The following is a 55203-nucleotide window of genomic DNA, read 5'->3' as shown; positions in this document are numbered from 1 at the left end:
CCTCTCCGTGGCCGCCGGGATCACGATCGCCACATTCGAAAAGATGCTCGGTACCGATACCCCGGTCATTCGGTCGATACCGAACACGCCGGCCGCGGTGAAACAGGGGATCACCGCGATCATCGGCAACGCCCGGGTGACCGAAGCACAGATGCAGGATGCAGAAACGCTGCTGTCGGCCATCGGCCAGACCGTGCGGCTGGAGACCGAGGACCAGATGGATGCCGTCACCGGCCTGTCCGGATCCGGCCCGGCCTATGTGTTCCACATGATCGAATGCATGGCGCATGCCGGAGAAGCGCAGGGCCTCGCCCCCGATCTGGCGATGACGCTCGCCAAGGCGACGGTCGCAGGGGCTGGCGCGCTGGCGATGCAGTCAGACGACACCCCGAGCCAGCTGCGGGTCAATGTGACCAGCCCCAACGGCACAACGCAGGCCGGGCTGGACGTTCTGATGAACGAAGACACCGGCCTGCCACGGCTCATGGCCGATACCATCGACGCCGCTGCCAAACGGTCAAAGGACCTCGCCAATGGCTGAAATCGGGTTCGACACATTTGAACAAGTGGATATCCGCGTTGGGACCGTCACGCGTGCGGAACCCTTTCCCGAGGCGCGAAAACCGGCAATCAAGCTCTGGGTCGATTTCGGGGACGAGGTCGGCATCCGAAAATCCTCGGCCCGGATCACCGACCACTATGCGCCCGAAACGCTTGTCGGCAAGCAGGTCATGGGCGTCGTGAATTTCCCGCCCCGTCAGATCGGCCCCTTCATGTCCGAAGCGCTTGTGCTGGGCTTTGCCGATGCGCAGGGCGCCATCGTTCTCGCCATCCCCGACCACGACACCCCGAACGGAGCGCGCCTGTGCTGAAACTGCTGATCACCCGGCCCCTGCCGGACACCGTCATCGCCCAAGCGCGGGCGCATTTCGACACCACCATGCGCGACCAGACGACCCCGATGGACCGCGCCGAACTGGTCCAGAGCCTGTCCGATTACGACATCGTTCTGCCCACGCTTGGCGATCTCTACAGCGCCGATGTGTTCGACGCCGTTCCAAATCCACGCGCAAGGCTGCTGGCCAATTTCGGTGTCGGATACAACCATATCGACGCCGCCGCCGCGAAATCCATCGGCATCGCGGTCACCAACACGCCGGGTGCCGTAACCGACGCGACCGCCGATATCGCAATGACGCTCATGCTCATGACCTGCCGCCGGGCGGGCGAAGGCGAACGGCTTGTCCGCGCGGGGCAATGGCAGGGCTGGCACCCGACGCAATTGCTGGGCCTGCACCTGACGGGCAAGACGCTTGGTATTGTTGGCATGGGCCGCATCGGACAAGCCATTGCGCAACGCGCGCATCACGGCTTCGGAATGACGCTGAAGTATTACAACCGCTCGTCCAAACCGCTGCCCTTTCCCGCCGAACAGGTCGCGTCGCTTGCCGATCTGGCCGCACAGGTGGATGTGCTGGTCATAGCGGTCCCCGGCGGGGCCGAGACGCACCACATGATCGACGCATCCGTGCTTTCGAACATGAAACCCCACGCACGATTGGTGAACATCGCGCGTGGGGACGTGATAAAAGAGGATGATTTGATCGCGGCGCTGGAAAAAGGCGCCATCGCCGGCGCCGGGCTGGATGTCTACGAACATGAACCCGATGTGCCGCAGGCGCTGATCGGGATGGAGACCGTCACGCTCTTGCCGCATCTGGGCACAGCGGCCCTCGAAGTGCGCGAGGCGATGGGCCTTATGGCCATCGACAACGCGCTTGCGTTTGCCAAGGGCGCGACGCTGCCGAACCCGGTCTAGACCTCCTCGGCATTCCGGCGCGGTATCGCTCCATCGCGCATCGGGTTGTCGCGTGTCGGCCATTCGGTGTCGCGGTTCTTGATCATGCGCGACACGTAATAGGCGCTTGGCCACGCCAACACGAACCCGATGACCGCGGCCGCGCCGATGACCCACCAGGTGTAGTACCCCATCGAAAAGGCCGTTATGACAAGTGTCCCGGTGATCAAGGAACCACTGAGAAGCGAAAGAATGATAGATAGTCGGTCCATTTGGATACCTCCTTTGACCAATCAACGTGACAGGGGCAGGTCCGGTTCCCAGGTCGCACCACGTCAATTCAGATATTGGTGAAGCTGTGTCCTGTGCTCATGCCATTCGACAAGACGTCCGCATGACCCGGTCCGCCCTTGGCGAAAGCGGCGCCGTCACGCCGTCGCATGTCATCCCGAAGGGCGACCTGTCAGAGCCCAGACCCTGATCCCTGGCCATTGGGCTGCACGATCCTTTTGTTCGAACAAGAAAGGGGCCAAACGGCCCCCTTCTGTCCCGAATTTCGAAAGGGGTCACTCCCAGAAGCCCTCGTCAACGCCTTCCATGCTCTCCAGCTGCTCTTCGTTGTGCCTGGTCACGAAGGCATAGCTGCTGTCATCCAGCGCCGCGAGGTTCAGGTCCGCGACCGGAATCATCACGTGCTTGTCGGCGACATCAAGAAAACCTCCGACCTCGGCAACGATACCGATCATCTGGCCGGTCCGGTTCAAGACGATATCCTCGATTTCACCGATATCGTTCCAATCTGCACCGACCGCGTCGTACATGGTGTCAGGCGACCAGCCTTCGTCATCGGCTTCGTTCATCGTGTAGACATTGCCGCCGGTTATGTCCCGCGTGCGGATCAGGCCGTCTGCATCATCCATCGATGTGGACGCACCCATGCCGCTCTCCGACATGCTGCCGTCTGTGTCCGAACCCGTGTGGCTTTCGGCCCAGGCACCTGCGGTCGAAAGCGTCAGAGCGAGGGCGGATACGAGTAACTTGGTCATTGGTCTCTCCAGTCATGCTGTTGCAGTCATGGAAAGAACAAGCTCCACGGCGCTTGCGTTCCTGAAAATCTTTCATGATTTCGGGGGGGGCGACCGGGGCGGCCCCGACATCACCGCGTGCCGGTTTCCTGCCGCCAGTGCTTGCGGCACAGGCTGACGTAGGTCTCGTTCCCGCCGATCTGGACCTGGTCGCCTTCGGTCAGCGCGGTGCCATGCGCATCGCGGCGGACAACCATCGTGGCCTTGCGCCCGCAATGACAGATCGTGCGCACTTCTCGCAGCGAATCCGACAGCGCCAGCAGGGTCGCCGAACCGGGAAACAACGCGCCCCTGAAATCCACCCGCAGCCCGTATGCCATCACCGGGATGCCCAGATCGTCGGCCACCCGCGCCAGTTGCCAGACCTGCACCGGGGTAAGAAACTGTGCCTCGTCGATAAAAACACAGGCGATCGGCTGGCGCTCCTGCAGCATGACTATTCGTGCGAACAGATCGTCGGTGGTCGCAAAGGTCTCTGCCTCGCGGGCAAACCCGATCCGTGAGCCAATCTGCCCCTTGCCGGCCCGGTCATCGAACGCCGCTGTCATCCGGCAGACCGTCATGCCGCGCTCCTCGTAGTTATGCGCGGCCTGCAACAGCAGGGTGGATTTCCCCGCGTTCATCGTCGAATAGTGAAAGTAGAGCTTCGCCATGCCGCGTCATGTGCCGCAACAGGCCCCGGCGCGCAAGGTTCCGGGCGCGCCGCATCGCCACATCGGGCCGGACAAGGTGTGCCTTGAACCCGACACCTTCGGCTCCAGCACCAACATCCCATTGCATTAAGATCAAAGTCAGGGAAAACAGGCACCATGGGTCCCAGAGTGCGCGGGACGATCCAAAGGGGTCTGTATATGCCAACGTTCGGTCCGTATCTGAAGAAACATTCCGAGTTGCTTGTCAAGGACGTCGGCATCGAGGCAGCGTGCCGGATCACCGGCAAATCCAAGGCGACACTTGGCCGCTATTACGCCGACCACGATGAACACGCGGACCGCTTCATGCCGATCGATGCGGTGGCGGCGCTGGAACAGGTGTCCAGCTACCCCCATGTCACCGCCGCCCTTGCCGAACTGCGCGGCATTTCCCTGACCTTCGAGACCCGCCGCGACAATGAAACCAGGAAAGGCGGGGTCAATTCCGATGTCGTCGCGCTCAGCCAGCGCTTTGCCATGCTGATGTCCGAATACCACCAATCGATCCAGGATGGCGTGATCAGCGCCAATGAGGCGCGCCGCCTGCTGCGCGAAACGCTCGCGCTGCAACAGGTCCTGGTCGATATGAAGCTCAATCTCGAAGATGAAACAGTTTGACCGCGTCATCTCCGATCGCGGATCCAGATACGCGGTCAGCGGCGGTCCCGTCGCAACCCGCGATGCAGCATTGGGGTTTCTCAAGGACCTGAAACGCGCCAGGAAATTCGCCAAGGCGACGCATAACACCTGGGCCGTGCTGTTTTCCGAAGGACCGCCACTCAAGAATGACGACGGCGAAGGCGGGGCCGGGCAGATCATCCTGCAGATGCTCGAACGCGACGCCCTGACAGATCACATCATCGTCGTCACCCGCTGGTATGGCGGCAAGCACCTGGGCGGCGACCGCTTCCGCCATGTCCAGAGCTGCGTGCGCCATTACCTCGACAACCGCTAAAGCCGCGCCGGCGTGGGGGCGCGTCACCGCGACTGGCTGACACGCCGCGCCCGACGCCGAAGGTGCCAGCGATAGATCAGCGGCGCCAGCAGGTGATCATAGCCAAAGCCCGCCATGTGACGGACCCCCGGAAAACCGATCACCCTGGCAAGCCAGCGGTATCGCGGCATCTCGCGCCATAGTTCAAGAAAGGCGGGAATGCCCGAGTGGACCTGCCCGTCTCGCATCACGTAAAGCCGGCGCGCCGCCTTGTCCTCGTCGATCCCCCAGGCCGCCCGGTCGGGCCCGTTCAGATCGTCGAACCGGATCGGCAACCCCTCTTTTTGCGCATAGGCGGCATAGTGGTTGATCTCGAACGAACAGACAGGGCAGTCGTCGTTGTAAAGCACGCGCGTTTCGGATCTCTGTGTCATGCCCGAAAGGTAACCCGCGCGCCGGGCGCGGCAAGGCATGGCGGGTTTCCGCTGCGGTCCGGGTCTTCTCTGGTTGGAAAATATCCCGGGGGTTTGGGGGCAGAGCCCCCAAGCGGTCGCATCAGGCGCAGCCTGATCCGATCCTCAAAGACGCCCCCAGAGATCGTATTCCCCGGCCTCGTCCACCTCGACCGACACTATCTCGCCGACGCTCAGGCCTTCGGTCCCCTCATCGATGAACAGGTTGCCATCGATCTCGGGCGCATCGGCCTTGGTGCGGCAGGTGGCGATGCCGTCGGCGTCGATATCGTCGATGATCACATCCATCCGCCGCCCGACCTTCGCGGCCAGCTTGGCCTCGGAAATCGCCTGCGCTTTTTCCATGAACCGGTCCCAACGCTCCTGCTTGACCGCCTCGGGGACATGATCCGGCAAGGCGTTCGACCGGGCGCCGGCGACATTCTCGTACTGGAAACACCCGACCCGGTCCAGCTGCGCCGCGTCCATCCAGTCCAGCAGCGTCTGGAACTCGGCCTCGGTCTCGCCGGGATAGCCGACGATAAAGGTGGACCGCAGGGTGATGTCGGGGCAGATCTCGCGCCAAGCCGCGATCTCGTCCAGCGTCCGCGCGGCGGCGGCGGGCCGTGCCATGCGCTTGAGCGTCTCGGGATGCGCATGCTGGAACGGGATGTCCAGATAGGGCAATACCAGCCCCTCGGCCATCAGCGGCACCAGATCGCGCACATGCGGGTAGGGGTAGACGTAATGCATCCGCACCCAGGCGCCCAGGGACCCCAGGTCACGGGCCAGCGACAGGATCGGAAACTTCTCCTCCCGGTCGGTCCAGTCCGTGCCATAGGCCGAGGTGTCCTGTGAAATCACCAGAAGCTCTCGCACGCCGCTTGCGACCAGTTTTTCCGCCTCGCGCAGCACCGCACGCGGGGGCCGCGACGTGAGCCTGCCGCGCATGTCCGGGATGATGCAGAACTTGCACTTGTGATTGCAGCCCTCGGAAATCTTCAGATAGCTGTAATGACGCGGCGTCAGCGACACGCCCGAAGCGGGCAGCAGGTCGACAAAGGGATCCGGCGCAGGCGGCACCGCGCTGTGGACCGCGTCCAGCACTTGTTCGTATTGATGCGGCCCGGTCACCGCCAGCACGCGGGGATGCGCGCCGGTGATGTAATCCGGCTCCGCGCCCAGGCAGCCGGTGACGATCACGCGGCCGTTTTCCACCAGGGCCTCGCCGATCGCATCGAGGCTTTCCGCCTTGGCCGAATCGAGAAACCCGCAGGTGTTCACGATCACCGCGTCGGCGCCGGAATAATCCGGGCTGATCCCATAGCCTTCGGCGCGCAGTCGGGTGAGGATGCGTTCGCTGTCCACCAGCGCCTTGGGACACCCCAGCGACACCATGCCGATGGTGGGCTGGCCGGCGCGGGGCGCGTCGGACAGCCGCGCGGCTGGCGCAAGATCGGGGCGAAGCGAAGGGGGGTTCTGGGTCATGCGCTGCATATAGGCGGTCGCGCCGCCCGGCGAAAGCCCGAACCGACCGCGGAATTGACGGCGCAGCCTGCCGTCCCGGCGCGCAGAGGCGCGTGGGACCCGGACCAACTGAAGTGCCGGCCATGCCCGGCACCAGCCAGCGCTTTTGCGCAGTCTCGCTCCGTTCGTACTGTTCGCGCCCCGCGATGCAGGCTCTGCGACCGCCCCTGCTCGGGGGCTCTTCAGTCAAATCCAGTCCTCTGCCGGGGGTGTCGCAGAGCCGTGTTTCGGCCCTGTGGGCAGAGCGGCCTTTAGGGGTCCCGCCCGCCCGGTGATATGGTCGGGCGGTCGGTCCGGAATGGTAAAGAAACGGTAAATCCGTCCCTGTAACCCATTGATCTTACGTGTCTGGCAGGGCGTCCCAGCCGTGGGACGCCCGGATCATCGCCGCCGGTCGCGGCGCGATGACATGGGTTGGAAGGCAACTCCGACATGGGCCTCGCAATAGGGTTTGCCTTGCTGGACCGGAAGCCCGCAGAACCAGAAATCCGATGTCGCCGGGTCCCCGACGGGCCATTTGCAGGTCCGCTCGGTCAGCTCCATCAGGGTCAGTTTCTTGGCTTTCTTTTCGATAGCATTCACCTTCGCCAAAGCTTCGGGGCTGATTTCATTCGCCGATGGCTGCGGCGGCAATGGCTGGCCCGCCGGAATGATCTGCTTGCGCGCGTTTGCGGCCGGGCTCGCCGATTTCGTTTCCATCGAAACGGCTGGCTTGGCGGGCTTTTCCGCCGCCAGCTCCTTGGGCTCGGGCTTCGGCTTGGCCTCTTCCGCGGCCTTGGGGGCCGGCTTCGGCTCGGGCTTGGCCGCCGCGGGCGTCGCGCCGGCGCGGTTCGACAGGCCCAGGCGATGCACCTTGCCGATCACGGCATTGCGGGTCACGCTGCCCAGCTCCTTGGCAATCTGGCTCGCTGACTGGCCTTCGTTCCACATCTTCTTGAGCAGCTCAACACGCTCATCGGTCCAGGACATCTCTCGCCCTCCATCAAAAAAAGCGGCCGTTTGCGTTGGCCGCCCGAAATCTCTAAGTCAGCATCTATTCTAATCATGCACGGGAGAGTTACAACCCGCGCAGACCGTCAAGAGGCCATGAATGCAGAACACCGGGCAGATGATCGCGAAGGAGCGCCGTTTCGGGCGCGTAAACTGGCTGGGCCTGCTGACGCTGGGCCAGCGCGAGGTGCTGCGGTTCCTCAATGTCTGGACCCAGACGCTTTTGGCACCGGTGGTCACGGCCGGGCTGTTCATGCTGATTTTCACCATCGCCATCGGACCGCGCCGAGGGGATGTGATGGGGGTTGATTTCACCACCTTCATCGCGCCGGGCATCCTGATGATGACGGTGATCCAGAACGCCTTTGCGAATACCTCGTCCTCGATCGTGGTGGCCAAGGTCCAGGGCAATATCGTCGACACGCTGATGCCGCCGCTCTCTGCGGGCGAGCTGGTTCTCGGCTACCTTGCCGGGGGGGTCGCGCGTGGGTTGATGGTGGCCCTTGCCATCGCAGTGGCGCTCTGGGTCTTTCTGGGTATCGTGCCGCAGCAGCCCTTGGCGGCGCTCTTTTTCGTCGTCGTGGGGGGTGCGCTTTTGTCCGGGATCGGCATGGTCGCCGGTATTTTTGCCGAGAAGTTCGACCAGATGGCGGCGATCACCAATTTCATCGTGACACCGCTCGCCTTCCTGTCGGGCACCTTCTATTCGGTCGAGGCGCTTCCGCCGCTTCTGAACGATATCTCGCATGCCAACCCGATCTTCTATCTGATCGACGGTGTGCGCTGGGGCATGATCGGCGTATCGGACAGCAGCCCGCTGCTGGGCGCGGTGGTGGCGGTTGTCAGCACGGTGGCGATCAATTTCGTGGCGTGGTCATTTTTCCGGCGCGGCTACCGGCTAAAGGCGTGATCCCGCCCTCGATGCCCCGATCCGGGCCAGTGCCAACACGTGTTTCGGGGCCGGTCTGGCCCGGACCCGGAGTGTGGCGCCGGCGCGATCACGACACCGCCCAGTTTGCTGACAAGCGCGCTGTGCAACGGGCCTTTCCGCCCGCCCGGGCGCTAGATGACGTCCCGCCGAAGCCCCGCGACAGCGCGGGACGGTCACGACGGCTTGGCCGGGACCACCTGTTGCACGATTCCGACCAGCACCAGGTAGACGGACGTTGCGATCAACCCCCAAACCGCCCAGCTTTCGGGGTGGAAATCTACCCAGGCCGCCCAGCCGGCAAAGAAGGTCCACGCAAGTGCGATGGGCAGCGACAGGGTGCGCCAGCGTTCGGTGCGCACGGGATGGATGAATTTCAGTGGCAGGAACATCGTTACCGACAGGATCGCGACGATGGCCAGTGAAACCCAGAAATTCGGCTCTATCGCGAAAAGCACGAGGACAAGCATGTTCCAACAGCCCGGAAAGCCCTGAAAAGAATTGTCGGGCATCTTCATCCGGCAATCCGCGAAATACATCACCGATGCGAAGGTGATCGTGATGATCGCGAACCACCCCATCCAGCCAGGCAAAAGGCCGGATTGGAACAGGGCAAAGGCAGGGATGAACACATAGGTCAGATAGTCGATGATCAGATCGAGCAGCACGCCGTCAAAGCGTGGCGCGTTCACTTTTACATCGTATTTGCGGGCCAAGGGCCCATCCACGCCATCGACGGCAAATGCCACCACCAGCCAGAGAAACATGATCGACCATTTTTCCTGCGCTGCCGCGAGCAGCGCAAGCATGGCAAAAACAGCCCCCGTGGCGGTGAGCAGATGGACAAGAAGCGCGCGATATTTATCCGTCATTGCGGCGTTCTGGCGCAAAACAGTGACAGGCGCAACGGATCTTGCGGGACAGCCGCGAGCATGGATGATCTTGCCACATCAAGCTGTGGCGTTCGGGCACGGATATTCACGTGCCGTCACATCGACGCGGCGACGAGGTGCTGGTCTTCCTGCCCGCTGATTGTCGTGCTGACGATCTGGCCCACCGGCTGGGGGCTGGCAAAGCGGACTTCCGTGAATTGCTCAGTCCGGCCCATGTCCGGCGCTTCCATCAAGACGCGATGCGCGCAGCCTTGCTGCTGGTGCAGGTGACGGGTCACCGCGTCCCGCCCTTTCGCGCGCAGGTGTGCGGCGCGGGATTTGATCGTGTTGCCATTGACCTGCGGCATCCGCGCAGCGGGCGTTCCCTTGCGCGGGGAGTAGGGAAAGACATGCAGCCAGGTCAGGTCGCACTCGTCGACCAACCTCAGAGAGTTTTCGAACTGCGCCTCTGTCTCGGTCGGGAAGCCCGCGATGATGTCCGCGCCAAAGGTCATGTCGGGCCGTAGTGCGCGCGCCTCTTCGGCAAAGCGGATCGCATCGTCGCGCAGATGCCGCCGTTTCATGCGTTTGAGGATCAGATCGTCTCCGTGTTGCAGGCTCAGGTGCAGATGCGGCATCAGGCGCGGCTCGGTGGCGATTGCCTGCATCAGGTTCTCGTCCACCTCGATGCTGTCGATCGAACTGATCCTCAGGCGCGGAAGATCGGGCACCAGCTTGAGGATGCGCATGACGAGATCACCCAGCTTTGGCGTCGCTGGCAAGTCCGCGCCCCAAGAGGTCAGGTCCACGCCGGTCAGCACCACCTCGTTGAAGCCGGTGTCCACCAGCCGCTTGATCTGGTCCACGATGACGCCGGCAGGCACGGAGCGTGAATTGCCCCGGCCGTAGGGGATAATGCAGAATGTGCAGCGGTGATCGCAGCCGTTCTGTACCTGCACGTAAGCCCGGCTGCGCGTGCCGAACCCGTCGATCAGATGCTGCGCGGTTTCCGTCACCGACATGATGTCATTGACCTGCACCGCTTCGGTCTGGCCGACAAAATCGGCCGCAAGGCCGGACCATGTGTCCGGCGTCATCTTCTCGGTATTGCCGATGACCGCGTCCACCTCGGACATCTCGGCAAAGGTGCCGGGTTCGGTCTGAGCGGCGCATCCGGTAACAATGAGTTTCGCCTCGGGATTCTCGCGCCGCAGTTTGCGAATTTCCTGCCGCGCCTTGCGCACCGCTTCGGCGGTGACGGCGCAGGTGTTGACGACCACGGCGTTTTCCAGACCGGCCTGTCCGGCCAGGTCTTTCATTGCCTCGGTTTCGTAGGCGTTGAGGCGGCAGCCCATGGTGGTGAACTTTGGCAGGGTCATGACGCCTGCTCCAGCCAGTCTGGTCTGAGTGTCCCTGTAAAGACATGGGCGGTCGGCCCGGTCATCCAGACACCGTCGTCGCGCCAGTCAATCTCGATCGTTCCGCCATCAAGGTCGATCTGCACGCGCGGTCCGGTCAGGCCACGCCGCGCGGCTGCGACAGCAGTGGCACAAGACGATGAGCCGGAGGCAAGCGTCACGCCGACACCGCGCTCCCAGACCCGCATGCGCAGATGGTTATTTCCAATCACGCTGGCGAATTGCACGTTGGTGCGCTCGGGGAAAAGCGGGTGATGCTCAATCTCGAACCCGCGCGATTCAAGGTCCACCTTTTCGGCATCGGCGACGAAGAAGGTGCAATGCGGATTGCCCATGCCGGTCGCTGTCGGCGCGCCGTCGATTGGCAGTTCCAACGTGTCCGTTTCCTTTGCCAGTGGCACCTTGTCCCACGCAAGTTGCGGTGGACCCATATTGACCGAGGTGAGACCGCGCCCCGCATCCCGCGCGCGTAAATGTCCTCGCTCGGTGGTCAGGACCAATTCGGGGAGCTCTGTTTCGGTCATCAGGTGGCGCGCGATGCATCGCGTGGCATTGCCGCAAGCCCCCGCAGTGGATCCGTCCGCGTTGTAGAACGTCAGCCGGGCGGCGGCATCGCCCTCGCTCGGTTCGATGATCGCGAGCTGATCAAACCCGACGCCGCGATGCCGGTCGCCAATCGCCTGTGCCAGATTTGCCGTCATCTTTACCGTCTGCACACGCCCGTCCAGCACGACAAAATCATTGCCGAGCCCGTGCATTTTCATAAATGAGATGGCCTGTGCCGTATCGTGCGTCATGAGCGCGGATATACGCCCCCGGACGTCATCTTTCCAGTGCGTTGACTTCGCCACTCCGCGCAATTCGTGAAGTTTGGCCGGGATTGGGTCCTTTTGGGGGTTGACCGTCCCCCGACGTCTTTCTAGGTAGCGGCACAGTGGGCCGTTAGCTCAGTTGGTAGAGCAACTGACTTTTAATCAGTGGGTCGCAGGTTCGAACCCTGCACGGCTCACCACTGAATTTCCGTAAAGTCCTGAAAGGGATCGGGCCCGCACAGGGCGTCTTCCAAGGTGAATGCGCCGGGTGCCGCGGGGCCGAGGCCAACGGGCGTCGTCGTGCCGCGTTTGAGTTCGCGACCGTTCACGGTTAGGCGCTGTTTTGGCTATGCCGTGTGGGGTTTCTGGCAGGGTCTGCCTGCGATCGGGATTCGCCCGAACGAAGGCTCAGCGCCGCCAGACGGCGGCACATGAGCTGTGCAAGCGGCTTTGGCGTGTCAGCCGTTGCGGCAGGTCTTGACGCCGATGATGCTGTAGGCTGGGCAATTGCCGATGAACGCCGTCACCGCGAAGACAACCGCGACGATCACGGCCAGCCAGAACAGAATGCCGGATCCGAGCACATTCGTCCCAAGCGCGAGGACCAGCAACAGGACCGCAATGCCGAGTCGCAGGCCGCGGTCGATTTTTCCCATATTCGTAGTCATGTTTCCCTCCATCGAGAATCTACACCCGAATTATGGCACGTCAGCGCCCGAATTTTCAGTGACTTGGTCACAGACTTGGAGGAAAGGGCTTGTCTTGCGCGGATCACACCTGCGCGTGTGCGCTTCTCACCAGGCGTTCCAGCCCGTCGTGCCCGATGAGCCGCACCTCACCGCGCGATTGCTCGATCCAGCCGCGGCGTTGGAATTCCGACAAGGTCCGCGAGACCACCTCGCGCGCGGTGCCCAGTTCGGTGCCGAGAACCGCGTGGGTCGCGTGCACCGTGTCCGTGCTGTCCGCCAGTTCGAGCAACCGCGAGGCCAGCCGCACATCCATGCGCTGGAACACGATGTCATCGATCAGGGTGAATAGGTCGGTGATTCGACGAGAATAGGCGGTGAAGACGAATTCCCGGAACACCGTCGACCGGGCCACGAGCGTGTCAAAGGTCTTGCGCGGAATGGCCACCGCTTTCACCTCGGTTTCGGAAATGCCTTCGGCAGAGTAATCTTCGAAGGCCAGCATGCAAGCCGTGGTCAGGACACAGCTTTCACCGGCATGCACGCGATAGAGAAACACCTCGCGTCCGGTGTCGGAGCGTTGCTGCACCTTCACCGTCCCTTCCAGCAGCAGCAAAAGGTTGTCCACGGTTTGCCCCGGCTCGAAGATTTCCTTGCCAGCCGGGACGGTCACGATCTGGCTTCCTGCCTCGAGTTCGGACCGGATGTCCTCCGGCAGGCGGCTCAGCCCCGCAAATTTGTCGATCCAGGATGCATCCATTTTTGAACGTCCAGCGCTTGGCGCCAGGGGGGACGCAGCCATCCCCGTGTCTGACCTCGGTTTCGATATTAGCCGATTGGCTGGTCAAACACCTACACTGCACATGTGCTTGTGACAAATGCGACAGACTGACAGAGAGGACGGTCCCACCGCGCGCAATGACTGGCGCGGTGGGGACGTTTCAGAAGCTTAGAACACGTGTATCTGCCGCCATCAGCGTGGCTGCCATCTCGTCAGGCTTTGCAACGCCGATTCCATCCAGCAGAACGGACTGGTCATCGCCCCGGCCCGGAAGATAGATCGCACAGACCTCGACGGTTGCGTCTGTCTTGTCCCGGATCATCTGCATCAGGCCCTGCGGGCTCATGTCGCGTGGCGGCTGTCCCGCAGTGGCGCTTTCGGGAGCGTCCTGCAGCGCGAGATCCCCGGCTGGACCACAGAGCAGAATATGGGCATCCGCACCCTGCTGCGCAGCCTGGAAGGTCAGGACCATCGACATGAGCTGCGTCTGCGCGTCCGGCGATGTCACGACGGTGACCAGCTTGGACGCATCCTGCGCCGCCGCGGAAACGGCAGTTGTCGCGGCGAGAATGGTGGAGAGGATGAGTTTTTTCATGGAGTGCCTCCTTGGGGTTTGAAATGTCTCCACTGTGGCGGGCCAGCCGTGTGGCGTTTTTCCCCGCAGTGAAGGTCGCGTCATATCAATGCTGCCACGCGGCACGACACGCTGTCGGTGACTTGATCACTGAACCGCGACGGCACAGGAATTTTCCAGCCGTGCCCTTGCAAAGCAGGCTGCAGGGGGTAATAAATGCGAATGACTTGCATTTTCATGGTGGGCTCGACCTGGCGACCACGGAGGCACGTTCGATGAAATCGAAAACTGCGACAATCCTGTCAGCCGCTTTGCTTGCGCTGGGGACGGGCGCTGTGGCGGAAGAGAAATTGAAGGTGGTCACAACCTTCACCGTTCTGGCGGACATGGCAGCCAATGTTGCCGGTGATGCGGCAGAGGTTGTCTCTATCACCAAGCCGGGGGCCGAGATTCACGGCTATCAGCCGACGCCGCAGGATATCGTGCGCGCGGTCGATGCAGACCTGATCCTCTGGAACGGCCTCAATCTCGAGCTTTGGTTCGAACAATTCGTCTCGAACCTTGGCGATATGCCCTCCGTTACAGTGTCCGATGGAATCGATCCGATATCCATCGCGGCGGGAAGCTACGCCGGAAAGCCCAACCCGCACGCGTGGATGGGGTTGGACAACGCGTTGATCTATGTCGATAATATCGCCAAGGCCTTTGCCGAACAGGATCCTGGAAACGCGCCCGTCTATGCCGAGAACGCAACCCGCTACAAGGAGGCGTTGCGCGCGACGCTGGAGCCGTTGCGCGACGCGGTGGACGATGTGCCGCAATCGCAGCGCTGGCTTGTCACCTGCGAGGGCGCCTTCAGCTATCTCGCCCGCGACCTGGGCCTGCAAGAGCTTTACCTCTGGCCGATGAACGCCGATCAGGTGGGCACGCCGCAGCAAGTGCGGTCCGTGATCGACGGTGTGCGCGACAACAATATCCCCGTGGTTTTCTGTGAAAGCACCGTCAATACCTCACCGGCAGAACAGGTCGCGCGGGAAACCGGTGCAGCCTATGGCGGCGTGCTCTATGTTGACTCATTGAGCGACGCCGGCGGCCCGGTGCCGACGTATCTCGATCTGCTGCGCGTGACCACGCAAACCGTGGCGGACGGGCTGACGTCTGCCGCGAATTGATCCTGGCCTGCAGGGCCGTGCAGCCCCGAAACCGTGAGGACACATCATGCTCGACCAAGAGCGCCGGACCAGCCACGCGACCTCGCCCAACACCAGGGACGCAGGGTTGTCGGCACACAATGTGACGGTCAGCTACCGCAACGGCCACACTGCCCTGTGGAATGCCAGCTTCGAGATCCCGAGAGGCACCGTCACCGGGCTGGTGGGGGTGAATGGTGCCGGAAAATCGACGCTGTTCAAGGCGATCATGGGGTTCGTTCCGGCATCGCAGGGCGAAATACGCATCCTCGGTCTGCCGGTAAAGGAGGCGCTGGCCCGCAGCCTCGTGGCCTATGTGCCGCAATCCGAGGAAGTGGACTGGGCGTTTCCGGTGCTGGTCGAAGACGTGGTGATGATGGGCCGCTACGGCAAGATGGGGTTCCTCCGCCGAGCCAGTGCAAAGGACCGCGCCGCCGTGGACGACGCGCTGCGCCGCGTCAACATCCAGGACCTGCGCCACCGCCAGATCGGCGAACTGTCGGGCGGCCAACGCAAACGCGTTTTCCTGGCACGCGCGCTGGCGCAGGACGGGCAGGTGATCCTTCTGGACGAGCCCTTCACCGGGGTCGACGTCAAGACCGAACACCAGATCGTCGCCCTGCTGCGCGACTTGCGAGACGAGGGGCGGGTGATGCTGGTTTCGACTCATAACCTTGGTTCGGTGCCCGAGTTCTGCGACCGAACGGTGCTGATGAAAGGCACGGTGCTCAGCTTTGGACCAACCGAAACAACCTTCACCCGCGAAAATCTCGAAAAGACCTTTGGCGGTGTGTTGCGTCACTTCACGCTGGGCGGCGATACCCTGCACGACGATGAGGACGCGCGCGAGGTGACGATCTTTACCGACGACGAACGTCCCTTCGTGCAATACGGCGACAAGACCCAACGGACGGAGCCGGACGCATGATCGCGTCTTTGATGGAACCGTTCGGATACACGTATATGGTCAACGCGATGTGGGTGTCGGCGCTGGTCGGGTCGGTTTGTGCGTTCCTGTCCTCATACCTGATGCTCAAGGGGTGGTCATTGATTGGCGACGCGCTGTCCCATTCCGTCGTGCCCGGCGTGGCCGGGGCCTATATCCTTGGCTTGCCCTTCGCCTTGGGCGCATTCATTGCGGGGGGATTGGCGGCGTCGACCATGCTGTTCCTGTCAGAACGATCAGGGCTGAAGCCGGATGTCATCATCGGGATGATCTTCACGTCCTTTTTCGGCCTTGGCCTTTTCATGGTGTCGATCAACCCGATGTCGGTGTCGATCCAGACCATCACGATGGGCAATATCCTTGCCATTACACCCGGGGACACGCTGCAGTTGGCGATCATCGGAATCGTCTCTCTTGCCGTGCTCATGGCAAAGTGGAAAGATCTGATGGTCACGTTCTTCGATGAAAACCATGCCCGCGCCATCGGGCTGAGACCACGGCTGCTCAAGGCGGTGTTCTTTGTCCTTCTGTCGGCCTCCGTCGTGGCCGCGATGCAGACCGTTGGCGCGTTCCTTGTGATCGCGATGGTGGTGACACCGGGAGCGACAGCATATCTTCTGTGCGACCGCTTTGCGCGGCTGATCGTGACATCGGTTGCGATCGGATCGATCACGAGCTTTGCCGGAGCCTATATCAGCTACTTTCTTGATGGGGCGACAGGCGGCATAATCGTGTGCCTGCAAACCCTCATCTTTCTCGCGGCGTTTGTCCTTGCCCCGCGCCACGGTCTTCTGGCCGCCCGACGCAAGGCGAAAGACGTCTTGCAGGATGGACCAGATGACGGGCTATTGCCGGACCATCCGGCAAAGGACGGTGCATGATGGACCTTGAAACCCTGCTTTTGCCATTTCGGTTTGCGTTCATGCAAAACGCTTTCTTCATCTCGGCCATGGTCGCCGTGCCCACCGCGATCCTGTCGTGTTTTCTGGTACTCAAGGGCTGGGCGCTGATGGGGGACGCGGTAAGTCACGCTGTCTTGCCGGGCATCGTGTTGGCATATATCCTCGGCATTCCGCTGATTGTGGGGGCCTTCGTCGCGGGAATGACCTGCGCGGTAGCCACGGGGTACCTGTCGTCAAACAGCCGCGTGAAAGAGGACACCGTGATGGGGGTGGTGTTCTCGGGCATGTTCGGACTTGGCATCGTGCTTTATGTCTCGATCGAGACCAACGCGCACCTGGATCACATACTCTTTGGCAACATGCTCGGGGTGGAGACGAACGAACTTTGGCTGGCGGGCACGATATCGGCCCTCGTGGTCGCCGGCCTTGTCCTGAAATGGAAAGACCTGTTGCTGCAAAGTTTCGATCCGGCACAGGCGCGCGCGTCGGGCCTTTGGGTCCATGCGCTGCATTACGGATTGCTCTCTGCCTTGTCGCTGACGATCGTCGCGACACTCTCTGCGGTGGGTCTGATCCTTGCCATCGGGCTGTTGATCGCGCCGGGGGCGATTGCCTTTCTTCTGGTGCGGCAATTCTCGACGATGCTTTGGCTGTCGGCCCTGATCAACGTGGGTGCCATGCTGACGGGCACATATCTGAGCTTTTTCCTGGACAGTGCGCCGGCACCAACGATCATCCTGATCCTGACCGCGCTTTTCGTGATGGCCTTCATCCGCCGCCAGATACTGACGCGTCGCGCGTCCTTGATCCGCGTTCAAAACGGGTAGACAGCACCGGACTTCAGAAACGGCCTGCCTGTCTCAGGTGATGACGTCCGGCGCGGTCCGACCGGTTCGCACTGCCAGTCCGGTGATCTCTGCCGTTGCCGTGGCAATCTCGTGCAGCGCGATCTGGGGTGTGAGGGTCAAATCGCCCGCCGGCCCTTCGTACCGTTCAAGATACACGCGAAGTGTCGCCCCGTCGGTTCCCGTGCCGGACAGGCGCAATACCGCGCGGCTGCCGCCTTCGAAAAAGATACGCAGCCCCTGATTGTGGCTCTGTGCGCCATCGACCGGATCGAAATAGGAGAAGATGTCTGCCTTGGTGACGGTGCAGGCGCCAAAGCTCTGCCCCGCGAGACTGTCCAGCCGGTCGGTCAGATCCGCGATCAACTCCTGTGCCGTGCCAGTATCCAGCGCCTCATAATCGTGCCGGGAATAGTAATTGCGGCCATAGGTTTGCCAATGGTCCAGTAAAACGTCTTTCACCGACATGCGACGCACCGCGAGGATGTTCAGCCAAAGCAGAACCGCCCAGAGCCCGTCTTTTTCGCGAACGTGGTCACTGCCCGTGCCAGCGCTTTCTTCTCCGCAGAGTGTCACCCGCCCGGCGTCCAGAAGGTTGCCAAAGTATTTCCATCCCGTCGGTGTCTCGAAACATTCGATCCCATAGGCGTCTGCCACGCGGTCACACGCAGCGCTGGTTGGCATGGATCGGGCGATTCCGGCGATCCCGCGTTCATACGCAGGGGCCAGATGCGCGTTTGCCGCCAGTACGGCAAGGCTGTCTGACGGCGTGACATAGATGCCCTTGCCGAGGATCATGTTGCGGTCGCCATCCCCGTCCGACGCGGCGGCGAAATCCGGCCCGTCCGGGGACATGACCAGATCGACCAGCGGTTTGGCCCAGATCGGATTGGGGTCGGGGTGGCCCTTGCCAAAATCCATGGACGGCACAGCGTTCATCACCGTGCCGTCAGGCGCGCCAAGCAGGTCTTCGAATAGTGCCTTCGCATAGGGGCCTGTCACGGCGTGCATTGCATCGAAACGCATGGTGAAACCACTTTCGAACAAGGCGCGCAGCGCGTCGAAATCGAACAGCTCTTCCATCAGCATGGCGTAATCCACCACCGGGTCCTCGATCTCGATCCGCGTGTCGCCAAGCGCGGTTTCGGCAATACCGGTCAGGTCGATGTCCGCTGTATCAAGCGTTTTGTAATGGTCGATGGTCTTGGTCGCCTCGAAGATTGCATCCGTCACCGATTCTGGCGCAGGCCCGCCATTGGCAGTGTTGAACTTGAGACCGAAATCCGCGTCGATGCCACCGGGATTATGGCTTGCCGACAGGATCAGCCCGCCATCCGCGCCGCGCTTGCGGATCAGGTGCGACGCCGCGGGTGTCGACATTAGACCGTCTTGCCCGACAATCATGCACTCTGCGCCATTGGCCGCCGCCATGCGCAGGATCGTTTGGATCGCCTCGGCGTTGAAGAACCGACCATCCCCCCCGACAACCAGCGTTTTGCCCGCAACTCCGCCGATCGCGTTGAAGATCGACTGAACGAAACACTCAAGATAACCGGGTTTCATGAACACCCGCGTTTTCTTGCGCAGGCCCGAGGTGCCCGGCTTCTGCCCGTCGAAGGCTGTGCAGTCGTAGGTCAGGATCGTCATTCGGAAACCTCTTGTACTGTCGCGATGATCTGGCGTTGCACTGCGTGCTTGAAACACAGATGACGCGATCAAACCATGTACGTGCCGAGAATTCATGGAAGTGAACCACCTCCGTCACATCAGGTGCCCGCAATCTTGGCGATATGTCCGAGAACGCGGCGACCTGATGCCCGTGCATATCGAAATTACCCCGATCCAGCCAGCGCGGGACGCGCGGCTTTCACTATGGGCTGTTCGCTGTCGAGGATCGAGACCCGCGCCATGCCGCGGCAGCGCCCCTTGTAACGGGTCGCCTGCCGGAACGTGCCGACATGGGGGCCGCCGGGACGCTCTGCCGCGCGGCGGCGTCGAACGCGCCGCATGTCCACTCATGGCGGCGATATCGGTCGCGGTGTGTTGTCTTAGGTCGGCAGGTCAAGATGGTGGCCCAGCGCGGTTGACGCGCTGGGCCGGGATCAAAGGGTCAGTCACCCAAATTCGCGGCCCAACGCGTCATCCACGGAGGTGATGATCTGATCAATATCGTCCTTGGACGCGATCAGGGCCGGGCTGAAGCACAGCGTGTTGTTATAACCGGGCAGGGACCGGTTCGTGGCCCCGATGATGATGCCTTGTTGCATGCAGTCGGCGACCACCTTCTGCACACGCTTTTCCGCCATTGGAGTGCGGGTCTCGCGGTTCTCGACCAGTTCGGCCCCGAGGAACAGGCCCTTGCCGCGGACATCGCCGATCACGGCGTGCTTGTCCGCCAGGCCATGCAGTTGGTCCAGCATGTATTCCCCAATCGCCGTGGTGTTCTCGAGCAACCCTTCATCCTCGATAATCCGCATGTTCTCCATCGCGGCCGCCGGCCCGGCGGTGCAGCCGCCAAAGGTCGAGATATCGCGGAAGTAATTCATCGGGTCCTCGTGGTCGTCCTTGAACATCGAGAACACGTCCTCGGTCGTGACAAGACACGCAATCGCAGCATAGCCCGAAGCGACACCCTTGGCCATGGTGACCATGTCGGGCTGCACGCCGTAATGCTGGTATCCGAACCATGTGCCAGTGCGGCCCAGCCCGCAGACAACCTCGTCGATATGCAACAGGATGTCGTACTTGCGGCAAATTTCCTGCACACGCTCCCAGTATCCCTGGGGCGGCGGGATCACGCCGCCACCCGCCGTCACCGGTTCGAGACAGAGCGCGCCCACGGTATCCGGCCCTTCGCGAAGGATCACCGCCTCGATCTGGTCGGCGGCCCATTCGCCGTAACTCTCGGTCGGGGCGCCCTGATCAGCAGCGCGGTATTCCAAACAATGCGGCACGCGCACGAAACCGGGCGTGAAGGGACCATACTGCGCGTTGCGTTCGTCCTGGCCGCCGGCCGACAGGCAGCCGATGGTCGTGCCGTGATAGTCGCGGTCACGGAACAGGATCTTGTGCTTCTTGCCGCCATAGCGCTTGTGGGCGATCTGGCGGACCATCTTGAAGGCTTTCTCGTTCGCCTCGGATCCGGAGTTCGTGTAATACACCCGGGCCAATCCCGGCATCTTGGAAATCAGCTTTTCCGAGAAAAGCGCACCGGGGATCGACCCGGCGGACCCCGCGAAATAATTGAGCTTCAGGAGCTGGTCGTAGACCGCCTTGGCGATGCTTTCGCGGCCATAGCCCACGTTCACCGTCCAGACCCCGCCTGACACGGCATCGAGATGCTCTTTACCCTTCTGGTCCCAGACCCGCATGCCTTTGCCTTCGACTATGATCCGGGGATCATTCGCCTCGAAGGGTTTATGCTGGATCAGATGGTGCCACACGTGGGCTTTGTCGGCCTCGACCACATGGCTGAGGTCGTTTTGGGTCAATGTGCCGTCCATGGGATCACCTCCGTCTGGGAATCAGGTATCTGGGTCTGCCCGCTTGGCCCCGCTTTGAGTATCTTGATCGGATCGGGGAAGGCACGTTAGGGCCAGATGGCATTCACCCATAAGTCCAGATGGCTGAATCCGACCGTCCGGACCTGTGTCGGTGACGCCGGACCGGGGATATTACGAACCGGACCCGTCGGTGGCCGGCGCGGCCTGTGTCGCATCCCCATCCCCCTGCGCCGGTTGCTCGGCTGTGGGCACATCCGCGGCACCGCCGGTGACCATCTCCATCAGTGACGCGACCTGTGCATTGAGCCACGTCCGCACGGTGTCGATCATCGAAACATATGTATCGAGAGGCGCCTGCAATTGCGGCAGGGCGTCTGCCACCTGCGGAGCAAAGACATAGAGCCCCGCGGCTATGGCGAAAATGACGAGCACAAGGAAGAAGCCACGGCCAAAGCCGCCGGAGGGATCATCATCCTCGTCCAGATCAGCCTGAACCGACCGCACTTCCTGCCGGTCCGAGCTTGAGCGCAGGGTCTGGTTGATTTCCTCTACATCGGGAAGCATGTCCCCGCGGGATCGCGGGCGATCCGCGGTAGCGGGGGCAGCCCGCGCGTCCTCACCGCGCAGCTTGCGCATGCGGTCTTCCGCCTGGCGGGCGCGTTTCGCGGACTCGTCTTCCGGTTCCTGCAAGCCCAGATCGGGCTGATCTTCCAGCGAGCCGGCCTCGGACTGTCGCGTGCGGGCCTCGAACTCGGCCTCTTCGCGCAGGATATCCGCGACCGACGGATCGAGCTCGCGCCGTTTCGGCGGTGTGTCGCCCGGCGCTGCCCCGGTGTTGACCGATGGCATGTCATCGATATCGTTTTCAACTTCCGGGTGCCACACAGCATCCTTGGGCGCGGCCGCGTCGGCTTCGAACGCCTCTGGGCTGTTGCTGGTGTCGGGCTGCTGAAACCACGTGTTGCCGCAATTGGAACACTGCACGTCGCGCCCATCTTCGGGGATCACGTCATCCGGGACTTCGTATTGCGCCCCGCAGCTCGGACATGTCAGCCGCATATTGCCTGTTGCCCCCGTCTCATTGGCCCACAACTGGCGGCCAATGTCTATACCCACCGTTCAAAGCACCATAGGCGCGCGATTGTTCGTGTTAAACACAATTCTGGACCGTCCGCCGGATTGAAACCGCAACGATGCTCAGGCACAACTACGCCGAACAAAAGGCAGGGACAAGACCGCCGTGATCGAGCTGGAAAACGTGGCCTACAGTTATGGCGGCGGTGAATTGTTGACAGACATGACCCTGAGCGTTCCGCCGGGATCGTTCCATTTCCTGACCGGCCCGTCGGGATCGGGGAAGACCACGTTCCTCAAGCTCTGTTACGGCGCGCTTCAGGCGACATCCGGGCACGTGCGCCTGTTCGATCGCGACGTGCGTGGCCTGAGCCGGGATGACGTGGCGCTGATGCGGCGCAAGATCGGCGTCGTGCACCAGGATTGCCAGTTTCTTGACCATCTGCCGGTCACCGAAAACGTTGCCCTGCCGCTGGCCGTCTCGGGTCAGGATGTCGCCGATAACGAGGCCGATCTGAAAGAGCTCATGGCCTGGGTCGGGTTGACCGCGCGCGCCGATGCCGTGCCGCCGGAACTGTCCGGTGGTGAACGCCAGCGCGCGGCATTGGCGCGCGCCGTGATTATGTCGCCCGATGTGATCCTCGCGGATGAACCCACCGGCAATATCGACTGGGACATGTCGCAGCGCTTGCTGATGTTGCTGGTCGAGTTGAACCGCATGGGCAAGACGGTACTTGTCGCCACGCATGATCTCGGCCTGATCCGCGCCGCCAAGGCACAGGTGCAGACCCGTGTTCTGCGCATCTCGAACAGGCGTTTGCAGGTGGCGGGGGCGGATCTGTGACCTTAAACCCGCGCGCCATGGCCAAGATGCTGCAATTCGACGAAAAGGCCGATCGCGTGGTACCGCCCACCGGCTTTACCGCCCGGCTGACCGTGTTCAGCGCCTTTGCAATGGCCTTTCTTGCCGTGTTCGCGCTGGCGCTGTCGTCGGCAGCGGGCCGTGTCGCGGATCGATGGGGGGACGAACTGGCGCAATCGTCGACCCTGCGCATCTCGGCGCCCGCTGGCGAAGCCGCGACCCAGACCGAGGCGGCGCTGCGCGTTCTGCGGACGACGCCCGGCATCGAAGAGGCGCGGGCGCTGTCGCTGGACCAGCAGCGCGCGCTGCTGAGCCCCTGGTTCGGCGCAACCCTGCCGGTCGAGGATCTGCCGCTGCCGCAACTGATCGACATCACCGAAAGTGATGAGGGCTATGACGCCGCGGGCCTGCGCCTGCGCCTTTCGGCAGAGGCCCCCGCAGCCGTGCTCGATGATCACGCCCGCTGGCGCCGCCCGCTGATCGACGCCGCTGCACGGCTAAGGTTGCTTGGCTGGGCATCGACCCTTCTGATCGCGCTGGCAACGGCGGCGATGGTCACGCTTGCGGCTAATGCCGCGCTTGCCGCAAATGCGCAGGTGATCGCGGTTTTGCGGCTGGTCGGGGCGAAGGACACCTACATTGCCAGCGCCTTTGTCCGCCGATTCGCGCTGCGGGCGCTGACCGGGGCCGCGTTCGGCACGTTTTTCGGCATCGCATCATTGTTCCTGATCCCGGCGCAGGATGATGCAACCGGGTTCCTGACCGACCTGAGACTCCAGGGATGGGGCTGGGTCTGGGTCATGCTGATCCCGCCGCTCTCTGGGCTGGTCGCGTTCATCGCCACGCAATACGCCGCACGCCGGGTCCTGGGGGAATTGGCGTGATGGCTTACGCGGTTCAATGGGTGCGTTCGCTGATCTTCATCAGCGCGGTCTACCTGTCGATCGCCGTTGTCGGTCTGGTCCTGTTTCCCTGGGCGATGCTGTCCCGCAAGGGGGCGCGCGCAGGCAGTATGGCGGTCTGCCTGTTCGTGCGCTGGGCCGCGCCATGGATGATCGGGCTTCGCACCGAAATTCGCGGTGCGGCGCCGGACTACAAGTGTATCATCGCGTCCAAGCACCAGAGCTTTCTGGATGTGTTTCTGGTCTTTTCAGCCCTGCCGGCTGGCAAGTTCATCATGAAGCGCATTCTCATGTACGCGCCCGTCGTCGGGCAATACGCGCTGCGCATAGGGTGTATTCCCGTGGATCGCGGCAAACGTGGCGCGGCCATCAAGCAGATGGTCAAGGCAGTGGAAAGCGGCGCGGCAACACCCGGGCAGTTGATCATCTATCCGCAGGGCACAAGGGTCGCCCCGGGGGTCAAGGCCCCCTACAAGGTCGGCACAGCGGTGCTCTACGATCAGTTGAACCAGCCTTGCGTTCCGGTGGCGACAAATGTGGGGCTGTTCTGGCCCAAGCGCGGGATCTACCGCAGACCCGGCACGGCTGTTGTCGAATTCCTCGATCCGATTCCTCCGGGTTTGCCGCGCAGCATGTTTCTGCCCCTGCTGGAAGACCGGATTGAAACCGCATCCAACCGTTTGAACGCCGAGGCCCGGGGCCATGTGGCGCAAGAGTGAAGCAAAGACCGACCCGGCACGGCGCGTGCCACAGGACCCGCCGTCATCAGCAAGAAGGCTGATGTAGAACACCTCTGCAACCCGACGGGAAGGGAAATAATCGGCTCGACCCGATGCATGCTCCGCAGATCGCCGTCCGGTCGGTGATCCTTGGGGCCAAGACGACGGTGCGCGCCCACGACGGGCGATTGTGACCAAACTGCAGGCGGTCTGTCGTCAAAAGCGCATGGCAGCCCGAAACAGGGCGCCGCCGCTTTCATCAGGGGCAGGAAAGGTCCTTCGAAGGACCTTACACACGCGGTTTGCAAACCGCGTGTGTAAGCGCGTTTGAACGCGCTTCAGGCAAGCCGTTTCGAAACGGCTTGCCGCGTTGTCCTTTCCGTTTACATATGGATCGGGCCGTCCCCGCACGCGAGGGCGGCCTCGCGCACCGCTTCCGAATAGGTCGGATGCGCGTGGCATGTGAGGGCAAGGTCCTCGGCCGACGCTCCGAACTCCATGGCGACACAAATCTCGTGGATCAGATCACCTGCCATCGGACCGATGATATGTGCCCCCAGGATCCGGTCCGTGTCCTTGTCGGCGAGGATCTTCACGAACCCGTCAGCCGCGAAATTCGCCTTGGCGCGGCCATTGCCCATGAAGCTGAACTTGCCGGCCTTGTAATTGCGCCCGGCCTCTTTCAGCTCTTCTTCGGTATGGCCGACATTGGCCACCTCGGGATGGGTGTAGATCACACCCGGAATGACACCGTAGTTCACATGGCCCGCCTTGCCGGCTATGACCTCGGCGCAGGCCATGCCCTCATCCTCGGCCTTGTGGGCCAACATCGGACCGTCGATGCAGTCGCCGATGGCATAGACGCCCTTGACGTTGGTCTGCCAGTGCGCGTCGGTCTTGATCTGTCCGCGCTGCGACATCTCGATGCCCAACGCATCGAGTCCCAGCCCGTCGGTAAAGGGGCGTCGCCCGGTCGAGACGAGCACGACGTCTGCATCAAGCGTTTGTTCGCTGTCATCCTTGCGCAGCTTGTAAGTGACCTTCGCCTTGGTCTTGCTCGCGTCGACTTTCTGCACCGCCGCTCCGAGAGTGAAGCTCAGACCCTGCTTTTGCAGAATCTTCTGGAACGTCTTTTGAACCTCTCCATCCATTCCGGGGGTGATGGTGTCGAGGAATTCGATCACCTCGACCTCGGTGCCCAGACGGCTGTAGACGGAGCCAAGTTCCAGACCGATTACACCCGCACCGATGACAATCATCTTCTTCGGGATCTTCGGCAGTTCGAGCGCGCCCGTGGAGGTGACGACGACCTTCTCGTCGATCTCGACCCCCGGCAGGCTCGACGCTTCGGAGCCGGACGCGATAATGATGTTCTTGGCATCATGCGTGTCATCGCCAACCTTGACCTTGCCGGCCTGCGGCACCGATCCCCACCCCTTGAGCCAATCGATCTTGTTTTTCTTGAACAGGAACTCGATGCCTTTGGTGTTGGCCTCGATGGTCTCGTCCTTGTAGGTCAGCATCTGCTTCCAGTCCACGGAGGGGCTTTTGCCTTTCAGTCCCATCTTGGCGAAGTTGTGTTCGGCCTCGTGCAACTGGTGCGTGGCGTGCAGCATCGCCTTGGACGGGATGCAGCCGACGTTGAGGCACGTGCCGCCCAACGTCTCCCGGCCCTCGACGCAGGCGGTCTTGAGGCCAAGCTGCGCGCAGCGGATCGCGGCCACATAGCCGCCGGGGCCGGAGCCGATGACGATGACGTCGTATTGTGCCATTTTGCGGTGTCCTTTGTGTTGGGTCGGGGCAGGGGGCGCTGCCCCCGTCGCCGTGCCGGCGACTCCCCCGGAGTTTACGGGCAAGATGAAGCTACATAAGGGCAGTCAATAGCAGGTAGAGCGTGGCCAGAAAACCAACGGACCAGATCACCGACCGCCAGGGCACCCACCCGAAGGCATAGGCCGGGATGTAAAGAACGCGGGCGGCGAGATAGATCGCGCAGGCAATTGCCGTCGTGCCATCGTTCTGTCCGGAATAGGTGATGACCATGACGGCGACGCCAAAGAGGATCAGCCCTTCGAAATGGTTGTCCATCGCGCGTTGCAGGCGGCCTGCTGTGCCGGTGAGTTGCACAGGCGTGTCGCGCGGCTTCATTGCTGCCCTGGTGCCGACCTGTTTCTGACCGACGATCGAGTAGAGCACGAGCTGAAGGATCTGCAAAAGGGCGGCGAGGGTAAGGGCGGTGAGTTCGGGGGTCATGTTGTAGGCACCATTAATTGCGTGAGATCACGCACCCTGCACCATGGCAGGGGACGTGCTTGCACGCGCCGTCCTCACAAATCCATCAACAACCGACGCGGATCTTCCAGCGCTTCCTTGACGCGCACGAGGAAGGTCACGGCGCCCTTGCCGTCGACGATGCGGTGGTCGTAGCTGAGGGCGAGGTACATCATCGGGCGGATCTTGATCTCGCCGTTCACCACCATCGGGCGATCCTGAATCTTGTGCATGCCAAGAATGCCCGATTGCGGCGGGTTGAGGATCGGTGAGGACATCAGCGACCCGTAGACACCCCCGTTCGAGATGGTGAAGGTGCCCCCCTGCATTTCCGCCATGGACAGCTTGCCGTCGCGGGCGCGTTTGCCCTTTTCGTTGATGGCCTTCTCGATCGCAGCAAAGCCCATCGCGTCGGCGTCGCGGATGATCGGGACCACCAGGCCTTGCGGCGTGCCGGCGGCGACGCCCATGTGGACGAAGTTCTTGTAGACGATGTCCGTGCCGTCGATCTCGGCATTGACCTCGGGCACCTCTTTCAGAGCATGGCAGCAGGCCTTGGTGAAGAAGGACATGAAGCCTAGCCGTACCCCGTGCTTCTTCTCGAACTGGTCCTTGTATTGGCTGCGCAGCGCCATCACCTCGGTCATGTCCACCTCGTTATAGGTGGTCAGGATCGCGGCGGTGTTCTGAGCATCCTTGAGGCGGCGAGCGATGGTCTGGCGCAGGCGGGTCATCTTTACCCGTTCCTCGCGCGAAGCGTCATCGGCCGAAACAGGTCCGCGCGGCGCGCTTTGGGGTGCCGCGCTTTGTGTCGGAGTTGACGACGCTGCGGCGACCGCCTTGGCCACGTCTTCTTTCATGATCCGGCCATCCCGGCCCGACCCCTGAACCTGATCGCGGCTGACACCGGCTTCGGCCATGGCTTTCTTGGCGGAGGGTGCGTCTTCGACATCGCCGCTGCGTGTATCGCTGGGCTGTGCCGCGGGGGGGGGCGCCACTTCCTGCGCGGAGGCAGAGGCCGCGGCCCCGTCACCGCCGCCAATCACACCCAGCTTGCCGCCGGCTTCGACGGTGCTGCCTTCCTCGGCACTGATCTCGGACAGTGTTCCGGCGCTGGGAGCGGGGACTTCGACGGAGACCTTGTCTGTCTCCAGCTCGCACAGCATCTCGTCCTGTGCCACGGTGTCGCCAACCTTCTTGAACCAGGTCGAAACCGTCGCCTCGGATACCGATTCTCCAAGGGTCGGCACCATCACGTCGATGGAGTCGCCACCCTCTTGCTGGGCCGGGGCCGGCTCTTTCTTGGCGGGCGCCGCCTTTTTCTCGGACGCGCGTACTTCGGGATGAGTTGCGCCAGCCTCTCCTGCCTCGGCGATATTGGCCAGGAGCGCATCGACACCGACAGTGTCGCCTTCCGTGGCGACGATATCCGCAAGCTTTCCAGCGGCGGGGGACGGCACTTCGACGGTGACCTTGTCGGTTTCCAGCTCGCAGAGCATTTCATCGACCGCGACGCTGTCGCCCGGCTTCTTGAACCACGTGGCAACCGTGGCTTCTGTCACGGATTCGCCCAGAGTTGGTACACGCACTTCGGTGGTCATTGATTGGTCCCTTCAATCGTCAGCGCCTCGTTCACGAGCGCCGCTTGCTGTTCTTTGTGTTGGCTGGCCAGACCCGTCGCGGGCGAAGCCGATGTTGCGCGGCCCACATAGCGCGGGCGGGCGTGCCTGGCCTTGATCCGGCCCAGCACCCATTCCAGGTTCGGCTCCATGAAGGTCCAGGCACCCTGGTTCTTGGGCTCTTCCTGGCACCAGATCATTTCCGCCTGCGGGAAGCGTTCGAGTTCCTTGACGGCAGAGATCGCCGGGAACGGATAGAACTGTTCGAACCGCATGATGTAGACATCGTCGATGCCGCGTGCGTCACGTTCCTCCAGCAGATCGAAATAGACCTTTCCGGAGCACATCACGACGCGTTTGATCTTGTCATCGGCCGCCAATTCGATGTCCGAATTGCCGTATTGCGCATCGTCCCACAGAACGCGGTGGAAGCTCGACCCGGTGGTGAACTCATCCGCCTTTGACACGGCGAGCTTGTGGCGCAGAAGCGATTTCGGCGTCATCAGGATCAGCGGCTTGCGGAAGTCACGGTGGATCTGGCGGCGCAGGATGTGAAAGTAGTTGGCTGGTGTCGTACAGTTGGCGACGATCCAGTTGTCCTGTCCGCAGGTCTGAAGGAAGCGTTCCAGACGGGCCGACGAGTGTTCCGGGCCTTGCCCTTCATAGCCATGCGGCAGCAGGCAGACGAGACCCGACATGCGCAGCCACTTGCTTTCGCCGGAGCTGATGAACTGGTCGAACATGATCTGCGCGCCGTTGGCGAAATCGCCGAACTGCGCCTCCCATAGGGTCAGCGCGTTGGGTTCGGCCAGCGAATACCCATACTCGAAGCCCAGGACCGCGTATTCCGACAGGGCCGAGTCGATCACTTCGTAGCGCGCCTGCCCCTCGCGGATGTGGTTGAGAGGATAATAGCGATCCTCGTTGTCCTGGTTGACGAGGGCAGAGTGCCGCTGGCTGAACGTGCCGCGTGTACTGTCCTGACCCGAGAGCCGTACCGGGTAGCCTTCGGTCAGAAGCGAGCCGAAGGCCATCGCTTCGGCGGTGGCCCAATCGAAGCCTTCTCCGGATTTGAACATTTCTTTGCGGGTGTCGAGCAGGCGGTTGATCGTCTTGTGAAGGGTGAATTTCCCGGGCGGGGTGGTCAGCGCCTTGCCGATATCCGCCAATGTTTCCGGCGTGATCGAGGTTTTGCCGCGCTGATACTTGTCCCGTTCGTGCTGGTCGAGATGCGACCAGCGGCCATCCAGCCAGTCCGCCTTGTTCGGTTTGTAATTCCGCCCCGCCTCGAATTCATCGTTGAGGTAGGACTGGAACGCGGCCTTCATGTCCTCGATTTCGCCCTCGGGAATCAAGCCATCCTTGATCAGCCGTTGCGTGTAGAGTGACAGGGTGGTCTTCTGCTGCTTGATCTTCTTGTACATCAACGGGTTGGTGAACATCGGTTCATCGCCTTCGTTGTGGCCGAAGCGGCGATAGCAGAAGATGTCGATGACAACGTCATTGCCGAATTTCTGCCGGTACTCTGTCGCGACCTTGGCGGCGTGAACCACCGCTTCGGGGTCGTCCCCGTTGACGTGAAAGATCGGCGCCTCGACCACAAGCGCGTTGTCTGTGGGGTAGGGCGAGGAGCGCGAGAAGTGCGGCGCCGTGGTAAATCCGATCTGGTTGTTCACGACGATATGGATCGTGCCGCCGGTCCGGTGTCCGCGCAGGCCCGAGAGCGCGAAACATTCGGCCACGACACCCTGTCCGGCAAAGGCCGCATCTCCGTGCAGCAGGACCGACAGGATCTGCTTGCGTTCGGTGTCCTTGAACTGATCCTGTTTCGCGCGCACCTTGCCCAGGACCACCGGGTTCACCGCCTCGAGATGCGAGGGGTTGGCAGTCAGGGACAGGTGTACGGAGTTGCCATTGAATTCGCGGTCCGACGAGGCACCGAGGTGGTATTTCACATCGCCCGATCCATCCACGTCTTCGGGTTTGAAGCTGCCGCCCTGGAATTCGTTGAAGATCGCGCGATAGGGCTTTTGCATCACGTTGGCCAGCACCGACAGGCGGCCACGATGCGGCATGCCGATGACGACCTCTTTCAAACCCAGCGAGCCCCCGCGCTTGATGATCTGCTCCATCGCCGGGATCAGGCTTTCGCCGCCATCAAGGCCAAAACGCTTGGTGCCCATGTACTTGACATGCAGGAACTTTTCAAAGCCTTCGGCCTCGACCATCTTGTTCAGGATCGCCTTGCGGCCTTCACGGGTAAAGGCGACCTCCTTGCCGTAGCCTTCGATCCGCTCTTTCAGCCATGCGGATTGCTCGGGGTCCGAGATATGCATGTATTGCAGCGCAAAGGTGCCGCAATAGGTGCGTTTCACGATATCCAGTATCTGCTGCATCGACGCGATTTGAAGGCCCAGAACGTTGTCGATGAAGATCGGGCGATCCATGTCGGCGTCGGTGAACCCGTAGGATTTGGGGTCCAGCTCGGGATGCGGCGTCTGTTCGCGCATTCCCAGCGGATCCAGGTCGGCAGCAAGGTGCCCCCGGATGCGGTAGGCGCGAATGATCATCAGCGCACGGATACTGTCCAGCACGGCGCGCTGGATCGCGTTGTCGGTGACCTCGACACCGGTTTCCTTGGCCTTGGCCTTGATCTTGTCACCGGCGGCCTTGGCTTCGGCCGGGACCACGGGCCACTGGCCGTCAAGCGCGGCTGTCAGATCATCATTTGGCGTCGGTGGCCAATCGCTGCGCGCCCAGCTTGGGCCGGTCGCGTCATTTCTGACAGCGGTGTCATCGTCGCCCAGCTGTTTGAAGAACGTCCGCCATGCGTCATCGACGGCATTCGGATCGTTTGCATAGCGCGCGTACATCTGTTCCAGATAGGCCGCGTTGTGCCCTTGCAGGAAGCTCGAGGCGCGGAAATGATCGTTTGGGCTCTGGTCTGTCATGACGCAACCTTTTTTTCTTGGGGCAGACGATATCAGGCGTTTTGTGCCGGCGGGGGGCCATAGGCATTGGTTTCAGGCTCGGACGGGCGTGTCAGCCACCACAGGAACAGGAGGCTGACGATTATCTGCACAATGCCAACGACCGACAGCAGCGCCATGTTCCCCATGTTCGGCATTTGCCCGGTGGCCATCGCATCGGGATCGGGCATGGTTGGCGTGAGCAGCGTTGTGATCAGGCTCAGACCGAAAGGGATAAAGATGTACCACCCCTGCCGGCCGGTATCCTGCAATCGCCGATACCCCGCCGCGAGCATCGGGCAGATCACGGCAAGAATATAGACGAGGTAAAGCACCCACCAGATCAGTTGGGTGATCAGACCGCCAATAATGAAGGCGAGAAAGAACCACCAATATTCGGACCGCGATGCCCGCCCCTGAAAGGTGGCATATTTCTGCAACAGGCAGGTGCGAATGGACGTCTGGAAATCCATCGTCATCTTTGTCGACTCCTTTGGCGTGGGTGTGATGGGCATATTGCCCATCCACACGTTATGCCTTGATTGCCTCCAGAACCGCTTCGCCAAGACCTGCAGGGCTCTCGGCCACAACGATGCCGGCAGACTTCATCGCGTCGATCTTGTCATCGGCACCGCCCTTGCCACCGGCGACAATCGCGCCAGCGTGGCCCATGCGGCGGCCCGGAGGCGCGGTGCGGCCTGCGATGAACCCGGCGGTCGGTTTCCAGCGGCCCTTCTTCTTTTCATCGGCGAGGAACTGCGCCGCTTCCTCTTCGGCAGAGCCACCGATTTCCCCGATCATGATGATGCTTTCGGTCTCGTCGTCAGCAAGGAACCATTCCAGCACGTCGATATGCTCGGTGCCCTTGATCGGGTCGCCACCGATGCCGACGCAGGTGGACTGGCCCAGACCCACATCGGTGGTCTGCTTGACCGCCTCATAGGTCAGCGTGCCCGAGCGCGAAACCACGCCGCAGGTGCCCCGCTTGTGAATGTGGCCCGGCATGATGCCGATCTTGCAGGCGTCGGGTGTGATGACACCGGGGCAGTTCGGGCCGATCAGGATGGAGTTCGAGGTCTCCAGCGCGCGCTTGACCTTCATCATGTCCATCACCGGAATACCTTCGGTGATGCAGCAGATCACGTCCATCTCGGCGTCGATCGCCTCGAGGATGGAATCTGCGGCGAAGGGCGGCGGCACGTAGATCACGGAAGCATTCGCGCCCGTGGTGTGTTTGGCCTCGTGGACCGAGTTGAAGACCGGCAGGTCGAGATGGGTCTGCCCGCCTTTGCCGGGCGTCACGCCGCCGACCATCTTGGTGCCATAAGCGATGGCCTGTTCGGTGTGGAACGTGCCCTGGCTTCCGGTGAGGCCCTGGCAGATGACTTTGGTGTTTTCGTCGATGAGGACAGCCATGTGGCGTTCTCCTAATGTGGGATGCGCAATGTTACGCACCTGAAATTCCGTCACAAAGGTGCGTGTCAACACGCACCCTACGCTTAGCCCTTGACCGCTTTCACGATCTTTTGCGCGCCGTCCTTGAGATCGTCGGCGGCGATCACGTCAACATCGGAGGAGTTGATGATCTTCTTGCCCTCTTCGACGTTCGTCCCTTCCAGGCGCACAACCAGTGGAACCTTGAGACCCACCTCTTTCACGGCCGCGACAACGCCTTCCGCGATCACGTCGCAGCGCATGATACCGCCGAAGATGTTGACCAGGATGCCCTGGACCTGCGGATCCGATGTGATGATCTTGAACGCCTCGGTCACCTTTTCCTTGGTTGCACCACCGCCAACGTCAAGGAAGTTGGCAGGCTCGGCGCCGTACAGCTTGATGATGTCCATGGTGGCCATGGCAAGCCCCGCGCCGTTCACCATGCAGCCGATTTCGCCGTCCAGGGCAATGTAGTTGAGGTCGTACTTGGACGCTTCCAGCTCTTTGGGGTCTTCTTCCGTTGTATCGCGCAGCTCGGCGATGTCGGGGTGGCGGTAGACCGCGTTGCCATCGAAGCCCATCTTGGCATCCAGACATTTCAGATCACCCGCATCGGTGACGATCAGCGGGTTGATCTCGAGCATCTCCATGTCTTTTTCGACAAACATCTTGTAAAGCGTGCCCATCAGCGCGACGCATTGTTTGATCTGCTTGCCGGTCAGGCCAAGGTTGAAGGCGATACGGCGGCCGTGGAAAGGCTGGTAGCCGGTGGCGGGATCGACCGAAAAGCTCAGGATCTTGTCGGGTGTGTTTTCCGCGACCTCCTCGATATCCATGCCACCCTCGGTGGAGGCGACAAACGACACGCGTGAGGTCTGGCGATCCACGAGCAGCGCGAGATACATCTCGGTCTCGATGCCCGATCCGTCCTCGATGTAGATGCGGTTGACCTGCTTGCCCGCGTCACCTGTCTGTTTGGTGACAAGCGTGCGACCAAGCATCTTCTTGGCTTCCTCTGCGGCTTCCTCGACCGATTTGGTGAGACGCACACCACCCGCTTCGCCGGCGCTGCCTTCTTTGAACGTGCCCTTGCCGCGGCCGCCAGCGTGAATTTGCGCCTTCACCACCCAGAGCGGGCCGTCCATTTCGCTTGCCTTGGTCTTGGCCTCTTCGGCCTTCAGAACCACGCGGCCATCCGACACCGGGGCTCCGTAGCTGCGTAGCAGGGCTTTTGCCTGGTACTCGTGAATGTTCATCGATCAACTGTCCCGTTTGTTGCTGCGATTTTTGCCGATATAAGAGTGTATACCGCCTCACTTTAACGGTTTTTTTGACGCGGAGCGGCAATAGGGCGAAAAAAGCGACATTTGTGATCACACAGAAAAATCGTGTGATCACAAAATATGCCGGTCCCGCGTGGCGCCTTGTCTTGCAGGGCGGAGGTATACGAATCTGTAAAATTTCCGGAAATTTGGTAGCGATGGGGGCAGCGCACCCCAGAACGGGTCCTCGCGCGTGAAAGTACAGAAAGATATCCACCCACACCACCGGACGTTCATGCACTGCCGGAATAAGACGAAACGTGGCCATCGGGCCATTGACAGAAAAAGCGCCCGACGACGTGTCGCGGGGCGCTTTCCATTGATCTTCCAAAGATGGTTACGCGAGGCTTTCGTCGATGCCTTTGCACGCCTCGACAAGGCCTTTGACCGCGTTCACCGAATTGTCGAACATCGCCTGCTCTTCTTTCATCAGCTTGATATCGACGATCCGCTCGATCCCGGCTGCGCCGATCACGGTGGGCACACCGACATAAAACCCATTAAGGCCAAACGCGCCGTCACAATAAGCGGCACAGGGCAGAAGACGCTTCTGGTCCTTGAGATAGGCTTCGGCCATTTCTATGGCGGATGTCGCGGGCGCGTAGAAGGCAGACCCTGTCTTGAGCAGACCGACGATTTCGGCGCCACCGTCGCGGGTGCGCTGAACAATCGCATCAAGCTTGTCCTGCGTGGTCCATCCCATCTTGACCAGGTCGGGCAGCGGGATACCGGCAACGGTGGAATAGCGGGTCAGCGGCACCATCGTATCGCCGTGACCGCCAAGCACGAAGGCGGTGACATCTTTCATCGACACGTCGAATTCTAGGCTCAGAAAGTGGCGGAAGCGCGCTGAGTCCAGAACCCCGGCCATGCCGCAGACCTTTTCCGCCGGCAGGCCCGAAAATTTCTGCAGTGCCCAGACCATCGCATCGAGCGGGTTGGTGATGCAGATCACAAACGCGTCGGGGGCGTTGGCGGCGATACCTTCGCCCACGGATTTCATCACCTTTAGGTTGATGCCCAGCAGGTCGTCCCGGCTCATGCCCGGCTTGCGCGGCACACCGGCGGTGACGATGCACACATCCGCACCTGCAATGTCGGCATAGTCCTGCGTGCCTTTCAGCTTAGCGTCGAACCCTTCGGAGGGGCCGGATTCGGCAATATCCAGCGCCTTGCCTTCGGGCGTGCCTTCGGCGATGTCGAACATCACGACGTCGCCCAGTTCTTTTAGTGCCACGAGGTGGGCGAGAGTGCCCCCGATCTGTCCCGCGCCGATAAGGGCAATCTTGGGTCTGGCCATGGAATTTGTCTCCGGTCCGTTTTGAGTTTGGATCGTGCTAGTTCGACAATTGCGGTTTCGCAAGAGCGGCGACGACGCATGTCCCGGCTGGCGGAGCAGGGAATGACCGGATATGTCGATGATATTCCCTAGGAAAGCGGGGCTGGAATGGATGTTCTGAGCTGGACAGTTTTTGCGATTGGCGCGCCTGCCGTGCTGTTTGCCGGGGTCTCCAAGGGGGGCTTTGGTTCCGGTGCGGCCTTTGCCAGCGCATCGATTCTGGCACTTGTGGTCGAGCCGTCGATCGCGCTGGGGATCATGCTGCCTCTGCTCATGCTGATCGATGTGGCTAGCCTTCCAGCCTATTGGGGAAAATGGAGTTGGCCGGAGACCCGTCTGCTTCTTCTGGGCGGTGTGCCGGGCACGATCCTGGGCGCGCTGTTCTTTGAATGGGCGGATGACGACGTGATCCGCTTGCTCATCGGCGGGATCTCGATCGGTTTCGTTCTGTGGCAATTGACGCAGGTTGTCGGCTTTTTCCGTTTGGGGCAGCGAGCGCTGTCGCCAACGGCGGGGGTGACTGCGGGTGTGGCGCTGGGCTTTACAAGCTTCGTCAGCCATGCGGGCGGTCCCGTTGCGGCGGTCTATCTGCTTGGTCGGAGGCTGAGCAAGACCGCGTTTCAGGCGACGACCGTGATCGTGTTCTGGGCGATGAATGTCATAAAGGCGGGCATTTATGCCGCGATGGGCTTTTTCACCTTTGAAACGCTGACACTCAACCTGGCTCTGGCCCCGGTTGCCATTCTGGGGACGTATCTGGGCGTTCGGGGCCATCACATTGTCCCCGAACGCGTGTTCTTTGGTTTGACCTATGTTCTTTTGACGGTCACCGGGTCGAAATTGATCTGGGACGCCGTGGCCTAGCTGCTGGACCCTGGCTAGGCGTCTTTGGACGGGACCGCCCGTGTCCGGGCCAAACGTTCGAACGCCTGGCCGCTGGCGACAAGGCACGTCATGCCGTTGGCCGTCGTGACCGTTATGGTCCATGTGCCGGTATCGGTGGAGGCAAAAACCTCGACCATCGCGTTGTTCTGGCCCAGCCCGATACTTTGCCGGGTTTCGCCATAGGTGCTGGTGAGCCGTTCGATCACCTGATCGCGCGGCGCGCAGGTCTGCTGCGCTTGAGAGAGCGAGGCCGAGGCCAGAAGCGCCCCGATGCCCAGCATCGTCATTTTCCAAAAATCCTGTTTCATTGCCTTCCCCCGTTTTGGCTGTGATTGGCAAATCGTCCGGCGCAGGATCTTACATTTGGTTAACGCCGCGCCCGCAGTACCGGGATGTCACTGCACTTGCTGCGATGCGGCAAATCTCCTATTGCAATTTTTACACGAAAATGTAGCTCTTCGGCGCAATAATCTTTCGTCCAGATGCCAAGGAGATTGCCATGGACATGCGCAGCCGCCCATATCGTTCGGTTCTCTACATTCCCGGATCAAGGGATCGCGCCCTGGACAAGGCGCGGAGCCTTCCGGTGGATGCCATCATCTTCGATCTGGAGGATGCGGTTACGGTCGAGGAAAAGCCGGCTGCACGGGCCACCTTGCAAGACGCATTGGCCCAGGGCGGTTATGGCGCACGGGTGCGGATCGTGCGGATCAATGGCCTGGACACAGACTGGGGCCGCGATGACGCAAAGGCGGTCGCGGGTATGGCGTGTGATGCGGTGCTGCTGCCCAAGGTGGAATGCGCCGCGCAACTTGATGCGCTGGCCGCGATAACGGGCGACTTGCCGATCTGGGCGATGATGGAAACGCCGCGCGGGATGCTGAACGCGGCCGAGATTGCCGCGCATCCAAAGCTGGCGGGCATGGTGATGGGCACCAATGACCTTGCCAAGGACTTGCAGACAAGGTTCCGCGCCGACCGGCTTCCGATGCTCACATCGCTTTCGATCTGTTTGCTTGCCGCCAAGGCCGAAGGTCTGGTGATCGTCGATGGCGTTTATAATGCGTTCAAGGATGATGACGGACTGGCCAGGGAATGCACACAGGGCCGCGACATGGGTTTTGACGGCAAGACGCTGATCCACCCGGCGCAGGTGGATATCGCCAACACCGCCTTTGCGCCGACGCCGGATGAGATTGATCTGGCCCGCCGCCAGATCGCGGCCTTCGAGGCGGCGGAAGCAGGCGGACAGGGCGTTGCCGTCGTCGATGGCAAGATCGTTGAAAATCTTCACGTTGCCACGGCCCGTGAAATACTGGCAAAAGCAGAGGCAATCGAAACCATCCAAGCGGGGTAAGCCATGATGGGTCTTCTAGTTCTCGGTCTTCTGTTGTGGGTTGGGGCCCATATTTTCAAACGCGTCATGCCAGAGCAGCGCGCTGCGTTGGGCGACCGCGGCAAGACCATGGTCACTGTCGTGCTTTTGATCAGTCTCGGCCTGATGATCTGGGGCTATCGCGGGGCGGAGTTCATCCCCGTCTGGTATCCGCCGGCATTCCTTGTGCACGTGAACAATCTGCTGATGCTGATCGCCATTTTCGTCTTCGGCATGAGCGCCACCACCGGACGCCTGCGCGGCAAGATGCGGCACCCGCAACTGACCGCCGTTAAAATCTGGGCGGTGGCCCACCTGCTGGTCAATGGTGATGTCGCCTCCATCATCCTGTTCGGCGGCTTGTTGGCCTGGGCTGTGATCGAGGTCATTCTGATCAATCGCGCCGAACCTGTCTGGGACCGCCCGGAGCCGGGCGCGGCAAAGAAGGATGTGCTTCTCGTCGTGATCACGCTTGTCGCGTTCGGGGTGATCGCCGCGATTCACGCATGGCTCGGCGTTTGGCCGTTTCCGAGGTAAGTCATGAAAATCTATCGCTTTTTAACCGAAGACGACACATCTGCCTTTTGTCACAAGGTGTCCGAGGCGCTGGGCAACGGGTGGGCGCTTTATGGCGATCCCACCTATGCCTACGACGCTGCCAATGGCGTGATGCGCTGCGGACAGGCGGTGACGAAGGAGGTCGATACCCCCTATAGCCCGGAGATGAAGCTGGGGCAGCAATAGAAAACGCCGGGCAGGTGCCCGGTCCACGAGGTGACGCATGACCAAGACCAACGCAGGCCGCTTTTTCGAGGATTACGCAGTAGGGCAGGTGATCCGCCACGCGGTGCCGCGGACGGTGAAGGCCGGAGAGCGTGCGCTGTATCATTCCCTCTACCCGGCGCGCCATGCGCTCTATTCCTCGGACCAGTTTGCGCAGGCCTGCGGCCTGCCGTTCAGCCCTCTGGACGACATGATCGCGTTTCACGTGGTCTTTGGCAAAACCGTGCCGGACGTGTCGCTGAACGCGGTGGCCAACCTGGGGTATGCCGAGGGGCGCTGGATCACCCCGGTCTGGCCTGGCGATACGTTGCGGTCAGAGTCCGAGGTGATCGGGGTCAAGCAGAACTCGAACGGCAAGACGGGAGTGGTCTGGGTCCGCACTCGCGGGCGCAATCAGCATGACGAATTGGTCATGGAATATGTCCGTTGGGTCATGGTCCGCAAACGCGACCCAGATGCGGCCGCACCGGACACCGTGGTGCCCGATTTGCAAACTGCGGTTCCCGCAGAGGAGCTCGTGATCCCCAAGGGACTCGATTTTACCAACTATGATTTTGACCTCGCAGGAGAGCAGCACCGGTTCGGCGACTACCTGATCGGCGAAAAGATCAACCATGTGGATGGTGTAACCATCGAAGAGGCCGAGCACATGATGGCGACGCGGCTCTGGCAGAACACCGCCAAGGTGCATTTCGATTCCACGTTTCGATCTGATGGGGCTCGTCTTGTTTACGGAGGACATGTGATCAGCATGGCGCGTGCGCTGTCCTTCAATGGGCTTGCCAACGCGCAGATGATCGCCGGCCTGAACGGCGGGGCACATGCCAATCCGTGTTTCAGTGGAACAACAGTGCGCGCTTGGTCAGAGGTGTTGGACAAGGCCGAAACCGGGGCGCCGGGGGTCGGGGCGCTCCGCCTGCGGTTGGTTGCGACGTCGGAGCCCGTGTCCTTCGATCTCAAGGACGAGACGGGAAAATATCTCCCGCATGTGTTGCTCGACCTCGATTACTGGGCGCTGATGCCGGTGTGAGGCAGGCATGCGTCTGCGCGGCCTGTCCCGGCTTTCGAGACGTGATCGCACGGATACAGCTCCAGGAGATATTGAACTGAAATCAGAAAAACCCGAGAGATTTCATCTATTTTTGGAAAGGCCGGGGTTTTGTGATCACTGATTTCCGGCGTGTGATCACAAAATCCCCTGAATCTGTCCAATTGCGCCAAAAAACCGCGCCCCGCGGTGGATGGTCGGCGTGACACGTCGTATAAAAATAATAGAACAGTGCTTAGGAACTGGAAAGGACTCGGATCATGGCTGACGTCAATCGGGGCAAGCGGCCCCTGTCACCACACCTGCAAATTTACCGCCCCCAGCTTACCTCCGTGACGTCGATCTTGACGCGGATCACCGGCAACGCCCTGATCGTCGCGTCCGTGTTGATTGTCTGGTGGTTGCTCGCAGCGTCGACAGGGCCGGGGTATTTTGCCGTCGCGGACGGGTTCGTGACAAGCTGGTTCGGGGACATCGTGATGTTCCTGTCACTCTGGGCGCTGTGGTACCATACCCTCGCCGGTGTGCGGCACCTGATCTGGGACAACGCGAAGATGCTGGAAATCGACCGGGCCGAAATGCTTGGCTGGATCGTGGTTATCGGCTCTGGGGTCCTGACGGTTCTTTCTGTAATCATCCTTTGGTGAGGCGCGACACATGGCATTTCTGACAGACCGCAAACGCGCCATCGGCTGGGGCGCAGCAAAATCCGGGACGGAGCATTTCTGGGCGATGAAAAAATCGTCCGTCGCGCTTTTGATCCTGATCCCGTTCTTCGTGTTCACCTTTGGCGGAATTCTGGGGTCGTCCTTCGAAGAGGTGCAGGCCTATTATGCGCGCCCCTTCCCGGCGATCGTCGCCGCCTTGACCCTGATCGTCGGCTTCAAGCACTTCAATGACGGTTTCCAGACGCTGGTCGAAGACTATGTTCATGGCGTGTGGGAGAAACTCCTGATCCTCGGCATGACCTGCATTAGCTACGGCGCGGCCGCCGTTGGCGTTTTTGCAATCGCTAAAATGGCCCTTTGAGACATCGGAGCAAAACAGACTATGACTGCATACGAATACGAGACGCATGAATATGACGTCGTGGTCGTCGGCGCGGGCGGCGCAGGCTTGCGTGCCACGCTCGGGATGGCCGAACAGGGCTTGCGCACGGCGTGCGTGACCAAGGTGTTCCCGACCCGGTCGCACACCGTGGCCGCGCAGGGCGGAATTGCCGCGTCGTTGTCGAACATGGGCCCGGACCATTGGCAGTGGCATATGTACGACACCGTCAAGGGGTCTGACTGGCTCGGTGACACGGATGCGATGGAATACCTCGCCCGCGAAGCCCCCAAGGCGGTTTACGAGCTTGAACATTACGGCGTGCCGTTTTCGCGCACCGAGGAAGGCAAGATCTATCAGCGCCCGTTCGGTGGCCACACCACCGAATTCGGAGACGGACCACCCGTCCAGCGAACCTGTGCCGCCGCAGACCGGACCGGCCACGCGATTCTGCACACGCTTTATGGTCAATCGCTCAAGAACAACGCCGAGTTCTATATCGAATATTTCGCCATCGATCTACTCATGTCGGACGATGGACGCTGCACCGGCGTTGTCTGCTGGAAGCTCGATGATGGCACAATGCATGTCTTCAACGCCAAGATGGTCGTGTTGGCCACGGGTGGCTACGGCCGCGCCTATTTCAGCGCGACCTCGGCGCATACCTGCACCGGTGACGGCGGCGGCATGGTGGCGCGGGCTGGCCTGCCGCTTCAGGACATGGAGTTCGTACAGTTCCACCCGACCGGGATCTACGGATCCGGCTGCCTGATCACCGAAGGAGCGCGCGGCGAAGGCGGGTATCTCACCAACTCCGAAGGCGAACGGTTCATGGAGCGCTATGCGCCCAACTACAAGGACCTCGCGCCACGGGACTACGTGTCCCGCTCCATGACCCTGGAGATCCGCGAGGGTCGCGGCGTGGGCGCGGAAAGCGACCACATCCACCTGAACCTGTCGCACCTGCCGAAAGAGGCTTTGGCCGAACGTTTGCCGGGAATTTCCGAATCCGCCAAGATTTTCGCCGGTGTCGACGTGACCAAGGAACCGATCCCGGTTCTGCCAACGGTCCACTACAACATGGGCGGCATCCCGACCAACTACTGGGGTGAGGTGCTCAACCCGTCGAAGGACGATCAGAATGCTGTCGTTCCGGGCCTCATGGCGGTGGGCGAGGCGGGGTGTGCATCCGTTCACGGGGCGAACCGCCTGGGCTCGAATTCGTTGATCGATCTTGTCGTGTTCGGCCGGGCTGCCGCGATCCGGGCCGGAAAGGTTGTCGATCCTGAAAGCGCCATCCCCGAGACAAACACAGCCTCGGTGGACAAGGCGTTCGACCGGTTCGACAGTTTGCGCAACGCTAAGGGGACTGTGCCGACAGCCGAACTCCGGCTTGAGATGCAGAAGACGATGCAGGCCGATGCCGCCGTGTTCCGGACCGCCAAGACGATGAAGGACGGTCTGGAAAAAATGGGCGCCATTGCAGCCAAGCTCGATGATTTGCATGTCACCGACCGGAGCCTGGTCTGGAACTCGGACCTGATGGAGACGCTGGAGCTGACGAACCTGATGCCGAACGCCCTGGCCACCATCGCCGGCGCCGAGGCCCGCAAGGAAAGCCGCGGCGCGCACGCGCATGAGGACCATGGCGAACGGGACGACACGAACTGGCGTGTCCACACCATCGCGCGGGTTGACGGGGCCGAGACCCAACTCAGCTACCGTCCGGTTCTGACCGATCCTCTGACCACTGAAAAGGAAGGCGGCATCGCGGTCACGAAAATCGCGCCGAAGGAACGGACGTTCTGATGCGCCTTGCGCTTTTCCTCGTCACGGCTTTGGCTGTCACGGGCTGTTCGGTGCAGCAGCAGGACAGGATCGCGCGCGACGCCGCCCGGTCGGCCGTGACGCCGGTTTTGGTCGAGCGGTTTCCCGGCGTGCCGCTGGAACCGGCGCTGGACTGTGTGATCGACACCGCCAGCGCGGTGCAGATCCGGGCGCTGGCGCTCGACAGCGTGGGAGGCCCGACGGAAAGCACGGCGCAAATCGTCACGGATATCGTCTCGACACCCGAGACATTGAGTTGCCTGGCGGCCGAGGGGCTGCCGGCATTGCTTCGCTAAGGAGAGAGACATGGTTCAACTGACGCTCCCCAAGAATTCGACGATCCGCACGGGCAAAACCTGGCCCAAGCCGGACGGGGCCACCAATGTCCGCAAGTTCAGCATCTATCGCTGGAACCCGGATGACGGCGAAAACCCCCGTGTGGACACGTATTACGTGGACCTCGATACATGCGGGCCGATGATCCTCGACGCGCTGGTCAAGATCAAGAACGAGATTGATCCGACGCTCACGTTCCGGCGGTCCTGCCGCGAGGGTATTTGTGGGTCCTGCGCGATGAATATCGACGGGATCAACACGCTGGCCTGCATTTATGGTCTTGATGAGGTCGACGGCGACGTGAAAATCTACCCGCTGCCGCACATGCCGGTGGTGAAGGATTTGATCCCGGACCTGACCCACTTCTATGCCCAGCACGCGTCGATCATGCCGTGGCTGGAAACCAAGACGAACCGGCCGGCCAAGGAATGGAAGCAGTCGATCGGGGATCGCAAGAAGCTGGACGGGCTGTATGAATGCGTGATGTGTGCCTGCTGCTCCACGGCCTGCCCATCGTATTGGTGGAACGGGGATCGGTATCTTGGACCGGCGGCGCTGTTGCATGCGTATCGCTGGATCATCGACAGCCGGGACGAGGCGACCGGAGAGCGGCTCGATGAGCTGGAGGATCCGTTCAAGCTTTATCGGTGCCACACGATCATGAACTGCGCCAAGACCTGTCCCAAGGGGCTTAACCCGGCCAAGGCGATTGCGGAGATCAAGAAAATGATGGTTGAGCGGCACGTGTGAGCCGCCCCGTCCCACGCGTGGGACGCTGTCATGGCACGAGATATCAAGGGGTTACCGGGACGGATTAACCACTTGTTAGCAAATGGGCCGGTGAAGCGTGGCGCTTTGCCGGCCTTTATACGGTCAACAGGCCGGGCGGATCGTCCCGGTCTGCTGGGGGGCGCCGCGCGTCAATTTGACAGGGCGCGGTCCAGATGGTCCATGTTGGACTGGTTGCTGAGAAAAAGTGCAACGGGGCGTAGCGGTTCGATCGAGTGGGACACAACCAGCAGGCAGAGCACCAGAGGCGTGGACAGGAACGCGCCGGCAACGCCCCAGAGCCAGCCCCAGAACATCAGCGCGACCAGGATGATTACCGGCGACAGCATGAACTGCCGGCCCAGAAACCGTGGGTCGATGAAATTGCCCACGATCTGTTCGATGGCGAAAATACCGGCCCCGATCCAGAAGGCCGTGAGCGGGTCAAGCACGAGAAAGGCATAGAGTACCGGCAGCAGACCGGAAATGATGGACCCGATATTGGGAATATAGGTCAGAATGAAAGTCAGGACTGCCCAGACCACCAGCAAATCCAGACCAAAGAGGGCAAGCCAGCCAGTGTAGAGCGCGGCCTGAAGCACGCCGATCAGGGTGCGCACGTATAGAAATTTTCGCAGGCGCCCGGAGATGCTGCGGATCGTGTCGTGGCAGATCTGCGCATTTTCAGCCGAGAGCAGATCGCCTGTCTTGGACCGCCAGCGCGGCATTTCGATCAGCATCAGAAGGACCAGGAAGAACACGATGAGAAAGGCGGTCACGAAGGCGCCTGTCATCGTGACGGCAGAGCTTGCAAAGTTGGTCGCCCGCTGGACAACCCAGTCGCCGAAATTGCTTCCTGCCTTGCCCCAGATTGCGCCGATTTCCCCGGCGAAGGGGAGAGTTTGATCCTGCGTCTGCGCGCTGCTCTGGGGCACGAGCTCGTTCAATTCGTCGGTGATGCTGGGCATCGCTTGCAGGGTTTGCTGGCCGGCGAAATAGAGCGCGCCGAACACCATGATGACGACGGCAACGATCAAAAGCATGACGACAAGATGTGCCATCCAGGCGAAGCCGCGCGGCAGGGACCGGTGGACCCATTCGTCCAGCGGGGCGACAAGCAGCGTGATCAGAACGGCGAAGACCACCGGAATAACCACAACCGCCATGGCCGAGAGCACCCAGAACGACAGGACAAGATAGATCAGGCCGACAAGCCAGGTAAGCGGTTTGGCTTTCACACCTGTCAGGACAGGTTCCGGGCCTTGGCGGGTCATATCAGGTCCTTGGTGCAAACGATGATCTGAAAGGCCAACGTGGCGTTCGTGTTCGGGGTTCCGAAAACAAGACTTTGCGGGAAACCGGAACGGCGAGTGCGCGTTGAGCTTGGTGTTTGCTTCAGGTTCCCTGTCCCTGCTGCTGATCCTTGGCGGGATCGCGGCGGGTGTCGTTCTCTTTGCCGGGTTGAGGATGACAACCCTTGCGGATCGCATCGCGGATCGCACCGGTTTCGGTGAAGCGCTGATCGGCGGGGTCCTTCTGGGGGCGGCCACGTCTTTTTCCGGCACGATCGTTTCCTTGAGCTCGGCGCTGGATGGCCGTGCGTCGCTGGCCTTTGCCAACGGCATCGGTGGCATCGCGGCACAGACGGCATTCCTGGCACTGGCCGACCTGCTGCACCGGAGGGCCAACCTGGAACATGCGGCGGCAGAGCTGGCCAATGTGTTTCAATGCGGGCTTTTGATGCTGATGCTGGCGGTGCCCTTTGCCGCGTTTACAACACCGGACTTCACGGTGATCGGCGTACATCCGGCATCTTTCGCGCTGGTCGGGATATACGCAGTCGGCGTGGTGGCGACATCGCGTCTGCGCGACGCGCCCATGTGGCGGCCGGTGCGGACCGAGGAAACCCGCGATGATGTGCCGGATGAAGAGGACGGCCCCGACCGGCCCGCGCGTGCCTTGGTCGGGCAGTTCCTGGCCTTGATGCTGGTCATGGGCGTTGCGGGCTGGGTGATTTCGCAGGTCGGCGGCCAGTTGACCGAGCGACTGGGTGTTTCGGCAACCCTCGTGGGGGCGCTGATGACGGCTGTTGTGACCTCCTTGCCCGAACTCGTGACCACGCTGGCGGCGGTGCGGCGCGGCGCGCTGCAATTGGCGGTCGGCGGGATCATCGGGGGCAACACGTTCGACATCCTGTTCCTGACCGTGTCGGATTTCGGATATCGCGCGGGGTCGCTCTATCACGCGATCGGATCGCCGGACCTGTTCTGGCTGGCGACGGCACTGCTGATGACGGGTGTGTTGTTGCTGGGGTTGTTGTTCCGCGAAAAGCAGGGACCCGGCGGGATCGGGCGGGAAAGCGTCCTGCTCCTGGCGATGTATATTGGGGCCATTGCGATGCAAGCGGTCGTCGGCTGAGGCGGTTCGCTGCGGGCGTTGACGATGGGCCAATGGCGGTGAATATAGCGGCGTCGCCCGGAGCAAGTGTACCAAGAGAGGCTTGCGCTCATGTCCGATCCCACGTCTGGTCCACCGGTTGTACTGCTTCCCGGTTTGCTGGAAACGCATCACATGTGGGAGACGATGATCGACCGCCTTCGGTGGTCCCCCGACCGTATGGCGGTGTTCGACCTGCCGGGGCACATGCCGGGTGACGATGCCGAAACCATTGCGCAAGACCTGGAAACTGGTGGCTGGGTCGACCGTTTGGCAGAGCAGATCCGCGACCGGTTCGGCGGGGTGCCGGCGCTGGTGATCGGACATTCGACCGGCGGGATGATGGCGCTGTGGCTGGCGCAGCGGTATCCCGAGCTGATCGACAGTCTTGTCCTGATCGGGGCGCTGACGAAGGGCGACCGGGGCCGTACGTTCGATCCGGGGGCGCGGTTCTTTTCGGTGCCGATGCTGGGCGAGATGGCGTTTCGCGCGGGCATGACGATGTGGTTGTCATCGCCCGAGAAGTTCCAGCAGGGCTATGCGCTGGCAGCGGCGGACCGCAAGCTGGAGGTGCCCGCGCCCGAGGCGATGCGCGCGCAGCTGAGCGCCTGCGATCCAAGCGCGCTTTATGCAACGGCGATGTGGGTGCTGAACGCGGATGTCGGGGCCGGTCTGGCGCAGGTCGGGTGTCCGGTGCTTGCCATCATCGGGTCACGCGATCCGATCGTGCCGCCGGCGCACCAGATCGGGATCATCCGGGGCGCGCCCCAAGGGGTTGCGCAGATGATGCCGGCGGGGCATTTGCCCTTTGCGGAATGCCCCGATCTCGTGGTTGCCGCGCTGCGCGGCTGGCAGCTCCGGCAGGCGCGCGGCTAGGTCGCAGGCGGTCCGTTAACGGCCCGCGCCATGCGGATCCTCTGAAATCACGGGACATTTTCCAGACCCCGGTTCCAGACCCTGGGCATACCGCCCGTCATCCGCCGGCGATGGTCCGGGTAACGGTCCTGGTGCACCCTGCGGTTGGGCCGTCGTGTCGCGGATGAACCATTCGCGAGTCGGGAACCGCCCATACGGACTTTTTATCGGTGTAAATCATTGTCTTAGCAAGAATGTCGCAAATGGGGGTTGAACCGTCGCTATTGGTTAGTGATGGTAGGCGCACAGGTTGGATGGCACCGTGGACGCCTCGGAATGGTGGTGAGCCTGCAAAAGGCTTTTCATTGACCGGGACAGGCCGCGGGCCCGACCACACTGCATCCCGCGGTAGGATCACGCGAGCCGCGGCGAACATCGAAATAAGCAATGCGAACGGTGCAGCCCCTGCGGCTTGCGCAGCGATATCGTGCAGCCGGCGGTCATCTGGATCGGCGGTAACGGGACAGTTCGAAACTGGAGACACACATGACCCAACCGATGGCCGAAAACGCCGAACTGACGATGACCGATCAGGTTTACAGCGAGGATCCGCTGGCCGATCGCGAGACCGATCATTATCGCAAGGAATACGTCAGCACCTTCGTCGACAAGTGGGACGAGCTGATCGACTGGGAAGGCCGTGCCGAGAGCGAGGGTCAGTTCTTCATCGACATCCTGCGTGCCCGCGGCAAGGAACGGGTGCTCGACGTCGCCTGCGGCACCGGTTTCCATTCGGTCCGGCTGACCGAGGCGGGCTTTGATGTGACCGCGTCCGACGGGGCGGCCTCGATGGTGGCCAAGGCGTTCGAGAACGGACAGGCACGGGGCCTGATCCTCAAGACCGCGCAGGCCGATTGGCGCTGGCTCAACCGTGACATCAACGGCAAATATGACGCGATTGTCTGCCTGGGCAATTCCTTCACCCATCTGCACAAGGAATCCGAACGCCGCCGCGCGCTGGCGGAGTTCTATGCCGCGCTCAAGCATGACGGGCTGCTGATCCTGGACCAGCGCAATTACGACGCCATGCTCGACCGCGGGTACTCGACCAAGCACAAGTATTACTATTGCGGCAACAAGGTCACGGCGGAGCCCGATCACGTCGACGAGGGGCTGTGCCGGATGCGGTATTCCTTCCCGGACGGGTCGTCCTACACGCTCAACATGTGCCCGATCCGCAAGAACTACACGCGCCGCCTGCTGTCGGAGGCCGGTTTCGAGCGGGTCCGCACCTATGGCGATTTCCAGGAAACCTATGCCGAGGACGATCCGGATTTCTTCATCCACGTGGCCGAGAAATCGGCCCTGCACCTGGTGCGGTGGGGCGCGTCGGAAGACGGCAAGGAGGATATCCGCGACATCACCGAAGATTATTATGACAGCGATGATGCGGATACGTTCTATTCCACGATCTGGGGCGGCGAGGACCTGCATATCGGCCGCTACGCCGAAACGCCGGACATCCGCACCGCGTCGGACCGGACCATCGAGTCGATGATCGACCGGCTGCCAACCCTGGACGGCTCGGCCCGGGTGCTGGACATGGGTGCGGGCTACGGTGGTGCCATGCGCACGCTGGTCCGCAAGACTGGCTGCGAGGCGGTCTGCCTCAACATTTCGGAGACGCAGAACGAGTACAATCTTGGCAAGATCCGCGCGGCCAAGCTGACCGGGAAGATCACGGTGCGCCACGGCGTGTTCGAAGACGTGCCGGAGCCCGATGCCAGCTGTGACGTGGTGTGGAGCCAGGACGCCTTCCTGCATTCCGATCAGCGCGCCAATGTACTGGCCGAGGCGTGGCGCGTGCTCAAGCCCGGCGGGCATCTGATTTTCACCGACCCGATGCAAGCCGATGCCGCTGACCCGGCGGTGCTACAGCCGGTCTATGATCGCCTGCAGCTCAACGACCTGGGGTCACCCCGGTTTTACCGCGAGGCGGCCGAGGCGCTTGGCTTCGAGACCGTGGAGCAGGAGGACGCGGTGAGCGACCTGCGCGCGCATTATTCCCGCGTGCGCGAAGAATTGATCGCCAATTATGCCAAACTGCGCGAGGCCGGAGCCTCGGCAGAGTATCTCGACAAGATGGCCGTGGGGCTGGAGAACTGGGTGAAGGCCGCCGATGACGGTCATCTTGCCTGGGGCGTGCAGCACTTCCGCAAGCCTGCGTGACTTGGCCCGCCGGGGTGGTTTAAAACGCCCCGGCACTTATCTCATCCCTGTGCCCTTGCAATTGGAGAATACCGCATGACCGGGACCAATCCCGATGCCCCCGCCACTGTGTCTTTCGAACTGTTCCCGCCCAAGACCGAAGCCAGTGAAGCGGCGCTTGTGCGCGCCGTCGATCAACTGGCCGGTGCCGAACCCGACTATTTTTCGGTCACCTATGGCGCGGGTGGCAGCACCCGTGACCGCACCGCGCGCGTGGTGGACATGGTGGGCGCGCGCACCGGGCGTCCGGTGGCCCAACACCTGACCTGCGTGGGCGCCAGCCGGGACGAGATCGACCGGCTGGCCGAGGGTCTGCACGACAAGGGCATCAGCCGGATCGTGGCCCTGCGCGGCGACTTGCCCGAGGGGCAAAGCCTTGCCCCGGACGGCTATGGTGACGCTGCCGAACTCGTGGCGGGGTTGCGCCGGGTGGCCGATTTCGACATCTCGGTCGCCGCCTACCCGGAGGTTCACCCCGAGGCCGCGAGTGCGCAGGCCGATCTCGATCACCTCAAGCGCAAGCTGGATGCGGGCGCGGCCCGGGCAATCACGCAATATGCGTTCGATACGGATGAGGTCCTGCGTTTCGTGGACCGGGCCCGCGCCGCCGGCATCACGGCGCCCATCGTGCCGGGGATCATGCCGGTGACGAATTTTGCCGGGATCAAGCGGTTTTCGGCCATGTGCGGCGCCTCTGTGCCCGACTGGCTGGCGCGGATGTTCGACGGTCTGGACGATGCACCCGAGACCCGCGCCATGGTCGCCACCAGTGTCGCCACGGAACAATGCCGGCTTTTACTGGACGCGGGCCTGTCCGAGTTCCATTTCTATACGCTCAATCGGCCCGAAGTGAGCCTGGCGGTGTGCCGCGCGCTTGGGCTGACGCCAGAGATCACGGCCGAGAGCGCCGCCTGAGGAGAGACCAAATGACCGAGACCGACATCACGGCCCATGCCGCAGACCGCATCCTCGTGCTGGACGGGGCCATGGGCACCATGATCCAGCAGCACAAACCGGGCGAGGAGGTCTATCGCGGCACGCGCTTTGCCGACTGGAAAAGCGACGTTGGCGGCAACAGCGAATTGCTGAGCCTGACGCAGCCCGAGATGATCCGCGACATTCACACCGCCTTTCTTGAGGCGGGGGCGGATATCCTGTGCACCAACACCTTTGGCGCCAATGCGATCAGCCAGGCGGATTACGGCATGCAGAGCCTTGCCGCAGAGATGAACGTGGAAAGTGTGCGGCTCGCCCGGGAGGCCGCAGAGGCCGTGGCCACGGCCGACCGGCCCCGCTGGGTTGCCGGCGGGATCGGGCCGACCAACCAGACCGCCAGCATCAGCCCCGACGTGAACGATCCGGGCTATCGCGCCGTGACCTTCGACGACCTGGCGCGCGCCTATGGCGACGCTGCACGCGCCCTGATCGAGGCCGGGGTCGACCTGCTGCTGGTCGAGACGATCTTTGACACGCTCAACGCCAAGGCGGCCCTTTTCGCCATCGACAGCCTCGCTGACGAGGGTCTGACGGTGCCGCCGCTGATGATTTCGGGCACCATCACCGACCGGTCCGGCCGGACGCTGACGGGGCAGACGCCCGAGGCGTTCTGGGTCTCCATGAGCCACGCGCAGCCGTTCTCGATCGGCCTGAATTGCGCGTTGGGGGCCGACGAGATGCGTCAGCATGTGCGCACCCTGTCCGAAGTGGCCGATACCCGCGTCAGCGCCTATCCCAACGCGGGCCTGCCCAACGAGATGGGCGGCTATGACGAAACACCGGAAGAGACCGCCGCGCATCTGGGTGACTGGGCCGAGGCGGGGTTGGTCAACATCGTCGGCGGCTGCTGCGGCACCACGCCCGACCACATCCGCGCCATCGCCGAGGCGGTCGCCGGCAAGCCGCCGCGGAAGGTCCCGGCGACGGTGCGGCGGATGCGCCTTTCGGGGCTTGAAATGTTCGAGGCGCCCGGCGCCATTCAGGAGGACGCGGCATGAGCAGTGTTTCCAGTTTCATCAATATAGGTGAGCGCACCAACGTCACCGGGTCAGCCAAGTTCAAGAAGCTGATCATGGAGGACGACTATGCCACCGCGCTCGACGTGGCGCGCGAGCAGGTCGAGAACGGCGCGCAGATCATCGACGTGAACATGGACGAGGGGCTGCTCGATTCCGAGCAGGCCATGGTGACTTTCCTCAACCTGATCGCGTCGGAGCCCGATATCTCTCGTGTGCCGGTGATGATCGACAGTTCCAAGTTCGAGGTGATCGAAGCCGGTCTGAAATGCGTGCAGGGCCGCGCGGTGGTCAATTCGATCTCGCTCAAGGAGGGCGAGGCGGCGTTCCTTGAACAGGCGCGCACGGTGCGCCGTTACGGCGCTGCCGTGGTCGTCATGGCCTTTGACGAGAACGGCCAGGCCGAGACCGCGCAGCACAAGTACGAGATCTGCCGCCGGTCCTATGATCTGCTGGTGGACAAGGCGGGGTTCCAGCCCTGGGACATCATCTTTGATCCCAACATCTTTGCCGTGGCCACGGGTATCGAGGACCACAACGACTATGCCAACGCCTTTTTCGACGCGATCAAGCTGATCAAGGCGGACATGCCGGACACGCATATTTCCGGCGGGCTGTCCAATGTCTCGTTCAGTTTCCGGGGCAACAATGCCGTGCGCGAAGCGATGCACTCGGCGTTTCTCTATCACGCGATCCCGCTGGGCATGGACATGGCCATCGTCAACGCGGGCCAGATCACGGTCTATGACGATATCCCCGACGAATTGCGTGACGCGGTCGAGGACGTGCTGTTCAACCGCCGTGATGATTCCACCGAGCGGCTTCTGGACATCGCTGACAAGTACAAGGGCAGCGGCGAGGCGACGAAAAAGGAAGACCCCAAGTGGCGCGAGGCCCCGGTCGAGAAACGTCTGGAGCACGCGCTTGTCCACGGCATCACCGATTTCGTCGTCGCGGACACCGAGGAATGCCGCCAGCGTGCCGAAAAGCCGCTGCACGTGATCGAAGGGCCGCTGATGGACGGCATGAACGTGGTGGGCGACCTGTTCGGCGCAGGCAAGATGTTCCTGCCGCAGGTGGTGAAATCCGCCCGCGTTATGAAGACCGCCGTCGCCCATCTTCTGCCCTACATGGAAGAGGAAAAGCGCCTGCAGGGCGACACCTCGGCCAAGGGCAAGGTATTGATGGCGACGGTGAAGGGCGACGTACACGACATCGGCAAGAACATCGTCGGCGTCGTGTTGCAGTGCAACAATTACGACGTGGTGGACATGGGCGTGATGGTGCCGACCGAGGACATCCTCGCCAAGGCGAAAGAGGAAAAGGTCGACATCATCGGGTTGTCCGGGCTCATCACGCCGTCGCTCGATCGCATGGTCGATGTCGCGGGCGAGATGAAGCGCCAGGGGTTCGATCTGCCGCTGTTGATCGGGGGGGCGACCACCTCGAAGAAACACACCGCCCTGAAGATCGCGCCGGAGTATGACAACGGTGTGATCCATGTGGACGATGCCTCCAAGGCGGTGGGCGTGGTGTCCAAGCTGTTGTCCAAGACGGCGGCGCCGGAGTACCTGGCCGGGATCGCCGAGGGGCAGGTCAAGATGCGCGCGGGCGACGACCGCACCGGCGACAGGCCCACGGCGCCACTGGTGCAGGCCCGGTCGCGAGCCTTTGACGGCGGTTGGGACAGCTACACGCCCCCTGTGCCGCAGTCCCCCGGCCTGACCGTGATCGACGATATCGAGATAGCAGCACTGCGCGACTATATCGACTGGACGCCGTTTTTCTCGACCTGGGAGATGAAGGGACAATATCCGGCCATCCTCGACGACCCGCACAAGGGCGAAACGGCGCGCGAGCTTTTCGAGAACGCCCAGGCGATGCTGGACCGGATCGAGACCGAGGGCTGGTTCACCCCGCGCGGGGTGGTCGGGCTGTGGCCCGCCAACAGCCAGGGCGATGATATCCTGGTCTGGACGGACGAGTCCCGCGATACCCTGCGCGCGCGGATGCCGCAATTGCGCCAGCAGCGCAACAAGACCGGCGACACCGCGCAGATGTGCCTTGCCGATTTCATCGCCCCCGAGGGCACGCCCGACTGGGTGGGCGGCTTCACCGTCACGACCGGGACAGAGGTGCATGATATCGCCGACCGGCTCAAGGCCGAGGGCAACGACTACGATTCGATCATGGTCCAAGCCCTGGGCGACCGCCTGGCCGAGGCCTTTGCCGAAGCGCTGCACGCCCGCGTGCGCCGCAGTCTTTGGGGATATGCGCCGAACGAGGGATTGGATAACAGCGCCCTGATCAAGGAAGAATATCGCGGCATCCGCCCCGCGCCGGGCTATCCCGCCTGTCCGGACCATACCGAGAAGCGCACGATCTTCGATCTGCTCGATGCGCCGGCGCATACTGGCGTAACGCTTACCGAATCCTGCGCAATGTGGCCCGCATCGGCGGTGTCGGGGCTCTACTTCTCGCACCCCGAGGCCCGCTATTTCGGCATCGGGCGCATCGGACCGGATCAGGTGTCGGATTACGCCACGCGCAAGCAAATGGAGATCGCAGAAGTCGAGACATGGCTGGCCCCGAGCCTGGCCTATCGACCCGATACGTCAGCGGCAGATCGCAAGATCGCCTGACACCCCGCAAGTTCACTTGCCAAGACCAACCAAACCCCACAGCAGTGGAGAAAGGAACGAGATGAGCGACAAGACCTGGCTGTTTACCAGCGAGTCTGTGTCCGAAGGGCACCCGGACAAGGTTTGCGACCGGATTTCGGACGCTATTCTGGATGCTTACCTGGCGGCCGATCCGCAGTCCCGCGTGGCCTGCGAGACGCTTGCAACCACCGATCACGTGACCATAGCCGGCGAGGTGCGTGGTCCCGAAGCCGTGCTCAAGGACGTGGAGCAGATCGCCCGAGACGCGATCCGCGACATCGGCTACGACCAGCCCGGATTTTCCTGGCGCAATGCCGAGATCGTCTGCCGCCTGCACGCCCAGTCCGCCGACATCGCGCAAGGCGTCGATGAGGGCGACAAGGGCGAGGAAGGTGCCGGCGACCAGGGCATCATGTTCGGCTATGCCTGCAAGGAAACCGCCGAGCTGATGCCCGCGCCGATCCAGTTCGCGCACCGTATCCTGCGCCACATGGCCGAGGATCGCAAATCTGGCAAGCAGCCGAATTTCGGACCCGACGCCAAAAGCCAGGTGACCCTGAAGTACGCGAACGGAAAGCCATCGGGTCTGGATACCGTTGTCGTCTCGACGCAGCACGCCGAAGGCCTCAGCCAGGCCGAGGTCCGCGAGATGGTCAAGCCCTATATCACCGATGTCTTCAAGGCCGAGGGTTGGGACCTGCCAGCCGATGACAAGCTGATCGTGAACCCAACCGGCAATTTCGTCATCGGTGGCCCCGACGGCGATGCAGGGCTGACGGGCCGCAAGATCATCGTGGACACCTATGGCGGCGCAGCGCCCCATGGTGGTGGTGCCTTTTCGGGCAAGGACCCGACAAAGGTCGACCGCTCCGCAGCCTATCTCGCGCGCTACCTGGCAAAGAACGTCGTGGCCGCTGGCCTGGCGGACAAGTGCCAGATCCAGCTCGCCTATGCGATCGGCGTGCCTGAGCCCGTGGCGATCTATGTCAACACGCTGGGCACCGGGCAGGTCGGCGAAGAAGACCTGGCCAACCGCCTGCGCGAAATGGTCCGCATGACGCCGCGTGGCATTCGCGATCACCTGCAACTGCTGCGGCCCATCTACACCCGGACAGCCGCCTACGGGCATTTCGGGCGCCAGCCCGAGGATGACGGCGGGTTTTCCTGGGAGAGGACCGATCTGGCCGATGAACTGGCCCGCAGCTTCGGCGCGACCGTGGCCGCGCAATAATCCAACGGATTTCAAGGAACGACAGAATGAACAAACCTGACACTGTAACCGCCGCGGACTACGCCGTCCGCGACATTTCCATGGCCGAGTTTGGCCGCAAGGAGCTGGATATTGCCGAGACCGAGATGCCGGGGCTGATGGCGCTGCGCGAGGAATTCGGTGAGAGCAAGCCCTTGAAGGGGGCGCGGATCGTTGGCTCGTTGCACATGACGATCCAGAC

At 62.0% G+C, this 55203-nt stretch carries 56 protein-coding genes, 1 tRNA gene and 1 pseudogene (1 of these 58 only partly in view); 32 read left to right on the top strand and 26 right to left on the bottom strand.

Features of this window, described 5'->3' with window-relative positions; all coding sequences use genetic code 11:
* The 3 genes in view from proC to LCF59_RS06880 are tightly spaced (each overlapping or abutting the next) and all read left to right on the top strand, a layout consistent with a single transcriptional unit that may run on beyond the window.
* Positions 1–541, top strand: partial view of a pyrroline-5-carboxylate reductase gene (proC, locus tag LCF59_RS06890; protein WP_292286712.1) — the 3' portion only. The gene continues 275 nt to the left of window position 1, outside the view; the window shows 541 of its 816 coding nt (coding positions 276–816); its start codon lies off the left edge, out of view; the stop codon is at positions 539–541.
* The gene (locus tag LCF59_RS06885; RefSeq protein ID WP_292286711.1) at positions 534–872 is read left to right on the top strand and encodes a tRNA-binding protein; all 339 of its coding nucleotides are present in this window, start codon (positions 534–536) and stop codon (positions 870–872) included. Before proC ends, LCF59_RS06885 begins: the two co-directional genes overlap by 8 nt.
* On the top strand, positions 869–1819 hold the full coding sequence (locus LCF59_RS06880; protein WP_292286812.1) for a D-glycerate dehydrogenase: 951 nt from the start codon (positions 869–871) through the stop codon (positions 1817–1819). The genes LCF59_RS06885 and LCF59_RS06880 overlap by 4 nt, the downstream gene beginning before the upstream one ends.
* Here the strand turns inward: LCF59_RS06880 and LCF59_RS06875 are convergent.
* The 3 genes from LCF59_RS06875 to LCF59_RS06865 all read right to left on the bottom strand — a co-directional run bounded on the left by LCF59_RS06875 (position 1816) and on the right by LCF59_RS06865 (position 3536).
* Positions 1816–2070 carry a hypothetical protein gene (locus tag LCF59_RS06875; protein WP_292286710.1) on the bottom strand — a complete coding sequence of 85 codons (255 nt, stop codon included), beginning with the start codon at positions 2068–2070 and terminating at the stop codon, positions 1816–1818. The genes LCF59_RS06880 and LCF59_RS06875 overlap by 4 nt on opposite strands.
* A gap of 294 nt (positions 2071–2364) precedes the next feature.
* The gene (locus tag LCF59_RS06870) at positions 2365–2844 is read right to left on the bottom strand and encodes a PRC-barrel domain-containing protein (protein WP_292286709.1); all 480 of its coding nucleotides are present in this window, start codon (positions 2842–2844) and stop codon (positions 2365–2367) included.
* Positions 2845–2954: 110 nt separating this feature from the next.
* A complete protein-coding gene (locus LCF59_RS06865; protein WP_292286708.1) occupies positions 2955–3536 on the bottom strand; it encodes a thymidine kinase in 582 nt (193 codons plus the stop codon).
* On the opposite strand from LCF59_RS06865, the gene LCF59_RS06860 reads away from it, so the two are divergent.
* The 3 genes from LCF59_RS06860 to LCF59_RS06850 all read left to right on the top strand — a co-directional run bounded on the left by LCF59_RS06860 (position 3535) and on the right by LCF59_RS06850 (position 4530).
* Positions 3535–3666: a hypothetical protein gene (locus LCF59_RS06860; RefSeq protein WP_292286707.1), complete on the top strand. Its 132-nt coding sequence runs from the start codon at positions 3535–3537 to the stop codon at positions 3664–3666. The two genes, LCF59_RS06865 and LCF59_RS06860, sit on opposite strands and share 2 nt — an antisense overlap.
* Before the next feature lie 68 nt (positions 3667–3734).
* Positions 3735–4193: a hypothetical protein gene (locus tag LCF59_RS06855; RefSeq protein ID WP_292286706.1), complete on the top strand. Its 459-nt coding sequence runs from the start codon at positions 3735–3737 to the stop codon at positions 4191–4193.
* Entirely contained in the window at positions 4180–4530 is a 351-nt protein-coding gene (locus tag LCF59_RS06850) for a YigZ family protein (RefSeq protein WP_292286705.1), read from the top strand. The genes LCF59_RS06855 and LCF59_RS06850 overlap by 14 nt, the downstream gene beginning before the upstream one ends.
* Positions 4531–4553: 23 nt before the next feature.
* Here LCF59_RS06850 and LCF59_RS06845 read toward each other — a convergent pair whose 3' ends face one another.
* From LCF59_RS06845 to LCF59_RS06835, 3 genes are all read right to left on the bottom strand, one after another.
* Entirely contained in the window at positions 4554–4943 is a 390-nt protein-coding gene (locus tag LCF59_RS06845; protein WP_292286704.1) for a thiol-disulfide oxidoreductase DCC family protein, read from the bottom strand.
* Between the two features lie 144 nt (positions 4944–5087).
* Positions 5088–6458, bottom strand: coding sequence for a 30S ribosomal protein S12 methylthiotransferase RimO (rimO, locus tag LCF59_RS06840; protein WP_292286703.1), 1371 nt, complete (start codon positions 6456–6458; stop codon positions 5088–5090).
* Between the two features lie 411 nt (positions 6459–6869).
* The gene (locus LCF59_RS06835; RefSeq protein ID WP_292286702.1) at positions 6870–7457 is read right to left on the bottom strand and encodes a GcrA family cell cycle regulator; all 588 of its coding nucleotides are present in this window, start codon (positions 7455–7457) and stop codon (positions 6870–6872) included.
* A gap of 121 nt (positions 7458–7578) precedes the next feature.
* Here LCF59_RS06835 and LCF59_RS06830 point away from each other — a divergent pair, with 121 nt between their 5' ends.
* On the top strand, positions 7579–8388 hold the full coding sequence (locus tag LCF59_RS06830; RefSeq protein WP_292286701.1) for an ABC transporter permease: 810 nt from the start codon (positions 7579–7581) through the stop codon (positions 8386–8388).
* Between the two features lie 194 nt (positions 8389–8582).
* Here the strand turns inward: LCF59_RS06830 and LCF59_RS06825 are convergent, their stop codons facing one another.
* From LCF59_RS06825 to dapF, 3 genes are all read right to left on the bottom strand, one after another.
* The gene (locus LCF59_RS06825) at positions 8583–9278 is read right to left on the bottom strand and encodes a CDP-alcohol phosphatidyltransferase family protein (protein ID WP_292286700.1); all 696 of its coding nucleotides are present in this window, start codon (positions 9276–9278) and stop codon (positions 8583–8585) included.
* A 116-nt stretch (positions 9279–9394) separates the two neighbouring features.
* Positions 9395–10657 carry a tRNA (N(6)-L-threonylcarbamoyladenosine(37)-C(2))-methylthiotransferase MtaB gene (gene mtaB, locus LCF59_RS06820; RefSeq protein ID WP_292286699.1) on the bottom strand — a complete coding sequence of 421 codons (1263 nt, stop codon included), beginning with the start codon at positions 10655–10657 and terminating at the stop codon, positions 9395–9397.
* On the bottom strand, positions 10654–11460 hold the full coding sequence (dapF, locus tag LCF59_RS06815) for a diaminopimelate epimerase (protein ID WP_292286698.1): 807 nt from the start codon (positions 11458–11460) through the stop codon (positions 10654–10656). The genes mtaB and dapF overlap by 4 nt, the downstream gene beginning before the upstream one ends.
* Before the next feature lie 172 nt (positions 11461–11632).
* On the opposite strand from dapF, the gene LCF59_RS06810 reads away from it, so the two are divergent.
* Positions 11633–11708 (top strand) — tRNA-Lys (locus tag LCF59_RS06810).
* Positions 11709–11966: 258 nt separating this feature from the next.
* Here LCF59_RS06810 and LCF59_RS06805 read toward each other — a convergent pair.
* The 3 genes from LCF59_RS06805 to LCF59_RS06795 all read right to left on the bottom strand — a co-directional run bounded on the left by LCF59_RS06805 (position 11967) and on the right by LCF59_RS06795 (position 13570).
* A complete protein-coding gene (locus LCF59_RS06805; protein WP_292286697.1) occupies positions 11967–12176 on the bottom strand; it encodes a DUF2892 domain-containing protein in 210 nt (69 codons plus the stop codon).
* 103 nt (positions 12177–12279) lie between these two features.
* Positions 12280–12954, bottom strand: a complete 675-nt coding sequence (locus LCF59_RS06800; RefSeq protein WP_292286696.1) for a Crp/Fnr family transcriptional regulator — start codon at positions 12952–12954, stop codon at positions 12280–12282.
* A 181-nt stretch (positions 12955–13135) separates the two neighbouring features.
* A complete protein-coding gene (locus tag LCF59_RS06795) occupies positions 13136–13570 on the bottom strand; it encodes a hypothetical protein (RefSeq protein ID WP_292286695.1) in 435 nt (144 codons plus the stop codon).
* Positions 13571–13824: 254 nt separating this feature from the next.
* On the opposite strand from LCF59_RS06795, the gene LCF59_RS06790 reads away from it, so the two are divergent.
* The 4 genes from LCF59_RS06790 to LCF59_RS06775 are packed head-to-tail and all read left to right on the top strand — an operon-like array spanning position 13825 to position 17414.
* Positions 13825–14721, top strand: coding sequence for a metal ABC transporter substrate-binding protein (locus LCF59_RS06790; RefSeq protein ID WP_292286694.1), 897 nt, complete (start codon positions 13825–13827; stop codon positions 14719–14721).
* A 46-nt stretch (positions 14722–14767) separates the two neighbouring features.
* The gene (locus LCF59_RS06785) at positions 14768–15667 is read left to right on the top strand and encodes a manganese/iron ABC transporter ATP-binding protein (RefSeq protein ID WP_292286693.1); all 900 of its coding nucleotides are present in this window, start codon (positions 14768–14770) and stop codon (positions 15665–15667) included.
* The gene (locus LCF59_RS06780) at positions 15664–16566 is read left to right on the top strand and encodes a metal ABC transporter permease (RefSeq protein ID WP_292286692.1); all 903 of its coding nucleotides are present in this window, start codon (positions 15664–15666) and stop codon (positions 16564–16566) included. Before LCF59_RS06785 ends, LCF59_RS06780 begins: the two co-directional genes overlap by 4 nt.
* A complete protein-coding gene (locus LCF59_RS06775; RefSeq protein WP_292286811.1) occupies positions 16566–17414 on the top strand; it encodes a metal ABC transporter permease in 849 nt (282 codons plus the stop codon). The genes LCF59_RS06780 and LCF59_RS06775 overlap by 1 nt, the downstream gene beginning before the upstream one ends.
* Positions 17415–17447: 33 nt before the next feature.
* Here LCF59_RS06775 and LCF59_RS06770 read toward each other — a convergent pair whose 3' ends face one another.
* The 4 genes from LCF59_RS06770 to LCF59_RS06755 form a co-directional block, all read right to left on the bottom strand.
* Positions 17448–19079: an alpha-D-glucose phosphate-specific phosphoglucomutase gene (locus tag LCF59_RS06770; RefSeq protein ID WP_292286691.1), complete on the bottom strand. Its 1632-nt coding sequence runs from the start codon at positions 19077–19079 to the stop codon at positions 17448–17450.
* Positions 19080–19264: 185 nt separating this feature from the next.
* Positions 19265–19441 (bottom strand): hypothetical protein, encoded by a 177-nt coding sequence (locus tag LCF59_RS06765; RefSeq protein ID WP_292286690.1) that lies wholly within the window; start codon positions 19439–19441, stop codon positions 19265–19267.
* 105 nt (positions 19442–19546) lie between these two features.
* On the bottom strand, positions 19547–20935 hold the full coding sequence (locus LCF59_RS06760; RefSeq protein ID WP_292286689.1) for an aminotransferase class III-fold pyridoxal phosphate-dependent enzyme: 1389 nt from the start codon (positions 20933–20935) through the stop codon (positions 19547–19549).
* A gap of 171 nt (positions 20936–21106) precedes the next feature.
* Positions 21107–21994 carry a zinc-ribbon domain-containing protein gene (locus tag LCF59_RS06755; RefSeq protein ID WP_292286688.1) on the bottom strand — a complete coding sequence of 296 codons (888 nt, stop codon included), beginning with the start codon at positions 21992–21994 and terminating at the stop codon, positions 21107–21109.
* A gap of 181 nt (positions 21995–22175) precedes the next feature.
* Between LCF59_RS06755 and LCF59_RS06750 the strand changes: the two genes are divergently transcribed.
* The 3 genes from LCF59_RS06750 to LCF59_RS06740 are packed head-to-tail and all read left to right on the top strand — an operon-like array spanning position 22176 to position 24492.
* Positions 22176–22853, top strand: a complete 678-nt coding sequence (locus tag LCF59_RS06750) for a cell division ATP-binding protein FtsE (RefSeq protein ID WP_292286687.1) — start codon at positions 22176–22178, stop codon at positions 22851–22853.
* A gap of 26 nt (positions 22854–22879) precedes the next feature.
* Positions 22880–23755 carry an FtsX-like permease family protein gene (locus tag LCF59_RS06745; RefSeq protein ID WP_292286810.1) on the top strand — a complete coding sequence of 292 codons (876 nt, stop codon included), beginning with the start codon at positions 22880–22882 and terminating at the stop codon, positions 23753–23755.
* Entirely contained in the window at positions 23755–24492 is a 738-nt protein-coding gene (locus tag LCF59_RS06740; protein ID WP_292286686.1) for a 1-acyl-sn-glycerol-3-phosphate acyltransferase, read from the top strand. Before LCF59_RS06745 ends, LCF59_RS06740 begins: the two co-directional genes overlap by 1 nt.
* A gap of 383 nt (positions 24493–24875) precedes the next feature.
* On the opposite strand, the gene lpdA is transcribed toward LCF59_RS06740, so the two are convergent.
* The 8 genes from lpdA to mdh all read right to left on the bottom strand — a co-directional run bounded on the left by lpdA (position 24876) and on the right by mdh (position 35410).
* Positions 24876–26264: a dihydrolipoyl dehydrogenase gene (gene lpdA, locus LCF59_RS06735; RefSeq protein WP_292286685.1), complete on the bottom strand. Its 1389-nt coding sequence runs from the start codon at positions 26262–26264 to the stop codon at positions 24876–24878.
* A 91-nt stretch (positions 26265–26355) separates the two neighbouring features.
* Positions 26356–26745, bottom strand: coding sequence for an MAPEG family protein (locus LCF59_RS06730; RefSeq protein ID WP_292286684.1), 390 nt, complete (start codon positions 26743–26745; stop codon positions 26356–26358).
* A 74-nt stretch (positions 26746–26819) separates the two neighbouring features.
* Positions 26820–28364, bottom strand: a complete 1545-nt coding sequence (odhB, locus tag LCF59_RS06725) for a 2-oxoglutarate dehydrogenase complex dihydrolipoyllysine-residue succinyltransferase (protein WP_292286683.1) — start codon at positions 28362–28364, stop codon at positions 26820–26822.
* Complete coding sequence (locus LCF59_RS06720) at positions 28361–31333, bottom strand: 2-oxoglutarate dehydrogenase E1 component (protein ID WP_292286682.1); 2973 nt, start codon at positions 31331–31333, stop codon at positions 28361–28363. The genes odhB and LCF59_RS06720 overlap by 4 nt, the downstream gene beginning before the upstream one ends.
* Positions 31334–31365: 32 nt before the next feature.
* Entirely contained in the window at positions 31366–31866 is a 501-nt protein-coding gene (locus LCF59_RS06715) for a DUF805 domain-containing protein (protein ID WP_292286681.1), read from the bottom strand.
* Positions 31867–31882: 16 nt separating this feature from the next.
* Positions 31883–32767 carry a succinate--CoA ligase subunit alpha gene (gene sucD / locus LCF59_RS06710; RefSeq protein ID WP_292286680.1) on the bottom strand — a complete coding sequence of 295 codons (885 nt, stop codon included), beginning with the start codon at positions 32765–32767 and terminating at the stop codon, positions 31883–31885.
* An 83-nt stretch (positions 32768–32850) separates the two neighbouring features.
* On the bottom strand, positions 32851–34044 hold the full coding sequence (gene sucC, locus LCF59_RS06705) for an ADP-forming succinate--CoA ligase subunit beta (protein WP_292286679.1): 1194 nt from the start codon (positions 34042–34044) through the stop codon (positions 32851–32853).
* Positions 34045–34447: 403 nt separating this feature from the next.
* The gene (gene mdh, locus LCF59_RS06700; protein ID WP_292286678.1) at positions 34448–35410 is read right to left on the bottom strand and encodes a malate dehydrogenase; all 963 of its coding nucleotides are present in this window, start codon (positions 35408–35410) and stop codon (positions 34448–34450) included.
* A 147-nt stretch (positions 35411–35557) separates the two neighbouring features.
* Here mdh and LCF59_RS06695 point away from each other — a divergent pair, with 147 nt between their 5' ends.
* Positions 35558–36313 (top strand): sulfite exporter TauE/SafE family protein, encoded by a 756-nt coding sequence (locus LCF59_RS06695; RefSeq protein WP_292286677.1) that lies wholly within the window; start codon positions 35558–35560, stop codon positions 36311–36313.
* A 14-nt stretch (positions 36314–36327) separates the two neighbouring features.
* Here LCF59_RS06695 and LCF59_RS06690 read toward each other — a convergent pair whose 3' ends face one another.
* Complete coding sequence (locus tag LCF59_RS06690; protein ID WP_292286676.1) at positions 36328–36642, bottom strand: hypothetical protein; 315 nt, start codon at positions 36640–36642, stop codon at positions 36328–36330.
* A gap of 191 nt (positions 36643–36833) precedes the next feature.
* Between LCF59_RS06690 and LCF59_RS06685 the strand changes: the two genes are divergently transcribed.
* The 9 genes from LCF59_RS06685 to LCF59_RS06645 all read left to right on the top strand — a co-directional run bounded on the left by LCF59_RS06685 (position 36834) and on the right by LCF59_RS06645 (position 43500).
* On the top strand, positions 36834–37691 hold the full coding sequence (locus LCF59_RS06685; protein WP_292286675.1) for a CoA ester lyase: 858 nt from the start codon (positions 36834–36836) through the stop codon (positions 37689–37691).
* A 6-nt stretch (positions 37692–37697) separates the two neighbouring features.
* A complete protein-coding gene (locus LCF59_RS06680; protein WP_292286809.1) occupies positions 37698–38246 on the top strand; it encodes an NnrU family protein in 549 nt (182 codons plus the stop codon).
* A gap of 3 nt (positions 38247–38249) precedes the next feature.
* A complete protein-coding gene (locus LCF59_RS06675) occupies positions 38250–38453 on the top strand; it encodes a DUF1737 domain-containing protein (protein ID WP_292286674.1) in 204 nt (67 codons plus the stop codon).
* A 37-nt stretch (positions 38454–38490) separates the two neighbouring features.
* Entirely contained in the window at positions 38491–39522 is a 1032-nt protein-coding gene (locus tag LCF59_RS06670) for a MaoC family dehydratase (RefSeq protein WP_292286673.1), read from the top strand.
* Between the two features lie 278 nt (positions 39523–39800).
* Entirely contained in the window at positions 39801–40187 is a 387-nt protein-coding gene (sdhC, locus tag LCF59_RS06665; protein WP_292286672.1) for a succinate dehydrogenase, cytochrome b556 subunit, read from the top strand.
* A 10-nt stretch (positions 40188–40197) separates the two neighbouring features.
* Entirely contained in the window at positions 40198–40569 is a 372-nt protein-coding gene (gene sdhD, locus LCF59_RS06660) for a succinate dehydrogenase, hydrophobic membrane anchor protein (RefSeq protein ID WP_292286671.1), read from the top strand.
* Between the two features lie 21 nt (positions 40570–40590).
* Positions 40591–42396 carry a succinate dehydrogenase flavoprotein subunit gene (sdhA, locus tag LCF59_RS06655; RefSeq protein WP_292286670.1) on the top strand — a complete coding sequence of 602 codons (1806 nt, stop codon included), beginning with the start codon at positions 40591–40593 and terminating at the stop codon, positions 42394–42396.
* Positions 42396–42710, top strand: coding sequence for a hypothetical protein (locus LCF59_RS06650; RefSeq protein ID WP_292286669.1), 315 nt, complete (start codon positions 42396–42398; stop codon positions 42708–42710). Before sdhA ends, LCF59_RS06650 begins: the two co-directional genes overlap by 1 nt.
* Before the next feature lie 10 nt (positions 42711–42720).
* Positions 42721–43500: a succinate dehydrogenase iron-sulfur subunit gene (locus LCF59_RS06645; protein ID WP_292286668.1), complete on the top strand. Its 780-nt coding sequence runs from the start codon at positions 42721–42723 to the stop codon at positions 43498–43500.
* A gap of 170 nt (positions 43501–43670) precedes the next feature.
* Here LCF59_RS06645 and LCF59_RS06640 read toward each other — a convergent pair whose 3' ends face one another.
* Positions 43671–44792, bottom strand: a complete 1122-nt coding sequence (locus LCF59_RS06640) for an AI-2E family transporter (protein WP_292286667.1) — start codon at positions 44790–44792, stop codon at positions 43671–43673.
* A gap of 112 nt (positions 44793–44904) precedes the next feature.
* Between LCF59_RS06640 and LCF59_RS06635 the strand changes: the two genes are divergently transcribed.
* The 7 genes and pseudogenes from LCF59_RS06635 to LCF59_RS06605 form a co-directional block, all read left to right on the top strand.
* Complete coding sequence (locus LCF59_RS06635) at positions 44905–45936, top strand: sodium:calcium antiporter (RefSeq protein ID WP_292286808.1); 1032 nt, start codon at positions 44905–44907, stop codon at positions 45934–45936.
* A 90-nt stretch (positions 45937–46026) separates the two neighbouring features.
* Positions 46027–46830 (top strand): alpha/beta hydrolase, encoded by an 804-nt coding sequence (locus LCF59_RS06630; RefSeq protein ID WP_292286666.1) that lies wholly within the window; start codon positions 46027–46029, stop codon positions 46828–46830.
* A 525-nt stretch (positions 46831–47355) separates the two neighbouring features.
* Positions 47356–49038: a methyltransferase domain-containing protein gene (locus LCF59_RS06625; protein WP_292286665.1), complete on the top strand. Its 1683-nt coding sequence runs from the start codon at positions 47356–47358 to the stop codon at positions 49036–49038.
* 75 nt (positions 49039–49113) lie between these two features.
* Positions 49114–49992, top strand: a complete 879-nt coding sequence (gene metF, locus LCF59_RS06620) for a methylenetetrahydrofolate reductase [NAD(P)H] (protein ID WP_292286664.1) — start codon at positions 49114–49116, stop codon at positions 49990–49992.
* Positions 49993–50003: 11 nt separating this feature from the next.
* Positions 50004–53731 (top strand): annotated as a pseudogene (gene metH, locus LCF59_RS06615) (methionine synthase).
* A 61-nt stretch (positions 53732–53792) separates the two neighbouring features.
* Entirely contained in the window at positions 53793–54983 is a 1191-nt protein-coding gene (gene metK / locus LCF59_RS06610) for a methionine adenosyltransferase (protein WP_292286663.1), read from the top strand.
* A 26-nt stretch (positions 54984–55009) separates the two neighbouring features.
* On the top strand, positions 55010–55203 hold a 194-nt coding region (locus tag LCF59_RS06605), incomplete at its 3' end, for an adenosylhomocysteinase (protein ID WP_292286662.1).

Source organism: Marivita sp. (assembly GCF_020055675.1).
Classification (GTDB): domain Bacteria; phylum Pseudomonadota; class Alphaproteobacteria; order Rhodobacterales; family Rhodobacteraceae; genus Marivita.
Note: the sequence above shows the minus strand (reverse complement) of the source record. Positions and strands in the feature narration are given on the sequence as shown.

Excerpts from the sequence above, each read along its gene's own strand:
- sdhA (WP_292286670.1), top strand. The coding sequence starts at position 40,591 with ATGACTGCATACGAATACGAGACGCATGAATATGACGTCGTGGTCGTC.
- LCF59_RS06695 (WP_292286677.1), top strand. The coding sequence starts at position 35,558 with ATGGATGTTCTGAGCTGGACAGTTTTTGCGATTGGCGCGCCTGCCGTG.
- LCF59_RS06785 (WP_292286693.1), top strand. The coding sequence starts at position 14,768 with ATGCTCGACCAAGAGCGCCGGACCAGCCACGCGACCTCGCCCAACACC.
- LCF59_RS06730 (WP_292286684.1), bottom strand. The coding sequence starts at position 26,745 with ATGACCCCCGAACTCACCGCCCTTACCCTCGCCGCCCTTTTGCAGATC.
- LCF59_RS06630 (WP_292286666.1), top strand. The coding sequence starts at position 46,027 with ATGTCCGATCCCACGTCTGGTCCACCGGTTGTACTGCTTCCCGGTTTG.
- LCF59_RS06875 (WP_292286710.1), bottom strand. The coding sequence starts at position 2,070 with ATGGACCGACTATCTATCATTCTTTCGCTTCTCAGTGGTTCCTTGATC.
- LCF59_RS06625 (WP_292286665.1), top strand. The coding sequence starts at position 47,356 with ATGACCCAACCGATGGCCGAAAACGCCGAACTGACGATGACCGATCAG.
- odhB (WP_292286683.1), bottom strand. The coding sequence starts at position 28,364 with ATGACCACCGAAGTGCGTGTACCAACTCTGGGCGAATCCGTGACAGAA.
- LCF59_RS06860 (WP_292286707.1), top strand. The coding sequence starts at position 3,535 with ATGCCGCGTCATGTGCCGCAACAGGCCCCGGCGCGCAAGGTTCCGGGC.
- LCF59_RS06825 (WP_292286700.1), bottom strand. The coding sequence starts at position 9,278 with ATGACGGATAAATATCGCGCGCTTCTTGTCCATCTGCTCACCGCCACG.
- LCF59_RS06755 (WP_292286688.1), bottom strand. The coding sequence starts at position 21,994 with ATGCGGCTGACATGTCCGAGCTGCGGGGCGCAATACGAAGTCCCGGAT.
- LCF59_RS06855 (WP_292286706.1), top strand. The coding sequence starts at position 3,735 with ATGCCAACGTTCGGTCCGTATCTGAAGAAACATTCCGAGTTGCTTGTC.
- LCF59_RS06760 (WP_292286689.1), bottom strand. The coding sequence starts at position 20,935 with ATGGACGGCACATTGACCCAAAACGACCTCAGCCATGTGGTCGAGGCC.
- sdhD (WP_292286671.1), top strand. The coding sequence starts at position 40,198 with ATGGCATTTCTGACAGACCGCAAACGCGCCATCGGCTGGGGCGCAGCA.
- mdh (WP_292286678.1), bottom strand. The coding sequence starts at position 35,410 with ATGGCCAGACCCAAGATTGCCCTTATCGGCGCGGGACAGATCGGGGGC.
- LCF59_RS06650 (WP_292286669.1), top strand. The coding sequence starts at position 42,396 with ATGCGCCTTGCGCTTTTCCTCGTCACGGCTTTGGCTGTCACGGGCTGT.
- LCF59_RS06645 (WP_292286668.1), top strand. The coding sequence starts at position 42,721 with ATGGTTCAACTGACGCTCCCCAAGAATTCGACGATCCGCACGGGCAAA.
- mtaB (WP_292286699.1), bottom strand. The coding sequence starts at position 10,657 with ATGACCCTGCCAAAGTTCACCACCATGGGCTGCCGCCTCAACGCCTAC.
- LCF59_RS06740 (WP_292286686.1), top strand. The coding sequence starts at position 23,755 with ATGGCTTACGCGGTTCAATGGGTGCGTTCGCTGATCTTCATCAGCGCG.
- sucC (WP_292286679.1), bottom strand. The coding sequence starts at position 34,044 with ATGAACATTCACGAGTACCAGGCAAAAGCCCTGCTACGCAGCTACGGA.
- metF (WP_292286664.1), top strand. The coding sequence starts at position 49,114 with ATGACCGGGACCAATCCCGATGCCCCCGCCACTGTGTCTTTCGAACTG.
- sdhC (WP_292286672.1), top strand. The coding sequence starts at position 39,801 with ATGGCTGACGTCAATCGGGGCAAGCGGCCCCTGTCACCACACCTGCAA.
- LCF59_RS06835 (WP_292286702.1), bottom strand. The coding sequence starts at position 7,457 with ATGTCCTGGACCGATGAGCGTGTTGAGCTGCTCAAGAAGATGTGGAAC.
- LCF59_RS06845 (WP_292286704.1), bottom strand. The coding sequence starts at position 4,943 with ATGACACAGAGATCCGAAACGCGCGTGCTTTACAACGACGACTGCCCT.
- lpdA (WP_292286685.1), bottom strand. The coding sequence starts at position 26,264 with ATGGCACAATACGACGTCATCGTCATCGGCTCCGGCCCCGGCGGCTAT.
- LCF59_RS06790 (WP_292286694.1), top strand. The coding sequence starts at position 13,825 with ATGAAATCGAAAACTGCGACAATCCTGTCAGCCGCTTTGCTTGCGCTG.
- LCF59_RS06745 (WP_292286810.1), top strand. The coding sequence starts at position 22,880 with ATGCTGCAATTCGACGAAAAGGCCGATCGCGTGGTACCGCCCACCGGC.
- LCF59_RS06680 (WP_292286809.1), top strand. The coding sequence starts at position 37,698 with ATGGGTCTTCTAGTTCTCGGTCTTCTGTTGTGGGTTGGGGCCCATATT.
- LCF59_RS06865 (WP_292286708.1), bottom strand. The coding sequence starts at position 3,536 with ATGGCGAAGCTCTACTTTCACTATTCGACGATGAACGCGGGGAAATCC.
- LCF59_RS06640 (WP_292286667.1), bottom strand. The coding sequence starts at position 44,792 with ATGACCCGCCAAGGCCCGGAACCTGTCCTGACAGGTGTGAAAGCCAAA.
- rimO (WP_292286703.1), bottom strand. The coding sequence starts at position 6,458 with ATGCAGCGCATGACCCAGAACCCCCCTTCGCTTCGCCCCGATCTTGCG.
- LCF59_RS06720 (WP_292286682.1), bottom strand. The coding sequence starts at position 31,333 with ATGACAGACCAGAGCCCAAACGATCATTTCCGCGCCTCGAGCTTCCTG.
- LCF59_RS06685 (WP_292286675.1), top strand. The coding sequence starts at position 36,834 with ATGGACATGCGCAGCCGCCCATATCGTTCGGTTCTCTACATTCCCGGA.
- LCF59_RS06850 (WP_292286705.1), top strand. The coding sequence starts at position 4,180 with ATGAAACAGTTTGACCGCGTCATCTCCGATCGCGGATCCAGATACGCG.
- sucD (WP_292286680.1), bottom strand. The coding sequence starts at position 32,767 with ATGGCTGTCCTCATCGACGAAAACACCAAAGTCATCTGCCAGGGCCTC.
- LCF59_RS06670 (WP_292286673.1), top strand. The coding sequence starts at position 38,491 with ATGACCAAGACCAACGCAGGCCGCTTTTTCGAGGATTACGCAGTAGGG.
- LCF59_RS06795 (WP_292286695.1), bottom strand. The coding sequence starts at position 13,570 with ATGAAAAAACTCATCCTCTCCACCATTCTCGCCGCGACAACTGCCGTT.
- LCF59_RS06805 (WP_292286697.1), bottom strand. The coding sequence starts at position 12,176 with ATGACTACGAATATGGGAAAAATCGACCGCGGCCTGCGACTCGGCATT.
- LCF59_RS06870 (WP_292286709.1), bottom strand. The coding sequence starts at position 2,844 with ATGACCAAGTTACTCGTATCCGCCCTCGCTCTGACGCTTTCGACCGCA.
- LCF59_RS06780 (WP_292286692.1), top strand. The coding sequence starts at position 15,664 with ATGATCGCGTCTTTGATGGAACCGTTCGGATACACGTATATGGTCAAC.
- LCF59_RS06800 (WP_292286696.1), bottom strand. The coding sequence starts at position 12,954 with ATGGATGCATCCTGGATCGACAAATTTGCGGGGCTGAGCCGCCTGCCG.
- LCF59_RS06830 (WP_292286701.1), top strand. The coding sequence starts at position 7,579 with ATGCAGAACACCGGGCAGATGATCGCGAAGGAGCGCCGTTTCGGGCGC.
- LCF59_RS06765 (WP_292286690.1), bottom strand. The coding sequence starts at position 19,441 with ATGCGGCGCGTTCGACGCCGCCGCGCGGCAGAGCGTCCCGGCGGCCCC.
- LCF59_RS06770 (WP_292286691.1), bottom strand. The coding sequence starts at position 19,079 with ATGACGATCCTGACCTACGACTGCACAGCCTTCGACGGGCAGAAGCCG.
- LCF59_RS06885 (WP_292286711.1), top strand. The coding sequence starts at position 534 with ATGGCTGAAATCGGGTTCGACACATTTGAACAAGTGGATATCCGCGTT.
- LCF59_RS06675 (WP_292286674.1), top strand. The coding sequence starts at position 38,250 with ATGAAAATCTATCGCTTTTTAACCGAAGACGACACATCTGCCTTTTGT.
- LCF59_RS06715 (WP_292286681.1), bottom strand. The coding sequence starts at position 31,866 with ATGCCCATCACACCCACGCCAAAGGAGTCGACAAAGATGACGATGGAT.
- metK (WP_292286663.1), top strand. The coding sequence starts at position 53,793 with ATGAGCGACAAGACCTGGCTGTTTACCAGCGAGTCTGTGTCCGAAGGG.
- LCF59_RS06690 (WP_292286676.1), bottom strand. The coding sequence starts at position 36,642 with ATGAAACAGGATTTTTGGAAAATGACGATGCTGGGCATCGGGGCGCTT.
- LCF59_RS06775 (WP_292286811.1), top strand. The coding sequence starts at position 16,566 with ATGGACCTTGAAACCCTGCTTTTGCCATTTCGGTTTGCGTTCATGCAA.
- dapF (WP_292286698.1), bottom strand. The coding sequence starts at position 11,460 with ATGAAAATGCACGGGCTCGGCAATGATTTTGTCGTGCTGGACGGGCGT.